42 protein-coding genes and 1 riboswitch are annotated in these 46746 nt (G+C 61.4%); of the genes, 23 read left to right on the top strand and 19 right to left on the bottom strand.

Going from position 1 to position 46746, the window contains the following annotated elements; translation table 11 throughout:
* Positions 1-76 precede the first annotated feature (76 nt).
* A complete protein-coding gene (aroQ, locus tag ACNPN0_RS02110; protein ID WP_105656979.1) occupies positions 77-529 on the top strand; it encodes a type II 3-dehydroquinate dehydratase in 453 nt (150 codons plus the stop codon).
* 9 nt (positions 530-538) lie between these two features.
* Here the strand turns inward: aroQ and ACNPN0_RS02105 are convergent, their stop codons facing one another.
* Positions 539-1729 carry a MarP family serine protease gene (locus ACNPN0_RS02105; protein ID WP_286134139.1) on the bottom strand — a complete coding sequence of 397 codons (1191 nt, stop codon included), beginning with the start codon at positions 1727-1729 and terminating at the stop codon, positions 539-541.
* A 204-nt stretch (positions 1730-1933) separates the two neighbouring features.
* Between ACNPN0_RS02105 and ACNPN0_RS02100 the strand changes: the two genes are divergently transcribed.
* Entirely contained in the window at positions 1934-2611 is a 678-nt protein-coding gene (locus tag ACNPN0_RS02100) for a Crp/Fnr family transcriptional regulator (protein ID WP_022874282.1), read from the top strand.
* Between the two features lie 68 nt (positions 2612-2679).
* On the opposite strand, the gene ACNPN0_RS02095 is transcribed toward ACNPN0_RS02100, so the two are convergent.
* Together ACNPN0_RS02095 and ACNPN0_RS02090 are read right to left on the bottom strand one after the other, a co-directional pair.
* Positions 2680-3594 (bottom strand): NUDIX hydrolase, encoded by a 915-nt coding sequence (locus tag ACNPN0_RS02095; protein ID WP_105656981.1) that lies wholly within the window; start codon positions 3592-3594, stop codon positions 2680-2682.
* Between the two features lie 61 nt (positions 3595-3655).
* Positions 3656-4132: a RidA family protein gene (locus tag ACNPN0_RS02090; RefSeq protein ID WP_105656982.1), complete on the bottom strand. Its 477-nt coding sequence runs from the start codon at positions 4130-4132 to the stop codon at positions 3656-3658.
* A 225-nt stretch (positions 4133-4357) separates the two neighbouring features.
* Here ACNPN0_RS02090 and ACNPN0_RS02085 point away from each other — a divergent pair, with 225 nt between their 5' ends.
* From ACNPN0_RS02085 to ACNPN0_RS02070, 4 genes are all read left to right on the top strand, one after another.
* On the top strand, positions 4358-6658 hold the full coding sequence (locus tag ACNPN0_RS02085; protein ID WP_448937614.1) for a transglycosylase domain-containing protein: 2301 nt from the start codon (positions 4358-4360) through the stop codon (positions 6656-6658).
* Positions 6659-6777: 119 nt separating this feature from the next.
* Positions 6778-7731 (top strand): metallophosphoesterase, encoded by a 954-nt coding sequence (locus tag ACNPN0_RS02080; RefSeq protein WP_448937613.1) that lies wholly within the window; start codon positions 6778-6780, stop codon positions 7729-7731.
* A gap of 174 nt (positions 7732-7905) precedes the next feature.
* Positions 7906-9729 carry an ABC transporter ATP-binding protein gene (locus ACNPN0_RS02075; protein WP_448938839.1) on the top strand — a complete coding sequence of 608 codons (1824 nt, stop codon included), beginning with the start codon at positions 7906-7908 and terminating at the stop codon, positions 9727-9729.
* A complete protein-coding gene (locus ACNPN0_RS02070) occupies positions 9726-11534 on the top strand; it encodes an ABC transporter ATP-binding protein (RefSeq protein WP_400341982.1) in 1809 nt (602 codons plus the stop codon). The genes ACNPN0_RS02075 and ACNPN0_RS02070 overlap by 4 nt, the downstream gene beginning before the upstream one ends.
* 85 nt (positions 11535-11619) lie before the next feature.
* On the opposite strand, the gene ACNPN0_RS02065 is transcribed toward ACNPN0_RS02070, so the two are convergent.
* A complete protein-coding gene (locus ACNPN0_RS02065) occupies positions 11620-12525 on the bottom strand; it encodes a phosphoribosylaminoimidazolesuccinocarboxamide synthase (RefSeq protein ID WP_332498200.1) in 906 nt (301 codons plus the stop codon).
* 15 nt (positions 12526-12540) lie between these two features.
* Positions 12541-13827, bottom strand: a complete 1287-nt coding sequence (purD, locus tag ACNPN0_RS02060; RefSeq protein WP_448937611.1) for a phosphoribosylamine--glycine ligase — start codon at positions 13825-13827, stop codon at positions 12541-12543.
* A 300-nt stretch (positions 13828-14127) separates the two neighbouring features.
* Between purD and ACNPN0_RS02055 the strand changes: the two genes are divergently transcribed.
* The 4 genes from ACNPN0_RS02055 (at position 14128) to purM (ending at position 17690) form a co-directional block, all read left to right on the top strand.
* Entirely contained in the window at positions 14128-14508 is a 381-nt protein-coding gene (locus ACNPN0_RS02055; RefSeq protein WP_105656988.1) for a sterol carrier family protein, read from the top strand.
* A 52-nt stretch (positions 14509-14560) separates the two neighbouring features.
* A complete protein-coding gene (locus ACNPN0_RS02050) occupies positions 14561-14839 on the top strand; it encodes a hypothetical protein (protein ID WP_181148810.1) in 279 nt (92 codons plus the stop codon).
* 105 nt (positions 14840-14944) lie between these two features.
* Positions 14945-16468 carry an amidophosphoribosyltransferase gene (purF, locus tag ACNPN0_RS02045; RefSeq protein ID WP_105656990.1) on the top strand — a complete coding sequence of 508 codons (1524 nt, stop codon included), beginning with the start codon at positions 14945-14947 and terminating at the stop codon, positions 16466-16468.
* Positions 16469-16547: 79 nt separating this feature from the next.
* Positions 16548-17690 carry a phosphoribosylformylglycinamidine cyclo-ligase gene (gene purM, locus ACNPN0_RS02040; RefSeq protein ID WP_332485915.1) on the top strand — a complete coding sequence of 381 codons (1143 nt, stop codon included), beginning with the start codon at positions 16548-16550 and terminating at the stop codon, positions 17688-17690.
* A gap of 245 nt (positions 17691-17935) precedes the next feature.
* Here purM and ACNPN0_RS02035 read toward each other — a convergent pair whose 3' ends face one another.
* Together ACNPN0_RS02035 and ACNPN0_RS02030 are read right to left on the bottom strand one after the other, a co-directional pair.
* Positions 17936-18826: a Sir2 family NAD-dependent protein deacetylase gene (locus ACNPN0_RS02035; RefSeq protein WP_133833708.1), complete on the bottom strand. Its 891-nt coding sequence runs from the start codon at positions 18824-18826 to the stop codon at positions 17936-17938.
* Between the two features lie 191 nt (positions 18827-19017).
* On the bottom strand, positions 19018-19236 hold the full coding sequence (locus tag ACNPN0_RS02030) for a DUF3073 domain-containing protein (RefSeq protein ID WP_105657086.1): 219 nt from the start codon (positions 19234-19236) through the stop codon (positions 19018-19020).
* Positions 19237-19458: 222 nt separating this feature from the next.
* On the opposite strand from ACNPN0_RS02030, the gene ACNPN0_RS02025 reads away from it, so the two are divergent.
* Positions 19459-20100 (top strand): septum formation family protein, encoded by a 642-nt coding sequence (locus tag ACNPN0_RS02025; protein ID WP_133833565.1) that lies wholly within the window; start codon positions 19459-19461, stop codon positions 20098-20100.
* A 73-nt stretch (positions 20101-20173) separates the two neighbouring features.
* On the opposite strand, the gene clpB is transcribed toward ACNPN0_RS02025, so the two are convergent.
* A complete protein-coding gene (clpB, locus tag ACNPN0_RS02020) occupies positions 20174-22762 on the bottom strand; it encodes an ATP-dependent chaperone ClpB (protein WP_105657087.1) in 2589 nt (862 codons plus the stop codon).
* Between the two features lie 170 nt (positions 22763-22932).
* Between clpB and ACNPN0_RS02015 the strand changes: the two genes are divergently transcribed.
* The 3 genes from ACNPN0_RS02015 to ACNPN0_RS02005 all read left to right on the top strand — a co-directional run bounded on the left by ACNPN0_RS02015 (position 22933) and on the right by ACNPN0_RS02005 (position 25418).
* Complete coding sequence (locus ACNPN0_RS02015) at positions 22933-23427, top strand: DinB family protein (protein WP_133833563.1); 495 nt, start codon at positions 22933-22935, stop codon at positions 23425-23427.
* 30 nt (positions 23428-23457) lie between these two features.
* Positions 23458-23925 (top strand): GNAT family N-acetyltransferase, encoded by a 468-nt coding sequence (locus tag ACNPN0_RS02010; RefSeq protein WP_448937610.1) that lies wholly within the window; start codon positions 23458-23460, stop codon positions 23923-23925.
* A 308-nt stretch (positions 23926-24233) separates the two neighbouring features.
* A complete protein-coding gene (locus ACNPN0_RS02005; RefSeq protein ID WP_105656995.1) occupies positions 24234-25418 on the top strand; it encodes a TerC family protein in 1185 nt (394 codons plus the stop codon).
* A gap of 73 nt (positions 25419-25491) precedes the next feature.
* Here ACNPN0_RS02005 and ACNPN0_RS02000 read toward each other — a convergent pair whose 3' ends face one another.
* The gene (locus tag ACNPN0_RS02000; RefSeq protein ID WP_448937609.1) at positions 25492-25902 is read right to left on the bottom strand and encodes a YccF domain-containing protein; all 411 of its coding nucleotides are present in this window, start codon (positions 25900-25902) and stop codon (positions 25492-25494) included.
* A gap of 126 nt (positions 25903-26028) precedes the next feature.
* On the opposite strand from ACNPN0_RS02000, the gene trmB reads away from it, so the two are divergent.
* Both trmB and ACNPN0_RS01990 read left to right on the top strand, forming a co-directional pair.
* Entirely contained in the window at positions 26029-26886 is an 858-nt protein-coding gene (gene trmB, locus ACNPN0_RS01995; RefSeq protein WP_133833561.1) for a tRNA (guanosine(46)-N7)-methyltransferase TrmB, read from the top strand.
* 50 nt (positions 26887-26936) lie between these two features.
* Positions 26937-27563, top strand: a complete 627-nt coding sequence (locus ACNPN0_RS01990) for a GNAT family N-acetyltransferase (RefSeq protein ID WP_400341976.1) — start codon at positions 26937-26939, stop codon at positions 27561-27563.
* Here the strand turns inward: ACNPN0_RS01990 and ACNPN0_RS01985 are convergent.
* The 4 genes from ACNPN0_RS01985 to dnaK form a co-directional block, all read right to left on the bottom strand.
* Positions 27560-27988 (bottom strand): heat shock protein transcriptional repressor HspR, encoded by a 429-nt coding sequence (locus ACNPN0_RS01985; RefSeq protein ID WP_105656998.1) that lies wholly within the window; start codon positions 27986-27988, stop codon positions 27560-27562. The two genes, ACNPN0_RS01990 and ACNPN0_RS01985, sit on opposite strands and share 4 nt — an antisense overlap.
* A 113-nt stretch (positions 27989-28101) precedes the next feature.
* Positions 28102-29076: a DnaJ C-terminal domain-containing protein gene (locus ACNPN0_RS01980; RefSeq protein WP_105656999.1), complete on the bottom strand. Its 975-nt coding sequence runs from the start codon at positions 29074-29076 to the stop codon at positions 28102-28104.
* Positions 29077-29161: 85 nt separating this feature from the next.
* The gene (locus tag ACNPN0_RS01975) at positions 29162-29743 is read right to left on the bottom strand and encodes a nucleotide exchange factor GrpE (RefSeq protein WP_105657000.1); all 582 of its coding nucleotides are present in this window, start codon (positions 29741-29743) and stop codon (positions 29162-29164) included.
* Between the two features lie 13 nt (positions 29744-29756).
* Positions 29757-31610 (bottom strand): molecular chaperone DnaK, encoded by a 1854-nt coding sequence (gene dnaK / locus ACNPN0_RS01970; protein WP_105657001.1) that lies wholly within the window; start codon positions 31608-31610, stop codon positions 29757-29759.
* Between the two features lie 249 nt (positions 31611-31859).
* Between dnaK and ACNPN0_RS01965 the strand changes: the two genes are divergently transcribed.
* The gene (locus ACNPN0_RS01965; RefSeq protein ID WP_105657002.1) at positions 31860-32078 is read left to right on the top strand and encodes a PLD nuclease N-terminal domain-containing protein; all 219 of its coding nucleotides are present in this window, start codon (positions 31860-31862) and stop codon (positions 32076-32078) included.
* A gap of 82 nt (positions 32079-32160) precedes the next feature.
* Here the strand turns inward: ACNPN0_RS01965 and ACNPN0_RS01960 are convergent, their stop codons facing one another.
* The 3 genes from ACNPN0_RS01960 to ACNPN0_RS01950 all read right to left on the bottom strand — a co-directional run bounded on the left by ACNPN0_RS01960 (position 32161) and on the right by ACNPN0_RS01950 (position 36871).
* Positions 32161-32634 (bottom strand): small multi-drug export protein, encoded by a 474-nt coding sequence (locus tag ACNPN0_RS01960; protein WP_105657003.1) that lies wholly within the window; start codon positions 32632-32634, stop codon positions 32161-32163.
* Positions 32635-32825: 191 nt separating this feature from the next.
* On the bottom strand, positions 32826-34367 hold the full coding sequence (locus tag ACNPN0_RS01955) for a DEAD/DEAH box helicase (protein WP_133833560.1): 1542 nt from the start codon (positions 34365-34367) through the stop codon (positions 32826-32828).
* A 305-nt stretch (positions 34368-34672) separates the two neighbouring features.
* Entirely contained in the window at positions 34673-36871 is a 2199-nt protein-coding gene (locus tag ACNPN0_RS01950) for an MMPL family transporter (protein ID WP_448938838.1), read from the bottom strand.
* 72 nt (positions 36872-36943) lie between these two features.
* Here ACNPN0_RS01950 and ACNPN0_RS01945 point away from each other — a divergent pair, with 72 nt between their 5' ends.
* The 4 genes from ACNPN0_RS01945 to ACNPN0_RS01930 all read left to right on the top strand — a co-directional run bounded on the left by ACNPN0_RS01945 (position 36944) and on the right by ACNPN0_RS01930 (position 40721).
* On the top strand, positions 36944-37456 hold the full coding sequence (locus ACNPN0_RS01945) for a MarR family winged helix-turn-helix transcriptional regulator (protein ID WP_105657005.1): 513 nt from the start codon (positions 36944-36946) through the stop codon (positions 37454-37456).
* Positions 37453-38076, top strand: coding sequence for a LysE family transporter (locus ACNPN0_RS01940; protein ID WP_105657006.1), 624 nt, complete (start codon positions 37453-37455; stop codon positions 38074-38076). Before ACNPN0_RS01945 ends, ACNPN0_RS01940 begins: the two co-directional genes overlap by 4 nt.
* Before the next feature lie 139 nt (positions 38077-38215).
* Positions 38216-38725, top strand: coding sequence for a low molecular weight protein-tyrosine-phosphatase (locus tag ACNPN0_RS01935; protein WP_105657007.1), 510 nt, complete (start codon positions 38216-38218; stop codon positions 38723-38725).
* Complete coding sequence (locus tag ACNPN0_RS01930) at positions 38712-40721, top strand: chorismate-binding protein (protein WP_448937607.1); 2010 nt, start codon at positions 38712-38714, stop codon at positions 40719-40721. Before ACNPN0_RS01935 ends, ACNPN0_RS01930 begins: the two co-directional genes overlap by 14 nt.
* Positions 40722-40731: 10 nt before the next feature.
* On the opposite strand, the gene cls is transcribed toward ACNPN0_RS01930, so the two are convergent.
* Positions 40732-42228: a cardiolipin synthase gene (cls, locus tag ACNPN0_RS01925; protein WP_286134130.1), complete on the bottom strand. Its 1497-nt coding sequence runs from the start codon at positions 42226-42228 to the stop codon at positions 40732-40734.
* A gap of 166 nt (positions 42229-42394) precedes the next feature.
* Between cls and ACNPN0_RS01920 the strand changes: the two genes are divergently transcribed.
* A complete protein-coding gene (locus ACNPN0_RS01920) occupies positions 42395-43270 on the top strand; it encodes an aminodeoxychorismate lyase (RefSeq protein ID WP_105657010.1) in 876 nt (291 codons plus the stop codon).
* On the opposite strand, the gene ACNPN0_RS01915 is transcribed toward ACNPN0_RS01920, so the two are convergent.
* Together ACNPN0_RS01915 and ACNPN0_RS01910 are read right to left on the bottom strand one after the other, a co-directional pair.
* The gene (locus ACNPN0_RS01915) at positions 43267-45594 is read right to left on the bottom strand and encodes an ATP-binding cassette domain-containing protein (protein WP_448937606.1); all 2328 of its coding nucleotides are present in this window, start codon (positions 45592-45594) and stop codon (positions 43267-43269) included. The two genes, ACNPN0_RS01920 and ACNPN0_RS01915, sit on opposite strands and share 4 nt — an antisense overlap.
* Positions 45591-46199: an ECF transporter S component gene (locus tag ACNPN0_RS01910; protein WP_105657012.1), complete on the bottom strand. Its 609-nt coding sequence runs from the start codon at positions 46197-46199 to the stop codon at positions 45591-45593. The genes ACNPN0_RS01915 and ACNPN0_RS01910 overlap by 4 nt, the downstream gene beginning before the upstream one ends.
* Before the next feature lie 65 nt (positions 46200-46264).
* Positions 46265-46385: riboswitch (TPP riboswitch) on the bottom strand.
* 84 nt (positions 46386-46469) lie between these two features.
* Here ACNPN0_RS01910 and ACNPN0_RS01905 point away from each other — a divergent pair.
* A complete protein-coding gene (locus tag ACNPN0_RS01905; protein ID WP_105657090.1) occupies positions 46470-46712 on the top strand; it encodes a DUF4235 domain-containing protein in 243 nt (80 codons plus the stop codon).
* Positions 46713-46746 lie beyond the last annotated feature (34 nt).

The raw sequence follows: 46746 nt of genomic DNA, 5'->3' as shown, positions 1-46746 counted from the left end.
CCCACGGCGGCTTCTTGTATTACGGGGCCAAAGAATTCGGGCGGGAATTTCCCGGTTGTGTAATAGATTTGAGTTCATGACTGAGAACGCATCGAACACCATCTTGCTGCTCAACGGCCCCAACCTGAATCTGCTGGGCACCCGGGAGCCGGAAATCTATGGCCACGACACCCTGGCCGATGTTGAGCAGCTGGCCCGGGAAACCGCTGCGGCCCTCGGCTTCGAATTGCGCGCCTTGCAGTCCAACCATGAGGGTGTGCTCATCGACGCGATTCACGAGGCCCGCACTACCGCAGCCGGCATCATCATGAACCCCGGCGCATTCACCCATACATCTGTGGCTATTGCCGATGCCATCAGCGGCGTGCAGTTGCCAGCCATCGAGGTGCACATCTCGAACGTGCACAAGCGTGAAGCGTTCCGCCACCATTCCTTCATCTCGCCGGTAGCCAGCTCGATCATCATCGGTGCGGGCGTGCACGGCTACAAGCTGGCGGTTCAGCAGCTCGCGCATTTGCTGGGCAAATAGCCGCAAGCCCTAGCCGGTGACGCAGTCGCCTGTTTTGATGCTGGTGCGCCGATCGCCGCCCAGCTCCATGGCGTTCTCGATCTCTTCGAGGCTCAGGGCGAAGCCGACCTCGTCATCGCTGCGCGACTTGGCGAAGATCAAGCCCACCGCGTCGCCGGATTCATCCAGCAGCGGTCCGCCGGAATTGCCCTGGGCTACTTCCGCGGTGAGCTGGTAGACAGAGATTCGAGATGGGTCCGCGCCATAGATATTGGCAATGGAGACGAAGGCACGGGAAGCGATCAAGGCTCCGCGGATCTGCTGCGGGCCGCCCGCTGGGTGCCCGACAAAGGTTGCCGAGTCGCCGCGCATCAGGTCATCAGCGGCGAGGTCGATAGGCTCTGCCTCCAGCCCTTCGACGTAAAGCAGCGCGATGTCGGCCTTGGGATCGAAATAAACAACCTTTCCGCGGTGAACTTCGTCACCGCCGACCTCCACGGTTGCCGCGCTCAATCCGGCGACCACGTGCGCGTTGGTCATGACCAGCTCGTGGTCGACAACGAAGCCTGAGCCGGTCAGGTTCACACCGCATTGCACCGCGGTACCGGAGATCTTGGCGGCCGATTGGGCAGCGGCCAGCTGCAGGTCGTTAGCTGCCCATTCGGTGTTGGCCGGCGCCTGGACCGGGGGCGCGAAAGGCTCCAGGAATGCGGGGAGGGTTTCGGCGATCACCTTGGAGCGTGCGGTGGAAATCGCGGCATCGACAAACTCGGGTGTCAGGCCACGAATCGAGTCGATCATCTTGGACTTGCTGATCTCCAGCGAAAGCCTTGGAATACCCATGCTTGAAGTGGAAAAGGCCAAGCCACCGATGATTGTGGCGGTAATGAACACCGACAGCACGCCACCGGCAATGCGGTCCGCGGCACGCAGGAAATCGACATTCATCCAGTGGCGGATGCGGGTTGCAATCACCCGTCCCAGAGCTTGCCCGAGAATGATCAGCACGGCTGCGGTAGCTATCATCAGGCCGACCCGCCACCAGGGGTTCGTGGCGAAGGTGGAAACCAGCGGGATGGCGAAGAATGCGGCGACGCCGCCGACAATCAGGCCGAGCATGTCGCCAATGGTCAGCAGAAAACCTCGACGAACTCCAACAACGAAAAACGTCAGCAAAACAGCGCAGATGACTACGTCGAGCCAGCTGAAAATTCCGAGCACCAAGACCCCAGTTCATTCATAAAGTTCGTATAGACCCAAGGTACCCTTAGAAGCTGATGGATTTCTGCGAGCAGATTCGCGAGTTTTAGTCGAATGTGCGTGATTTTCAACATTTTCTTGGTTAAACCACGTGTGGAAACTGTCACATTGTTACCGAATACGGCACAATGAAGTAAGCGCCTACTACTGTTGACAGGAGATTTAATGGATATCGAGGTACTGCGTCGCGCGCCACTGTTTGCGTCGCTTGGTGATGAAGTATTCGCCGCGCTAACCGAAGAATTGACCGAGGTTGATCTCTCCCGCGGCGCATCGGTGTTCCGTGAAGGCGATCAGGGTGACCGTCTGTACTTCATCGTTTCGGGCAAGATCAAGCTGGGTCGCACCTCTTCGGATGGTCGCGAGAACCTGATTGCTGTTCTTGGCCCAGGCGAACTGTTTGGCGAGATGGCATTGTTCGATCCACACCCACGCAACGCAACTGCAACCGCCGTGTCCGAGACCCGCTTGGCGGGCCTGAGCCACGAGAACATGCGCAAGGCTATCTTGAACTCCCCTGAGGTCTCGATCCAGCTGCTGCAGGCTCTGGCTGCACGTCTGCGTCGTACCAATGAGTCCCTGGCCGATCTGGTCTTCTCTGACGTTCCTGGCCGTGTTGCCAAGGCTCTGTTGGATCTGGCTGACCGCTTCGGTCGCCCAGCTACCGACGGCATCCTGGTTGCCCACGAACTGACTCAGGAAGAGCTGGCTCAGCTCGTTGGTGCTTCCCGCGAAACCGTGAACAAGGCTCTGGCCGAGTTCGTGCAGCGCGGCTGGCTGCGCCTGGAAGCACGCGCCGTCGTGATCCTGGATATCCAGCGTCTGCGCCAGCGCTCGCGCTAAACCGCAGTGATGCAAACAGGCCGGGAATCCTTCAAGGATTCCCGGCCTGCTTTGTTTAAGTTCTGCTCTCAGTGCCCGGCAGTAGTCTGCCATGGGCGGGAGGATTCAGCGCTCATGGAGCCAAGGACTTCCAGATAGTAAATGCCATCGCGCACCAGCAGGTCCGGATGCTTGAGATTCAACGAACGGGCCCGCGAAAGGTAGGCGACCACTCCATTGGCCTCCGCCATGGCTTCCAGGATCATTTCCACCGCCGGGTAGCTAATCTCCGAGAGCGCGAGGTTCACTGTGTTGGGTTGGCCAACGCTGTCCCCCAGCTCGCTGGTGCTGCGTTTGGCCAATATTTCCCCGGCGGCACACCAGCGCCCCCATTTGCCTTTGCCGCGCAGCAAGGCAGCCTCCTGGCGGTTGGGCACGGTGGCAGTGAAGTACCAGGTGTCGAAGCGGCGCAGGGCAAAGTTCGGGTTGAGCCAGTGGGATACCGGACGCAAAAGGTCTGTGCGCAAGCCCAGTCCGCGGCGGCGCAGGAATTCGTCGAAGGCCAGGTCCTGTCCGGCGATTGCTTCGCGGGCGGTCATCCAGTCTTCTGCATCGGTCATTTCGACCACGGATTGCTCATCGGTGCCGGCCAGCAGGATTCCGGTCTCTTCGAAAAGCTCGCGAATGGCGCAAACGATGTATGCCTGCGCCAACTGCTGGTCCAGCATGTCCATGCGCTTGGACCATTGGGACAGGCTTGGACCGAACCATTGGTAGGTGGCACGGTCGCTCGCCTCGTGGCTGCCGCCGGGAAAGGCCACGTTGCCCAGTGGGGAGCCCCCGGGGCGATAAGTCAGATAGGTCTCCACGCCGTGGGAAGAATCCCTCACAAGGCAGATGGAGGACGCGCGCCGCGGGGTGCGCGGCGTGCGCGAACCGAAAGAGAACCAGTTTTCGGCGGTGGCAATTTGATGCGGTGGCAAATCAAAGAGCCGGCGCACCATACCGCTGCGCGGCCCCGCCGGGAATGCCCGTCGGGACCGCGCAGCAGGAATCTGGCTTGAATTACTCAAATTCGGCGATGACCTCGACCTCGACAGGTGCATCCAGCGGCAGAACGGCAACGCCGACGGCCGAGCGTGCGTGCAAGCCTGCATCGCCGAGTACCTCGCCGAAGAACTCCGATGCCCCGTTGATGACGCCTGGCTGTCCGGTGAAGTCCGGTGCCGACGACACGAAACCGACAACCTTCACGATGCGCTTAATGCGATCTAGATCACCAATTTCGGCCTTGATGGCGGCTAGCGCGTTAAGCGCAGCGGTCTGCGCCTGGGCCTTCGCCTCCTCGGCCGAAACCTCGGCACCAACCTTTCCAACGGCTGTGAGTTCACCCTTAATCAGCGGAAGCTGGCCAGAGGTGTAGACATAGTTGCCGGTGGTAACGGCTGGCAGGTAGGCGGCTACCGGCTTTGCCACAGCTGGCAAGGCATGACCGAGCTCGGCCAGACGAGCCTCGACACGCGAGGAAGTAGCTTCTTGCATGGGATTTCTCCTTCAGTAAATGTTGTTGCTAGTTACGCTTTCGGACGCTTCATGTAGGCCACTGGAGATGAGCCGTTGGGGCCTGGAACCACGGTTACCAGCTCCCAGCCATCGTCACCCCACTGGTCCAAAATCTGCTTCGTAGCGTGAATCAAAAGCGGCAAAGTGGCGTATTCCCATTTAGTCATACTCGATACGTTAGCGCGTCCTTGTAAACTAGTGGGTATGGCAGCCAAGAAGTCCCCTTTTTTTGATACCGCTACCACCCTGGGAAAAGTCGTTGCATTCTTCGGAATCAGCGCCCTGTGTGGTGTGCTCGCAGCAGGCATGCTCGTGCCCATTGCAGCTATCGCAAAAACCGGTTTGACCACCGGTAACAACATCGTCAGCGCGCTCCCGAGCTCGTTTGAAGAGCTCCCCATCCCGGAGCCTTCCACGATCCTTGACGCTGATGGCAAGGCCATTGCGAACTTCTACCAGCAAAATCGCCAGCCTGTGAAGCTAGATGACATCTCGCCAAACATGCGCAAGGCGATCATCTCGGTGGAAGATGAGCGTTTCTACGAGCACAAGGGCATCGACCCCAAGGGCATCGCCCGTGCAGTAGTTGGCAACCTCACCTCTTCGAGCCGCTCTGGTGCTTCCACCCTGACCCAGCAGTACGTGAACAACCTGCTAGTGAATAACCAGGTGCTCACCGGTTCGGACGAATCCACTGTTTCCGGCCAGAAGGGCTACTCGGATAAGATCCGCGAGCTGAAGTACGCGGTGGCCATCGAGAAGGAAATGTCCAAGGACCAGATCCTGGAGGGCTACCTGAACCTGGTGCTCTTCTCGGGTCGCGAGTACGGCGTGCAGGCTGCCGCTCAGCACTTCTACTCAACCGATGCCAAGGACTTGAACGTGCAGCAGTCGGCCATGCTTGCCGGCATGGTCCAGCTGCCAAACGTCTACAACCCGATCAACAACCCTGAGCGATCCATCGACCGCCGCAACAAGGTGCTGGGCAACATGTACCGCACCGGCGCAATCACCAAGAAGGAATACGACAAGGCGGTGAAGTCGGACCTGGAACTGGATCCGCGCACGTCCCCTTCCGGTTGCACCGCGGCCAAGGAAAATGCCTACTTCTGCGACTACGTCACCAATCTGATCCTTTCCGATGACACCTATGGCAAGACCAAGGAAGATCGCGAAGGCCTGCTGTACCGTGGCGGCTTGACCGTCAAGACCACCCTGAACAGCAAGCTGAACAAGAAGGCCGCCAAGGACGCAGCGAAGGCTATCGATCCAAAGGCCAAGTCCAACACCGACATTTACTCCTCGATCGTTTCGGTCGAGCCGGGCACCGGCAAGATCCTGACCATGGCGCAGAACACCACCTACGGTCCGGAAGTCAAGAACTCGGGCGAGAACACCTATTACAACTTCGCTGTCGAGCGTTCCCTGGGTGGCGCTGGCGGGTTCCAGGGTGGTTCTACCATGAAGCCGTACACCACCTTGGGCTGGCTGTCCGAAGGCAACCGCATGTACGACAAGATCAATGCCAAGAAGCAGGTTTTCGTACCCGGCTCCAAGTGGCGGGCATCTTGCCTTCCCGGAGGAACGACAACTGTTGGTTCTAATTGGGAACCGAAGAATGCATCGCCTGGCTTCTACCGCTCGATGACCGTGGATACCGGCCTGTACTGGTCGATCAATACCGCGACCGTGCAGGAGGCCTACAAGACCGACCTGTGCACCATCGCCGATTACACCAAGAAGCTTGGCGTACTGGATCAGGGCGCCAAGGGCGGCCCTGCCCCGATCTCGCCTTCGAACCCTTCGTTCATCATCGGCTCGGCAGAAATCACCCCGCTGTCCCAGGCCGCCGCATTCGCTGCATTCGCCAACAAGGGCGAGTACTGCGAACCACGCGCCATCAACAGCGTGACCGACAAGGACGGCAACGAGTACAAGGTCAAGAAGGAATCCTGCTCCCAGGAAATCGACCCGACCTACGTTGCCGATCTGAACGGCACCCTGAAGAAGATCGCCACCAACCGCGTCTCCAAGGGCCGCGTCGACGGCCCAATCGCTGGCAAGACCGGTACCAACAACTACGCGTCCTCGACCTGGTTCGTCGGCTACACCACCGGAATTTCCACCGCCACCTGGGTCGGCCGACTCAAGGGCAAGGCCGGCGAAGAGAAGAACCAGATGCACGGCGCGATGGTCAACGACAAGAAGGCCCCTTGGATGGTCGATTCCTCGACCTTCGCCGCCCCGCTGTGGGTGGACTTCATGGAGGAGGCCGTGCACGAATACGAGCGGAACAACTTCGGTTCGGCCCGTCGCCAGCCGCCTCCGCCAAAGCCGAAGGAAGAAGACGATTCCAAGTCCGACTCGGATGAGAAGGACAATGACAAGGAAGAGTCGAAGGAAGATTCCAAGCCTAAGGAAGAATCCTCGCCGAAGCCCGACTCCGATAACAAGGGCAACGGAAACGGCAATGGAAACGGCAACGGCAAGAAGTCCGATGACTAGCTGAATATTCGAAAGGCCGCGTTCAACTTTGGTTGGACGCGGCCTTTCGGTTTAGATTGGCATAGGAGAACTCCACCAGAAGTTGCCTCCGGGCTTGAAAGGACGATGGCACAGAAGTCATGGTTGAACAGAATAATTTCGCTTCGGCATTACGTCATGCCAGCGGTACTGCGGCCCTTGCCGCCACCGGCGCTCTGGCCATCGGCGGAGCTCTGGTGGGCTATGGCATGCTGGAGGCCCAAAAGTTCGGGCTGCGCCACGAATCGATTAAGGTCCTGCCCCGCGGATACGGCGACATCAAGGTCCTGCACCTTTCGGACATCCACATGGTTCCAGGGCAGGAAGCCAAAACCCAGTGGCTGCGCGGTCTGGCTGATCTGAAGCCCGACTTTGTCATCAACACCGGGGATAACCTCAGCCACCGCAAGGCCGTGCCGGCTTTGATCAAGGCGCTGGAACCGCTGATGGCTTTCCCTGGCGCCTTCGTTCCCGGGTCCAATTGCTACTACGCTCCGAAGCTGAAGAACCCGTTCAGGTATTTGGCTCCTTCCACCGGAACTCCCAACCCTGCCCCGCGGGACCAGTTGCCGTTCGAAGAAATGCACCGGGCCTTCGGCGGAGCCGGCTGGATCAACATGTCCAACCGTGCGCATTCCACGGTGCTCAATGGCCTGCGCCTGGATCTTACCGGCGTGGATGATCCGCACATCGACCGGGACCTCTTCGCTGGCTGGCCGCGTGGTTCCTCCTCAAGCAGCCAGGCGCCCCACGTGCGCATTGCGCTCACCCACGCGCCCTACCAGCGGGTTCTTGACCAATTCACCGAGGCGAAGGCTGATGTCATTTTCGCTGGCCACACCCACGGCGGCCAGGTGTGCATCCCGGGCTATGGCGCATTGGTCTCCAACTGCGATCTGCCTACGTGGCGCGCCCGCGGCCTGAGCGATTGGGAATACAACGGCAACACCGTTCCGTTGAATGTTTCCGCTGGCGTGGGCACCTCGCGCTTCGCTCCGATTCGCTTCGCCTGCCCGCCGGAAGCCATCATGGTTACCCTGGCTGCCCGCGACTAAGCCACGAAATTTCTTCGGGTAATCCCCGGTCAAGCACCTTCTTGGTGCTCGACCGGGGATTATTTGCCTCCAATGTGAAGCACTTCTTTCCAATAGTTGCCTATTGATTGAATTATCCCAACTACTGCCGGTAGTCTGTAACTCTGTCAAACTTCTGGACGAATGCGGGGTACCGTGGCTCAAGCTCAACAGGCCGGTTCGAAAGATCCGGTCCCGCTCTCCGCAACACTGAAACGGCTTGCTCCATTCGTCAAGCCGATCTTCCCCCGGCTCTTTTGCGGTTTCCTCTGCGCGCTCGGCGCCGGAATTGTCGCGCTGGCCATCCCCCAGGTGCTCGCCTGGCTGGTCAATGTCGTCCTGCATCGTGATGGGGCAGCCTCGGAGGTGTGGCTCTCTGTTGGCATCGTTGCCGCATTGGGCCTTGTCGAAGCCCTGCTGATCTTCCTGCGCCGCCAATTCGTGCTGAATCCCGCAGCAGGCCTTGAAGCGCAGATGCGCATCCGCTTCTACAAGCACCTGCAGCGCCTGCCCGTGGCGTTCCACGAACGCTGGGGCTCGGGGCAGCTTCTCTCCCGCTCCATGTCGGATCTCTCCTTGTTGCGCCGCTGGCTCGCGTTCGGCGCGATGATGCTGGTTGTTGAAACCGTCACCGTCATCACCGGGCTGGTGCTGATGTTCACCCATTCATGGATCCTGGGACTGCTCTACCTGCTGGGATCTATCCCGATTGCCATCAAGGCCTACCGTTTCCGCAACGACTACCGGGCCGCCAGCCGCCGCAGCCAGGACCAGGCTGGGGACCTGGCCACCGCGGTGGAAGAATCAGTGCACGGCATCCGCGTCATCAAGGCCTTCGGCCGCGGGCCGCATGTCTACGCGGGCTTCAGCGCCCAGGCAAAGTCCCTGCAGGAAACCGAAATAACCAAGGCCAAGACGCTGGCCAGCTTCCTGCTCACCGTCGTTGCGGTGCCTGAAACCATTCTGGGCATCGGCCTGCTGATCGGCATTGCCCAGGTCGCCAACGGCACGCTGAGCGTCGGCTCGCTGGTGGCCTACTTCGCCATCGCCGCGGTCATCGCCGGCCCCGTCGAGGGCATGGGAATGCTGCTGGGCATGACACTGAGCACCAAAACTGCGCTGGACCGCCACTTCGAGGTCATGGATTCAATCAATGACATCGATTCCCCCGCGCAGCCCCGGGTCCCTGCAGAACGCGATGGCAGCGTGAAGCTGGAGCATGTGCGCTTCGCCTACCCGGATACCGCCGGTACCCACCGGCCGATCCTGGCCGACATCAATCTGGAGATCCGTCCCGGGGAAACCATGGCCCTTGTCGGCATCACCGGTTCGGGCAAGTCCACCTTGCTGAACCTGGTTCCGCGCCTGCATGAAGCGACCTCCGGCGAGGTGCTCATCCACGGACAGGACGTCAAGGACTGGGACCTCCAGGAACTGCGAACCGAGATCGCCGTGGCTTTCGAGGACACCACCTTATTCTCCACCTCCATCCGCGGCAACGTGCTGCTCGGCGCCCCGGAAAGCCTGGATGAGCAGCAGCGCGAAGCCCTGCTCGCCGAAGCCCTGGACGTCGCCCAGGCGCAGTTTGCCTACGCGTTGCCCGAAGGGGTAGACACCTTGATCGGCGAGGAAGGCCTGTCGCTATCGGGCGGGCAGCGCCAGCGCATCGCCTTGGCCCGCGCCATCGCAGCGCGCCCGAGCGTGCTGGTCCTCGACGATCCGCTGTCCGCCCTGGATGTGCGCACCGAGGAACTGGTCACCGAGAGGCTGCGCGAAGTCCTGGCCGGAACCACCACGCTGATCGTGGCCCACCGGCCCTCGCCCGTGATGCTCGCCGACCGCGTGGCGCTGCTGCGCGATGGCCGCATCGACGCGGTGGGAAGCCACGCCCACCTGTTGAGCACCAATGAGCATTACCGATTCGTCATCGCCAGCCTGGATGACGAAGACCAGCCAGCCACCGTGGAGGTCTCCCGATGAGCAAGCCACTGGGCGTCGCCAATGAAGACGCCATCAAGCTCTCTGCCGCCGAACGCAAGGTCGTGCGGCAACGTTCCTTCCGGCTGCTGGCCTCGCTGGCCGTGCCGCAGAAGAAGCTTTTCGTCCTCACCGTGGTGCTGGTGCTGTTCTCCAACGCGGCACGCGTGCTGCTTCCGGTGCTGATCGCCTTCTCGATCGACTGGACCCTGCCGCAGGTGCGCGAAGGCAACTGGGGTGCCCTGGGGATGACCGGGGCCGGATACATCGTGTGCGCCGTGCTCAGCGGTGTGCTGCTCTCCTGGTACATCACCAGCGCGGCGAAGATCTCCCAGGCGATGCTCCTGGATCTGCGCCAGCAGGTCTTCCGCCATACCCAGCGGCTGAGCCTCGAATTCCACGAGAACTACACCTCCGGGCGGATCATTTCCCGGCAGACCTCCGATCTGGAAACGCTGCGCGAGCTGCTCGATCAAGGCGTCTCGGAACTGGCCTCCTCCTGCGTGTTCGTGGTCTTCACCCTGGTCTCGATTTTCTTCCTCGACTGGCGCAGCGGCCTGGTGGTCTGCGTGGCCGTCCTTCCGGTAGCGATCCTCTTCTTCTGGTACCAGCGCCGCTCCGAGCTGCTCTACCGCGAATCCCGCGTGGTCTCGGCCAAGGTCATCTCCACCTTCGTGGAAACCATGACCGGCATCCGCGCGGTCAAGGCCTTCCGCCGCGAGGAAGCCAACGACGCGAACTACTCGGATCTCGCGGAGCAGTACCGGGTGAACTCGGTGCGTTCCTTCAACCTCTTCGGCGTCCTGCAGCCGGGACTGGTCCTGATCGGCAACCTGACGGTGGCGGCATTGCTCGCCTACGGCGGATTCCGCATCATCGACGGCACCATGCAGGTCGGTGCGATGGTGGCCATCCTGCTGGCCTCCAAGCGCCTGTTCCAGCCAGTCGAGCAGATCGCCATGTTCTATTCCTCGCTGCAGTCGGCCACCGCCGCCCTGGAGAAGGTTTCGGGGCTGCTGGAGGAAGAACCGACGGTGCGCGAGCCTGCGGCCCCTCGCACCATCCGCAAGGTGGCCGGCGAGCTGGTCTTCAAGGATGCGGTCTTCGGCTACGGCGAGGGCCCGGTGATCATGGAGGAATTCGACCTGCGGATCCCGGCGGGCCAAACGGTGGCCGTGGTAGGCCAGACCGGTGCCGGCAAGTCCACGCTGGCCAAGCTCATTGCCCGCTTCTACGACCTGCGTTCGGGCACCTTGGAACTGGATTCGGTGCCGATCAACGAGCTGTCGAACAAGGAACTGCGCCAGCACGTGGTGATGGTCACCCAGGAGGCGTTCCTCTTCTCCGGATCGGTGGCCGAGAACATCGCGCTGGGCCGGCCGGGCGCCTCGCCGGAGGATATCGAGTACGCCGCCCGTGCGGTCGGCGCCCACGAGTTCATCTTGGATCTGCCTGAGGGCTACGGCACCGACGTGAACAAGCGAGGCGGACGGGTCTCGGCCGGCCAGCGCCAGCTGATTTCCTTTGCCCGCGCCTTCCTTGCCGATCCTGCGGTGCTGATCCTTGATGAGGCCACCAGCTCCCTGGATATCCCTTCGGAACGGGCAGTGCAGCGCGGACTGCAAACCCTGCTGGGCAACCGCACCGCGCTGATCATCGCGCACCGCCTGTCCACCGTGCAGATCGCGGACCGCGTGCTGGTGGTCCACGATGGCAAGATCACCGAGGACGGCACCCCAGCGCAGCTGATTGCCGATGAGGGGCGCTTCGCGGCCCTGCACAAGGCGTGGAAGGACTCGCTGGTCTGATCCCGTCCAGGACAGCGCAAAGCCCTCCGCAGATCACTTCGATCAGCGGAGGGCTTTGCCGTGCGTGGTTGTTCTTCGCCTGCGCCTAGGCGCTGAAGACCTGGCCGGTGAGCCGTTCGTAGGCCTCGATGTAGCGGGCACGGGTCTTCTCGATGATTCCGGCTGGCAGCTGAGGCGGTTCTTCGCCCGAGTTCTTGTCCCAACCCGATTCGGCGGAGGTCAGCCAGTCGCGGACGAACTGCTTGTCGAAGCTGGCCTGCGCCTGGCCCGGCTTGTAGGATTCGGCATCCCAGAAACGCGAGGAATCCGGGGTCAGCACCTCATCGCCCAGGGTGATCTCGCCGGTGGCCGGATCAGCTCCGAACTCCACCTTGGTATCGGCCAGGATGATGCCGCGCGCGCGGGCGATCTGCTCGGCCTGCTCGTACAGGGCCACGGTCTTCTCCCGCAGCGCCTCGGAAACTTCGGCGCCAACGCGTTCCACGGTCTGCTCGAAGGAGATGTTCTCGTCGTGCTCCCCCACCTCGGCCTTGGCCGATGGGGTGAACAGCGCCGGTTCCAGGCGCGAGCCATCCACCAGTCCTGCCGGCAGTGGCAGCTCGCACACGGTCTGCGAGGCCTTGTACTCGGCCAGGCCCGATCCGGTCAGGTATCCGCGGGCGATGCACTCGATCGGGTACATCTCCAGCTTCTTGCACACCATCGCGCGTCCGGCCACCTCGGCTGGAACATCGGTGGAGATGACATGGTTGGCGAAGTCGCCCAGCTGCTCGAACCACCAGAGGCTGAGCTGGGTCAGCACCTTGCCCTTGTCCGGGATTTCGCTGGCCAGCACGAAGTCGTAGGCGCTGATGCGGTCGGAGGCCACCACGAGGACACGGTCGGTGCCTTCGAAGCTGGCGCCCGCAGGCACGTACAGGTCGCGTACCTTGCCCGAGTAGTAATGGTCCCAACCTTCTAGGTCGAGCACTTCAGTCTGGAATCCTGCCATGAGTTCTGTAGTCCTCTACTTGCTTTCGTTGGCGATGGCGATTTCGCCGCGTTCGGCCTTCAACGCAATGTCGGTGCGCGACTGGGCACCGTCCCAGCTGATCTCGGCAACCCCGGCGTACGCTGCGGCGCGGGCCGCGGCGAGGCCATCGCCCAGGCCCACCACGGCCAGTACGCGGCCACCGGAAACAATGATGTTCCCTTCAGCATCCGCGGAAGTTCCGGCATGCATCACGTGCACGCCGTCAATTCCGTTGGCTGCCTCCAGCCCGGAGATCACCGCTCCCTTGACCGGGGTGTCCGGGTAGTTCTCGGCGGCGATGACCACATCAACTGCGGTCTGCGCGGACCAGGTCAGCTGCTCGGCATCATCGAGCCGGCCCTTGGCGGCAGCCAGCAGCACACCGCCCAGCGGAGTCTTCAGCCGGGCAAGGACAGCCTGGGTTTCCGGGTCGCCGAAGCGGGCATTGAACTCGATGACGCGGATGCCGCGCTTGGTGATCGCCAAGCCGCAGTACAGCACGCCGGTGAATGGGGTGCCGCGCTTTTCCATTTCGCGCAGGGTCGGGTAGGCGACGCGGTCCATGACCTCGTCGACGAAGCTCTCCGGCAGCCATTCCAGCGGCGAGTAGGCACCCATGCCACCGGTGTTCGGGCCTTCGTCGTTTTCGAAGATGCGCTTGAAGTCCTGTGCCGGGGCCAGCGGAACAGCATGCTTGCCATCGCAGATGACAAACAGGGAAACTTCTGGGCCATCGAGGAATTCTTCGATCACTACGGTTCCGCCGGCGGCAAAACAGGCTTCTGCGTGCTCCAGCGCTTCGTCGCGATCGCCGGTGACCACGACGCCCTTGCCGGCGGCCAGGCCATCGTCCTTGACCACGTACGGCGCACCGAAGTCATCCAGCGCGCTGGCGGCTTCCTCGCGGTTGGTGGCCACATGGGCCATGGCGGTGGGAACCTCAGCGGCAGCCATGACTTTCTTGGCAAAAGCCTTGGACGCTTCGAGCTGCGCGGCAGCCTGGGTCGGGCCGAAGACCGGGATCTGCGCTGCGATCAGCGCATCGGAAACACCGGAAGCCAGCGGCGCTTCGGGGCCGACGACCACCAGATCGCTGCCCAGTTCCCGGGCGAGCGCGACGACTGCGGCAGGATCCTGCGCATCGATCGCGTGGGTAGTGACGTCCTGTGCGATACCGGCGTTGCCGGGGGCGCAATGAACTTCGTTGACGTAGGGGTCTGCACTCAGTGCACGGACAATTGCATGCTCACGGCCGCCTGGGCCAATAACCAGTACCTTCACCCGGTCGAGTTTACCGGAGATCCAGCGGGTCAACCGCGTCTATGACGCGCAGGCATTAGCCGCAGGCCCCGTCCATCTGGCCGCCCGCCTGGCACCGGGCCGAGGGGCGAATTCGGCGCCAGCAAGCCCAAAGCCCCCTGGAAGTCTTCGGCACAGCATCATGCCGGCATCCAACCGGCGCTGCGTTGGCTGAACTAGAGTTGGCATGGCTGGATTTCTCGGTTTTCCAGATCCACAGTAGATGCCCAGCGCACGCAAATATGACGTTTCTCCGTCATTGAGAGAAAGTGGAATCGACCCATGGCAATCAAACGGCGCGTTGATGAAACCGCTGGCCGAGCGGCCCTGCGCGAATGGTCCGGAACCACGCAGGGACAAGGAAAAATAGCCCGCCCGGTGCTCGCCACCGCGGTGCGCTTTTCGCTGGAGGAGCTGGCCTCCCGCGCCGAGGGCAACTCGGTCGAGGTACGCGTTCCGCCCTTCGGTGTGACTCAGTGCATAGCGGGTCCCCGGCACACCCGCGGAACACCTCCGAATGTAGTCGAAATGCCTGCTGAGCTCTGGCTTTCCCTTGCTACTGGGCGTATCGGCTGGGCCGAGGCCTTGCAGACTGGGCAATTGCATGCTTCGGGACTTAGGGCAGACTTGTCAGCGCACCTACCACTTATTGAGTACCCTTAAGGGTATGGAGCAACACCCCGCTACCCCGTCTTCTGCCGATCAGAGTGTTGAAGTGCATATTCACTCGTCGCCCAAGTTCTGGCCGTTCATTTTGACTTTCGCGGTCCTTGGCGCGCTAGCCGGTCTCATCATTGGCCTGCTTGGCGAACCATCGCAGGATTACACCCGCACCTCGGCGTCCGGATTCTTCGCCATATTCGGTGCAGGCCTGGGCGTAGGCATCGGCGCATTGGCGTATGTGATTGTTGATCGCGTGACCTCACGCAAAACCACCAAGCATCTGGCAGTTCCTCTGGCCGAGGACACTGACTCCAGCGGACTACAAGGCTAGGCAGCTTTTCTCCTGAATTAGAAGAGCAGGCGGCCGCGCACCTGGCCGCCACCCACCACATTTTTGGTCGGTGTCGACCAACTGGAACATGAGAGAATAACCAACATGGCGCGTGGCGATGGATTCTTAAATCACGACCTGCTTCCAAACGAAAAGGGGCCGCAGGATGAATGCGGCGTTTTTGGCGTTTGGGCTCCTGGCGAAGAGGTCGCAAAACTCACCTATTACGGCCTGTATGCCCTGCAGCACCGCGGACAGGAATCCGCTGGTATTGCCACGAGCGACGGTGCGCGTATCAACGTCTACAAGGACATGGGCCTGGTCTCCCAGGTGTTCGACGAGAATACGCTGAACTCCATGGCCGGCCAGCTGGCTATCGGCCACTGCCGCTACTCGACCACCGGTGCCAGCCACTGGGCCAATGCGCAGCCGACTTTGGGCCCGACCCAGGCCGGTACCGTCGCCCTGGCCCACAACGGCAATCTGACCAACTCCGCTGATCTGGCCGATATGGTCTCCGCCAAGCAGCAGGCCGAAGGCGGCAAGGTCCGCGGCGAACTCGCCCAGGGCAACACCACCGACACCGCCTTGGTCACCGCCTTGCTGGCCGGTTCCGAAGGCCAGTCGCTGGAAGAAACCGCGCTGGAGCTGCTGCCGAAGATCGAAGGCGCCTTCTGCTTCGTCTTCATGAACGAGGACACCCTCTACGCAGCCCGCGACCCGCATGGTGTTCGCCCCCTGGTCCTGGGCCGGCTGGACCGAGGCTGGGTTGTTGCTTCGGAGCAGCCTGCACTGGCTACCGTTGGCGCCTCGTTCATCCGCGAAATCGAACCCGGCGAAATGATCGCCATCGACGAGAACGGCGTGCGTTCCACCCGCTTCGCCGAAGCCACCCCCAAGGGCTGCGTCTTCGAGTACGTCTACCTGGCTCGTCCCGATGCTGCCATTGCCGGCCGCTCGGTCTACGAATCCCGCGTGGAAATGGGCCGCCAGCTGGCCCGCGAGAACAGCGCGGACGCGGACATCGTGATCCCGGTTCCGGAGTCCGGCACCCCGGCCGCCATCGGCTACGCCGAGGAATCGGGCATTCCATTCACCCACGGCTTCGTGAAGAACGCCTACGTGGGCCGTACCTTCATCCAGCCATCGCAGACCCTGCGCCAGCTGGGCATCAAGCTCAAGCTCAATGCGCTGGAAACCGTGCTGCGCGGCAAGCGCGTCGTGGTGGTGGATGATTCGATCGTCCGCGGCAACACCCAGCGCGCGGTGGTGCGCATGCTGCGCGAGGCCGGTGCCGCCGAGGTGCATGTGAAGATCTCCTCGCCTCCGGTCAAGTGGCCTTGCTTCTACGGCATCGACTTCGCCTCGCGTGCCGAGCTGATCGCCAACGGCGCTGCCGTGGCTGAGATCGCGACCTCCATCGGCGCGGACTCCTTGGCCTACATTTCCGAAGACGGCATGATCGAAGCGACCCGCCAGCCGCGCGAGCGCCTGTGCACCGCGTGCTTCACCGGCGAGTACCCGATCGCCTTGCCGAACGAGGAGCGCCGCGGCAAGAACCTGCTGGAGCGCAGCAACCAGGGCGGCTGCGAGCCAGGTCCTGATGCCGAGTTCGAAACCAACAGCTAATCCCCTCCACGATCCCAACCATCTCGTTGCAAAGGGCGCCGGAAATGCGGCGCCCAGAACAGAAAAGGAACCGACTGCCATGAGCGGCAATGATCAGCAGCCAACTTCCATCACCTATGCCGGTGCCGGCGTTGACGTTGAGGCCGGTGACCGTGCCGTTGAGTTGATGAAGGGCGCGATCAAGGCAACCCACACCGCGGGCGTTGTCGGAGGGGTCGGCGGCTTCGCCGGGCTCTTCGATGTATCGTTCCTGACCGGTTACAAGAAGCCGTACTTGGCTACCTCCACCGACGGGGTAGGCACCAAGGTTGCCATCGCCCAGAAGCTGGACATCCACGACACCATCGGCCAGGACCTGGTCGGCATGGTGGTCGACGATATTGTCGTGGTGGGCGCCAAGCCTCTGTTCATGACCGACTACATCGCCACCGGCAAGGTCGTCCCGGAGCGCATCGCGGATATCGTGCGCGGCATCGCGGAAGGCTGCAAGCTGGCCGGCACCGCGCTGGTTGGCGGCGAAACCGCGGAGCACCCGGGCCTGCTAGCCGAGGACGAATACGATGTTGCCGGTGCTGCTACCGGTGTCATCGAAGCTGACCAGCTGCTGGGCCCGGAGCGCGTGCGGGCCGGCGACGTCGTCATCGGCATGGCGTCCTCGGGCATCCACTCCAACGGCTACTCGCTGGTGCGCCGCGTCATCGCCCACGCCAAGTGGGAGCTGGAACGCGAAGTTGCAGAGTTCGGCAAGACCTTGGGCGAGGAACTGCTGGTTCCGACCCGCATCTACACCACCGCTTGCCTGGATCTGGTGGGCGAGCTGAACGACGGCGAGAACTTCGGCGTGCACGGCTTCAGCCACGTCACCGGTGGGGGCCTGGCTGCCAACCTGGCTCGCGTGCTGCCCCAGGGCCTGATGGCCCGTGTGGACCGCTCGACCTGGTCCCTGCCAGCAGTCTTCTCCACCATCGCCCAGCTGGGCAACGTGCCACAGCCTGACCTTGAGCGCACCCTGAACCTGGGTGTGGGCATGGTTGCTGTTGTTGATCCAGCTGTAGCTGATCGTGCCGTAGAGCTGCTGAACAAGGCTGGCATGGGAGCTTGGGTCATGGGCGGCGTCGAGAATATCGATCCAGCGGCAGCCGATGCCGGACTGGACTACGTCCAGGGAGCCAAGGGCGTTGACGGCGGCGCAGTGCTGCTGACCGGCAACTACGCCAAGTAGTACTCGCAGGATCCGCTTCCTTGCCGATGCGCCGCACTGATCCCAGTGCGGCGCATCGGTTCTTTAACGCCATCGCCATGCGAATGGGGATGCAGGGTTGACCGGAGCCCTCTTGCCCGGCTTCCAGGCGCCAGGCAATGCTGCCGGTGGTGCTGCACCAGTGCGAGCTTCCTGCCGGGCTGAGTGCCCAGAGCAGCATTTGGCACGCTTCATTGGTGTCCCTTGCGGGACGAAATACCGGCCTGCTAGTCCAGTTGCTTCAGGGCGTGCTCCAAAGGCACACGCCAGCGCCAGGTTGCTTTTTGTTCACCGCGGACGTGGCCGTTGGTAATCAGCGCCACCGGCAAATCCCGCTTGACGAAGTTCAACAGGATCTTGTACCCGCTCATCACTGCAAGGGAGGAGCCCAGCACCAAGAGCGATGTGGATTCCGCTTCCAGTGCCGCAATGCGTTCCTTGCGTTCAACCGGAACGTTCTCGCCGAAATACACCACATCAGGCTTCAGGGCCAGCGAGCCGCAGCTCAAGCAGGCCACCATGTTGAACCGGTCAACCAGATACTGGGGCAGCTCCACATCCCCATCGGGGTTCACCGCGCTGGGGTCGATTTCCACGGCTTCCAAATAGCCTTCGTTGGCCGCCTGCAGGCGCAGATCAAAGTCATTGCGGTTCTCGCTGTACCCGCAGTCCAGGCAGCGGACGATCGACAAGTCGCCATGGACCGGAATGACCCGTTTGGATCCGGCCTGCTGGTGCAGCCCGTCAACGTTCTGCGTAATGATTCCACTGAGTTTCCCGTGCTCTTCCCACTGCACCAAGCGCTGGTGAATGTGGTTAGGCTCGGCTTTGTCCATATGGCGCCAGCCGACGTAGCCACGGGCCCAATAGCGCTGCCGGGCTTCAGGACGGAATCGGAATTCTTGATAGGTCATCGGCCGGTGGCGCTGCAATGAACCGTTGGGTCCCCGGTAGTCGGGGATTCCGGAATCGGTAGAAACACCGGCTCCGGTGACCACCAGGACCCCGCCAGCGGAAAGCATTTGGCGCACCCCGGCACGCGCTTCAGCTTCCGGGGATTCAGGTGCCTGCTGCTCGACAATGCGCTGCATCGACCGGATGGCCGAATGATGCGCCATCTGGATGGATAGCTCTTCTGGAGTGCTCACGTTCCACCTAACAATTACTGGGCACGACAAAGGCCGCAACGACTAAAAGCTAATTTAGCTTAGTCGCTGCGGCTTGTCGCAAAATGTACTGAAGAGCTGTACCACTCAATGCTTAAGGTGTGGCACTCTGAGCCAAGGACTCCCGGCGTCAGAAGACGAGGCTACTCGTCTTCGTCATCTCCCGAGTACTTCTTAGTCAGCTCGTCGTATTCCGAATATTCTTCGTCATACGATGAATCATTACGCTCAGTGTTCTGAGCATGATGATCGGACTGAACGCCCAACTCGCGTTCAAGTGCCGAAAGGTCAGTGGACGGCGAGTAGTACTTGATATCTCGCGCCTGACGCTGTGCTTTAGCCTTTTGACGGCCGCGCCCCATGGCGTGACCCCCTCTTTTCAGTAGAGTCGGGAGGTGGTCCACCTTGAAAAGATGAAGGCCCCCGAATATGTGATCAGTTCTTTCGTAATTAAAGGTTAACACGATTCACCGGCGAGCGCTGAATGCAACACCCTCCGAAACCGCTAGACTGTCGATTAGTCCAACGACTATGTATTGAGCCGGCGAGCGATCGCCCGACCCAACCACGAAGGAGCTCAACAGGTGGTGGAAAACAATCTGCCCGAGCCGCAGGCGGCTTTGCCGCCATTGCAGCCAGAACCGGAGAAGCCCAAGCGTCAAAGTGCCCAATGGGCCTTGATGATTGTCGCCGTTCTCGCACTGGCCGCGGCAGTGGTTTTCGTGGTGTTGAGACTAGTGGATCCCCCTGCTTCGCCAACTGCGAACAACGTGGAGCGCAACGAGAATCCAGGCCTCGACGGCATTGTTGCCACCGAGATGCCTCCAACCCAGTTGGAGCAAGGCGACTGCCTGCGCGGATTCAATTCACCACTGGATCCGCAGACGGTCGTAACCTGTGATTCCTCCCACAATGCCCAACTGATCGGCATCTTCCAGGTCACTGGCGAGGAGTACCCGGGAGCCAACGTGCTGCTCACCCAATCCGAAGACCTGTGCAAATCGGTGTCACTGGATCCTCGTGCAGGGCTGGACTCCACCTGGACCTATCACTTCTCGCGTCCCTCGGAGAGCACCTGGGGCCAGGGCGACCGCACCGTTTCGTGCTTCCTGAGCCTGTCCGAGGGCGACGTCCGCAACTCATTGCTGCCAGAGGGCTCTACGGATGGAGAATCGGAGAACTCCGAAGAGGAGCCGTCCAAGGCACAGGAGACCACCGACAGCTAAGTCTGCGTTCAGGAAAAATGGCGAGGGCATGAACGGGATTCCATCCGTTCACGCCCTCGCCATTGCCAGGCTCCTAGGCCTTCTTGGCAACTTTGAGCTTGTCGCCAACTTCGTCCAGGGTGACCCCTACAGTATCCCCGTCCTGCACCGTTCCAGCCAGGATCTCCTTGGCCAGCCGGTCTCCGATCTCGCGCTGCACCAGGCGGCGCAGCGGACGAGCGCCGTAGGCAGGATCGTAACCGGTCAGGGCCAGCCAATCGCTGGCGGCCTGATCCACCTCCAGGTTCAAGCGGCGGTCGGCCAAGCGCTGTGCGAGCAGGTCGATCTGCAGCTTGACGATGCTGCCCAGCTCTTCGATGCTCAATGGGTCGAAGAGGATGACCTCATCGAGACGGTTCAAGAACTCCGGCTTGAACGATGCATTGACCACGCTCATCACCGCTGACTTCTTGGCCTCGTCTTCCATGCTCTGGTCCACCAGGAACTGGGAACCCAGATTCGAGGTGAGGATCAGAATGGTATTCCTGAAGTCCACGGTGCGGCCTTGGCCATCGGTCAGCCGCCCGTCATCGAGCACCTGCAGCAGGATATCGAATACTTCCGGATGCGCCTTTTCCACCTCGTCCAGCAGAATCACCGAGTACGGGCGGCGGCGCACAGCTTCGGTCAGCTGCCCGCCCTCTTCATACCCTACGTAGCCCGGAGGGGCACCGACCAGGCGCGAAACCGCATGCTTCTCCGAGTATTCGGACATGTCGATCCGCACCATCGCCCGTGGATCATCGAAGAGGAAGTCAGCCAGGGACTTGGCCAACTCGGTCTTGCCGACACCGGTAGGACCCAGGAACAGGAAGGATCCGGTAGGCCGGTTCGGGTCGGCAATGCCGGCGCGGGTACGGCGAACGGCGTCAGAGACAGCGGCAATAGCCTGCTTCTGCCCCATCAGGCGCTGCCCGATGATTTCTTCCATATCCAGCAACTTCTGGCTTTCGCCCTGCAGCATGCGCCCGGCCGGAATACCGGTCCACGCCGAGATGACTTCTGCAATGTCATCCGCGGTGACTTCCTCGGCAACCATGGTGTGCGTATCGGCCTTATCGGCTTCGGCAGCTGCCGCCGCATCCAGTTCCTGCTGCAGCGTTGGGATCTCCCCGTAGAGCAGGCGAGAGGCCTGCTCCAGGTCGCCCTCGCGCTGGGCCTTGTCGGCCTGGCTGCGTAATTCGTCGAGCCTGACCTTCAGGTCGCCGACGCGGTTCAAGCCAGCCTTCTCGGCTTCCCACTGGGAGTTCAGCGCGTCCAGCTGTTCCTTCTTGTCGGCCATGTCCTTGCGCAGCGCATCCAGGCGTTCCACCGAAGCTGGATCCGTTTCATCGGACAGCGCCAGCTCCTCCATGGTCAGCCGGTCCACCTCGCGGCGCAGCTCATCGATTTCCTCCGGAGCCGAGTCGATCTCCATGCGCAGGCGGCTAGCGGCCTCATCGACCAGGTCGATGGCCTTGTCTGGCAGCTGGCGGCCGGAGATGTACCTGTTGGACAGCGTGGATGCTGCCACCAAGGCGGAGTCCGCAATGGAAACCTTGTGGTGCGCCTCGTAGCGCTCCTTCAACCCACGCAGGATGGCAATGGTGTCATCCACGCTGGGCTCACCGACATACACCTGTGCGAAGCGGCGTTCCAGGGCGGGATCCTTCTCGATGTTCTCGCGGTACTCGTCCAAGGTAGTAGCACCAATCAAGCGCAACTCGCCGCGGGCGAGCATTGGCTTGAGCATGTTCCCCGCGTCCATGGCGCCTTCGGAGGCTCCGGCGCCGACCACGGTGTGGATCTCGTCAATGAAGGTGACAATCTGGCCGTCCGAAGCCTTGATCTCTTCCAATACCGACTTCAGCCGCTCTTCGAATTCGCCACGGTACTTGGCGCCGGCGACCATGGCGCCCAGATCCAGCGAGATCAGGGTCTTGCCACGCAGGGATTCCGGCACGTCGCCCGCGATCATGCGCTGGGCAAGCCCCTCAACTACAGCGGTTTTGCCAACGCCTGGCTCGCCGATCAGCACGGGGTTGTTCTTGGTTCGGCGGGAGAGCACCTGGACCACGCGGCGGATCTCGCGGTCGCGGCCGATGACTGGATCCAGCTTGCCCGAGCGCGCCAGGGCGGTCATGTCGGTGCCGAACTTCTCCAGGGACTGGAAGGTGGCCTCCGGATCCGGATTATCGACCTTGCGGTCGCCGCGGATGGTGGGCAAGGTGCCCACCAGCAGTTCGCGGGTGGCCCCGAATTCGCGCAACGCGTCGCCGGCCTTGGTCTGGTCTGATGCCAAGGCGATAAGCAGGTGCTCGGTGGAGACATAGGTGTCCCCCATTTCTGCGGCAGCCGCTTGGGCGTTGCTCACAACCTGCAGCAGCTGTCGGGAGTACTGGGCTTGGGCCACTGAACTGCCGGAGCTGGAAGGCAATGCGTTGATGACAGCGCTTGCCTTGATCGAAAGCGCGTCGACATCCAATCCGGCGGTCTTCAGGAGGGCGACTGCGACGGAGTCGCGCTGGTCCAGCAAGGCCTTCAGCAGGTGCGCAGGTTCAATCTGCGGATTGCCTGCGGTTGAAGCGTTCATCCCGGAAGCCGAGAGGGCTTCTTGGCTCTTAGTGGTGAGTTTGGTGTCCACGCGCATCCTTTCTCTAATTGGGTGAACCCATAAACTTGAGTGTACTTAACTCAACTCTACTCGCACTCTTCGTATTCCAGCTAGAGCAAGATTTTCGAAAGATTTTCCATTTCACTTGCCCCAGAGGCAAAATACCTTGTCACTGACGATTTGCCGACTTAAGATAAGGCATGGCCAACCCGGATTCCAAAGACATTTTTTCACTGACCCACGATGATATGGTCCAAGTTTTCATCGATCAGCACCGGCAGATGCTGCTTTCCTGCACCGGCGGACTGAGTGAAGCCGAAGCCAGATTGAAGTTGGTTGAATCCAAGACCACGCTGCTCGGGCTGGTGAAACATGCGATCTTCGTGGAACGGGTCTGGTTCGGTGAAGCAGCCACCGGCCGGAGCCGTGCAGAGCTGGGCATTGCCTCTTCGCCCAGCAAATCATTCGACTTGGAGGCTTCCGACACCATCGATTCGATTCGGCACGAATATGCCCAAGCCATCGAACTGTCGCATCAAGCAGTCGAAGGCAAAACAGGAGATGACGTCTTCTCAGGCAACCGGCGTGGACCGCTGCCGCTGCGCTGGATCCAGCTGCATATGCTGCGTGAACTGGCACAGCATTGCGGACACGCAGATATCCTGCGTGAACAAATCCTGGCCGCGCGGAAATAGCGTGCCGCCCTCAACCGGTAGACTCCGGGCATGCCATTAGAACTCCACCCGCTTCCCGCTGAAGAATTCCATTCGTGGATGGCACGAAGTACCGCCGAGTACGTATCGGACCTTGTTGCCGCTGGCAGTTCCCAGCACAAGGCGCAGGAAGATGCAGACCGGGCCATGACCCGGGCCTTTCCCACCGGATTGCCAAGTTGCACCAATGCGGTATTCACCCTGGAGCATGGCATTTTCGGCGATGTGGGCTATGTCTGGATCGGCCACGACACCTCAGACGATCCGGCTTCATGGTGGGTTTGGGACATAGTTGTCGACCCCGGGCACCGCGGCAAGGGGTTCGGACGCCAGGCCATGAATTTGGCCGAAGAATACGCCCGTGCCCACGGCGCACGTACCCTGGGGCTGAATGTGTTCGGATTCAACCAGAGCGCTCGCGGCCTCTATGAATCGCTTGGATATGAAACCACCAGCATCAAGATGCACAAGTCGCTCTAGCAGCGCCTAGTTCCTGCCCCTAGCCCACGTTGCTCCAAGCAAAGTGCATTCTTCGAATTGCTATTGACGCCTACCCAACTGCACAAAGACAAAGTACATTACAGATCATCATGACATCCACGGACCAAGATTTTTCCAGAAGCATCGCATCAGGATAAGCTGGTAGAACGTAAGGGAGTATTCATAATCGTTGAATCCGTCAATACGCAGGACTTCATGGTCCTGCCGGGTTTTGCGGCCAGCCCCGGGGTCGGTGAAGAGACTTACTCAGATGCGTTCGCGCGCTACTTACGAAAGCAGGAATCCCTATGGGAGTTTCCCCTATGATTTGGGGCATCACGATTGTCGTGATTCTCGCCCTTCTGGCCTTCGACTATTTCTTCCACATCCGCAAGGCCCACGTTCCATCGCTGCGTGAAGCAGCGATCTGGTCCAGCATCTATGTTGGCTTGGCCCTCGTTTTCGGTGTGCTGGTGCTGGTCTTCGGCGGAATCGACATGGGTGCCGAGTACTTTGCCGGCTACATTACCGAGAAGGCCCTGTCGGTCGACAACCTGTTCGTCTTCCTGATTATCATCGCCAGCTTCCGCGTACCCCGCGAAGACCAGCAGAAAGTCCTGCTCTTCGGCATCGTCTTCTCGCTGATCGCACGTACCGCCTTCATCTTTGTCGGCGCGGCGCTGATCAACCAGTTCGCTTGGGTCTTTTACCTGTTCGGCCTGATCCTGCTGTTGACCGCAGGCAACCTGCTGAAGAAGGATGACGAATCCGATGAGGCCAACAACTTCATCATCCGGATCGCCAAGAAGCTATTCCACACTACCGACAACTATGACGGCGACAAGCTGTTCACCAAGATCGATGGCAAGAAGGTCCTGACTCCGATGCTCCTGGTCATGGTGGCCATCGGCGGTACCGATATTCTCTTCGCTCTGGATTCCATCCCTGCGATCTTCGGACTCACCCAGAACGTCTACATCGTGTTCACGGCTACCGCCTTCTCGCTCATGGGACTGCGCCAGCTCTACTTCCTGCTCGACGGATTGCTGGACCGCTTGATCTACCTGTCCTACGGGTTGGCAGCAATCCTGGCATTCATCGGCGTGAAGCTGATCCTGCATGCACTACACGAGAACAACTTGCCATTCATCAATGATGGTGAGCACGTGATGGTCATTGAAATCAGCACCGGCCTGTCGCTGAGCGTCATTATCGGCGTCCTGGTGCTGACAATTCTCGCTTCGCTGTTCAGCAAGGCAGGCAAGGCCCAGACTGCCATCGGCAACCTGCGCCGCCATGCCAACAGCTACAACGACCTGAGCTACACCTCGGACGCGGTCGAACGCGAACGCATCTACCGCGCCTTGGTGGAGGAAGAAGCGTATGTGAAAACCATGGAAAAGAAGTACCGCGACAAGGCCAAGGACGTGGACAAGATCCGTGTCGAGGTCGCCGAAGCGCACCGCCAGCACGATGAGTACCTCAAGAGCTGATCAGGTTCGTACATAAAGCGAATGGCTGCCAACCCCATCAAGGGTTGGCAGCCATTCGCTGTCTTGGCGCAGCCTAGCAGCGAACACCGCCGATGAAATAGTCCGAAGGCACAATGACCTTGCCCAGAGGCATCAGGGAAACCGGGATCATCTTCAAGTTTGCGATCCCCAGCGGGATGCCGATAATCGAAATGAACATCGGGATCGCGGTTACCACGTGCCCAACGGCAATCCAGATACCAGCAAAAATGATCCAGATGATGTTGCCCAGGGTGGAGAACGCGCCTACCGGGCCGTTGTCGACCACGGTGCGGCCAAACGGCCACAGCGCATAGCCGGCAATGCGGAACGAGGCGATGCCGAATGGAATGGTCACGATCAGCACGCAGCAGATGATGCCTGCCAACACGTAGCCCAAGGCCAGCCACAGGCCGCCGAAAAGCAGCCAAATAATGTTGAGAATACCGCGCACTAAATCAGTCATGGTTATATTCTCTGTCTTTTGCCTGTTTTACTCCATCGGGGATCCCCCCGATTTTCTTCTAGGGGTGTCCAATCCCCTACCGTTCGGCAAGCATCGAAGCAGCTTGCTCGGATAGGATTAATCATCATGAGCGAATCGAGCGAGCAGCAGCGCCCAGCCCACGGCACTGCCCCTAGGAACCCAGACCTTTTCCGTGCCGAGCCGGTATCCTTCGTGCGCCGCGGCAACCGCCTGCAGGGCCGCCGTGCCAGCGCCTGGGAGCGCAATGCCGATCAGTACGTCATTGAGCCGCCCCGCAAGATCGCCGACACTTCGGTTGCCGATGACTTCCAGCTCGATCCTGCCGAGGCTTTCGGACGCACCGCACCGCTGATCGTGGAGATCGGCACCGGCCTGGGCGAATGCATCGCCAACGCCGCCAAGGATGATCCCGAGCGCAACTACCTCGCCGTTGAGGTCTACCGTCCGGGCCTGGCCCAGCTGATGCTGAAGGTCGAGTCTTTCGGCATCACCAACGTCCGCGCAGTGCAGGCCAATGCCCCAGAGGTTCTGGATGTCATGCTGGACGAGAACAGCGCCGATGAGATCTGGATCTTCTTCTCAGATCCATGGCACAAGCCGCGCCACCATAAGCGTCGCCTGATCAAGGCCTCGTTCCTGGACAAGGTCTCCCGCGTGCTCAAGCCGGGAGGCACCCTGCGCTTGGCCACCGACTGGTCCAACTACGCCGAGCAAATGCGCGAAGTCCTCGAAGCCCATCCGGACTTCGAGAACCAGCATCATGGCAATCTGTCCGGCACTGAGAGCAACCTGACCAAGGTGCGCCGCGAGGGCATGGAAGGCTTCGACCCCGAGCCAGAATTCACAGATGCCCAGGGTGGCTGGGCCCCGCGTTTCGAGCGCCGGATCCTGACCAGCTTCGAAGGCAAGGCGCTCAAGGCTGGTCGTCTGGTCTTCGATCTGGCGTACACCCGCATCGGCTAGTCGCCGAAATAAAGCATTGAAGAGGCCATGGAATCCCTAGGATGGATTCCATGGCCTCTTCTTCTGCGCAAAGTCTGCACTACGCCCAAGCTCCGAGAATGGACTATGCCGGGGTGCGGCTAGAACAATTGTCAATGGACCACGCCCCGGATCTGATCCAGCTCGCAGCCAACGGCCAGTTGGATGAAGCGTGGTTTGCTACCACTCCATCGGCCGAATCCATGCGCTTGGATATCCAGCGCCGCTTGGCATTGCAGGAAACTGGCGAGATGGCTCCCTTTGCGATCATCGACCTGTCCACCGGCAAAGCGGTGGGGGCCACGACTTACTTGAATATCGACGCGGCAAATCACCGCGTGGAAATCGGCTCAACGTTCCTGGCCATGCCAGCCCAAGGCACCGGGATCAATCCAGCTGCCAAGTTCATGCTGCTGCGCCGGGCTTTCGAGGAACTGGATTGCTATTCAGTGGCTTTCTGCACGCACTGGCACAATGCCGCTTCACGCGCCGCGATTGCACGGCTCGGCGCCAAGCAGGATGGCGTGCTGCGCAATCACAAATATGATCCAAAGAGCGGCACCCTGCGCGATACGGTGGTGTTCTCAATACTCCCGCACGAATGGCCTGCCGCGCGCACCCAATTGGAAGCGCGCTTGGCCCGGCACGGACGGATCTAGCGTCCGATAGCGCGGCGCGCGGTAAACAGCGTCACGGTCGGTTCACGGCGTTCAGGGCGCATGCCCCTAGCCAACGAAACGATGTCGCCTCCAGCGGTGCCCGCAGCGAAGATGCGAGATTGGCCCTGGCGTACGGCGGAAAGTTCTTGGCGAAGCCCATTGACTTCGGTTTGCAGATAGGCGACTTGATCTTGCAGGTCCAGGATGCGCTTGATGCCCTCGAGCGAGACGCCTTCCTTGCTCAGGGCCTGCACCTGGCGCAACAGTGATACGTCGCGCTGCGAGTAGCGGCGTTGCTTTCCGCTCTGGCGGCTGGGCGAAACCAAACCAATGCGGTCATACTGGCGCAGCGTCTGCGGATGCATGTCTGCAAGTTGCGCGGCGACGGAAATGACGAAGACAGGTCGCAGGTACTCCCCGTTCACGTTGCTTCTACCACCTTTCTGCAAGGACCTTGGATTCGGTCCCTATTGCCTTCGAGTCTATCTTCCCTGCCCAGCCAATTCGATGACGGGGCAGGGAAGACAGCCTATTGGGTTCAGAGCTTGGCTTTGGCAGCCAAATCCACTCGTGGATCCTCGCCCTCGGTGGCTGATGCGAAGTCCTCCACGGCCTTCTTTGCAGCATCCGAGAGGTTCTGCGGAATCGCGACATCCAGGACGATCAGCAGATCGCCGGTGGCCTTGGAGGTCTTCACGCCGCGGCCCTTCAGACGCAAGGTGCGCCCGGAGTTGGATCCAGCGGGAACCTTCACCGCAACGGAATCCCCGTCCAGGGTCGGTACGTGGATCTTTGCTCCAAGCACCGCTTCAGCGAAGGTCACCGGCACGTGGATGCGGATGTTGTTCTCTTCGCGCTTGAAGAACGGGTGCTCGCTGACCTTGACCTTGACCAGCAGGTCGCCGTTGCCGGCAGCACCAGGCTGGCCCTTGCCGCGCACGCGCACCGACTGGCCATCCTTGATGCCCGCCGGTATGCGCACGTCAATGACCTCGCCATTCTGCTCGCGCAGGCCAATGGTGGTGCCCTTAATTGATCCGGAGAAGGAAATCGTGGTGCTCGCCGTGCGGTCAGCACCCTTGCGCGGTGGTGCGCTCTGGCCGAAGCCGCCGCCACCGAAACCGCCGCCACCACCGAAGAGGTCGGAGAAGTCCGGCTGCCCGCCGCGGCCACGTGGGCCCGCTCCGCCGCCTCCGAAGAGGTTGGAGAAGATGTCCTCGAAGCCGGCTTGCCCGCCGGGGCCGCCCGGTCCGCCACCAGCAGAGAATCGCGCTCCGCCGCCCATGGCGCGGATCGCGTCGTACTGCTCGCGCTCTTCCTTGTCCGAAAGCACCGAGTTGGCTTCGGAGATGTCCTTGAATTTCTTTTCAGCGGCCGCATCACCCTGGTTGGTATCCGGGTGGTACTTGCGCGCAAGCTTGCGGTACGCCTTCTTGATGTCCGCCTCGCTGGCGTCCTTGGAGACGCCCAGAATGGCGTAAAAGTCTTTTTCGATCCAGTCCTGACTTGCCATCAGGGCCCCATCCTTTCAGTGCCAATTCGACACTGCCCACTGTCGAAGACTCGGCAGTGGGCAGTATCGATTGTGCTATTCGTGGCTATTCGCCGGTTGCTACCAGCACCTGAGCTGCACGCAGGATGATGGTTCCCTTGCGGTAACCGGTGCGCAGCACCTGTCCCACGTGGTCGGCTGGAATCTCGTCAACAGCCTGGCGAAGCAGGGCTTCGTGGATGTTCGGGTCGAATTCCACGCCGGCCTCGTTGATGCGCTCCAGGCCATGCTGAGCCAGAATTCCATCCAGCTTGTTGGCGATCGATGCGAACGGGCCGTCGGCGAGGTCGCCGTGGGCTCGCGCCGCATCGATGTCGTCAAGCACCGGAAGCAGGGTGTTGAGCACGGACTGCACGGCGTTTTCACGCGCTACGGCCCGGTCGCGTTCCACGCGCTTGCGGTAGTTGACGTATTCGGCCTGCAGGCGCAGCAGGTCGTTGCGCAGTTCGGTTTCCACCGCACCGGCCTCTTCCGGCTGCGCCGAATCGGCTTCAGCGCCAGCAGCAGCTTCGTTCAGGATCGCCTCGGCCTGACCCAGGGCGTCAGCGGTTGGCTGCTCGTTGGCGGCCTCTGGCTGGTTCTCCGGCTCCTGGCCGGAGTTCTCGTTCTGGTCCTTTGCCTCGGACATATTCCTAAACTCCTTACTTCTTGTCGGCTTCGTCTTCGTCGATGACCTCGGCGTCGACGATGTCTTCATCAGCGTTCGGTGCCTGCTCGCCCTCAGGAGCCTGGGCGCCCTCGGCCTGCGCGTTGGCGTAGATTGCCTCGCCCAGCTTGGTCTGCGATGCCTGCAGCTTCTCGAACGCGGCCTTGACCTCGTCGTCGTTGTCCTGCTTCTCCAGGGCAGCCTTCAGGGCGTCGACGTCAGCCTGGACCTCGGTCTTGACCTCTTCAGGCAGCTTGTCTTCGTTGTCCTTGATCAGCTTGTCTACGGAGTAGGCAGCCTGCTCAGCGGCGTTACGGGTCTCAGCGGCCTCGCGGCGTGCCTTGTCTTCTTCGGCGTGTGCTTCAGCTTCCTGGACCATGCGCTCGATGTCTTCCTTGGACAGCGAGGAACCACCGGTGATGGTCATCGACTGCTCGGTGCCGGTGCCCTTGTCCTTGGCGGATACGTGCACGATGCCGTTGGCGTCGATGTCGAAGGTGACCTCAACCTGCGGGATGCCGCGAGGAGCCGGTGCGATACCGGTCAGCTCGAAGGTGCCCAGCGCCTTGTTGTCGCGGGTGAACTCGCGCTCGCCCTGGAAGACCTGGATGGATACCGAAGGCTGGTTGTCCTCGGCGGTGGTGAAGGTCTCCGAACGCTTGGTCGGGATCGCGGTGTTGCGCTCGATCAGCTTGGTCATCACGCCGCCCTTGGTCTCGATACCCAAGGACAGTGGGGTGACGTCGATGAGCAGAACGTCCTTGCGCTCGCCCTTCAGCACGCCTGCCTGCAGCGCTGCGCCCACGGCGACAACCTCATCTGGGTTCACGCCCTTGTTCGCTTCCTTGCCGGCCAGGTCCTTGACCAGTTCGGCAACGGCTGGCATGCGGGTGGAACCGCCAACCAGGATCACGTGGGCGATGTCCGAAACCTTGACGCCTGCCTCGGCGATGACGTCGTTGAATGGCTTGCGGGTGCGCTCCAGCAGGTCCTTGGTCAGGTCCTGGAACTTGGCACGCGAGAGGTGCTCGTCCAGGTGCACTGGGCCTTCCGGGGTCACCGAGAGGTACTGCAGCGAGATGTTGGTGCTGGTAGCCGAGGACAGTTCCTTCTTGGCCTGCTCAGCAGATTCCTTCAGGCGCTGCAGCGCGATCTTGTCCTTGGACAGGTCCGCGCCCTTGGCCTTGGCCTGGGCCAGCAGCCAATCCACGATGCGCTGATCCCAGTCGTCGCCGCCCAGGCGGTTATCGCCTGCGGTAGAGCGGACCTGGATGGTCGAGAAGCCGTCGTCGTCCTTGCCGACTTCCAGCAGGGAAACGTCGAAAGTGCCGCCACCGAGGTCGAAGACCAGGATGAGCTCGTCTTCCTGGCCCTTTTCCAGGCCGTAAGCCAGCGCAGCTGCGGTTGGCTCGTTGACGATGCGCAGGACGTTCAGGCCGGCGATCTCGCCAGCTTCCTTGGTGGCCTGGCGCTCTGCGTCGTTGAAGTATGCAGGAACGGTGATCACCGCGTCGGTGACCTTCTCGCCCAGGTACGACTCAGCGTCGTTCTTCAGCTTCATCAGGGTACGAGCCGAGATTTCCTGAGCGGTGTACTTCTTCTCGTCAACGTCAATGGTCCAGTCGGTACCCATGTGACGCTTGACCGATGCGATGGTGCGGTCGATGTTGTTGACGGCCTGGCGCTTGGCGATATCGCCAACCAGGACTTCGCCGCTCTTCGAGAAAGCAACGATCGACGGGGTAGTGCGGTTGCCTTCCGCGTTTGCGATAACGGTTGGCTCACCACCTTCGAGCACGGAAACGACGGAGTTGGTGGTTCCTAGGTCGATACCTACGGCACGCGACATAATGGCTCTCCTTTGCCTTGGTTGAAAGTACTAACGCTGAGGACATTTATCCTCATTGAGCGTTCTGCACTCAAGTTTACTCAGCCACTTTCGGCTGTCAAATCAACTTGAGCGAAGGTGACTCAACTTTGCGTTCTGCTCATTTCAACTGCGGTGGTGAGAGAATAATTCCCGTCCTGAAAAAATTTTTCGTTCATCCGCTTTCAACGCTTCCAGCGGGCGGGAAAAGCGGCAGCTAGGAGCCACCTCATGGAAACGAAGCGCAAGTTCCAGGATCTGCCACCGGGCGGAAAGATCGCGGTCGCCTCTGCGGCAATTGCCGAGCTGACCTTGATGGTTGCGGCACTGCGGGATTTGTACAAGCGCCCTGCCGAACAAGTCAAGGGTCCAAAGCCGGCATGGGCAGCGGCCAGCATGATCAATTTCCTTGGCCCCATCGCCTATTTTGCTTTTGGACGCCGCAAGTAATCCCTTGGCATTCCATAGCCACTGGAAAGCAAGCCGTCCTCGTTGGTTCGAGGACGGCTTGTTCGCTTTCAGCGAGTTCCGGTTAGCCCATCAGGCTAATTCCCCGGGCAGCCAGAACGCCAAACGCGGTGCCCCACAAGATAATCGAGATGATCTGCCAGATGATCACCTTCTGCTTATTGGCGCCGAAGGAGACCAAGGCAGCCGAGGTCACCTGCGAAGGCAGGATGGTCTGCCCCAGAAGGCTCACCCCGGCAATGCCGTATTTATCGAAAGCTCGGCGCAGCTTCTCGAACTTGCGTTCCTTCTTCTCCGAGTCCTTGCCCTTGCGAACCTTGTTGCGCACGGCGTGGGCGCTGTTGACGAACAACAGCATGGAAATCACGTTGCCGATCACGGCGGTGGCGATGGCAGCAACCACCGGAACACCGATGACCACGCCAATGGCCGAACCAAAGTAGGACTCGATCAGCGGAATGGCAGCTAGCAAAGCAACAGCCAAGAATTGCAGTGGCTCTGGGAAGGACGCGGCGAAGTTCTGCAGGGATTCAATCATGGCTGGTGCTCCTGAAGCGGTGAAGGTTAATCGGCGACTCGTTGCTTCAATCCTATGTATCGCCTAGTCGAGGAGGGATCAATCAGCGGAGCTAAACTTTTGACGCGCAATTTCCCGGGTATAACGCAAAACTCCCCCGCATCCATTGGGATGGATGCGAGGGAGTACTCCGCAAGGATTAGTGCCAGCGCCTAGTTGCCACGACCAGCTGGGCTCGATGCGCGACGCGGGCCACGCGAACGGCCACCGGTTGCACCGCCAGCGGCATTGCGGCCGCCGGTTCGCGGTGAGCGCGAAGGGCTCGACGGGCGTTCAGCGTTGGCACCTCGTGCGCCGCGGGCTGGACGGTCGGAGTTCGCACCGCGGGCGCTGCGCGCTGGACGCTCGCCCTGGCTAGCGCCGTCACGTTCCGTACGGCGGCGTTCGCCGCCACGGCCCTGGGCTTCGGCAGCTGGCTTGGCGCCACGCGCCGGGCGCTGGCCGCGGCCACCGCGGCCGGCACCTTCACCGGCAGGCTTGCTCTTGGCAGGATTGCGCTTCTGCTGAACCGGAGCAACGTAGGCAACCGGCTCGGCAACTTCGCCGACGACCTTGGCCACAACCGGAGAATTCAGGTTGACCTTTTCGAAAGGCACCTTCAGTCCGGCCTGCTTCAGCAAAGTCGAAACGTCGCCCTGCTGATCAGGGGTGCAGATGGTCACTACAGTTCCATCCGAACCCGCACGTGCGGTACGGCCGGAGCGGTGGGTGTAGGCCTTGTGCTCTGCTGGTGGATCAACGTGGACAACCAGCTCCACACCATCAACGTGCACGCCACGAGCGGCTACGTCGGTGGCGACAAGAACCTTCGCCTCGCCTGAAGCAAAAGCAGCAAGGTTGCGGTCACGGGCATTCTGCGAGAGGTTACCGTGCAGGTCTACCGCCGGAACGCCAGCCTTGGACAGGGTAAGCGCCATCTTCTTGGCGTGGTGCTTGGTGCGCATGAACATGATGCGACGGGCAGTGCCCTGGGCCAGAACGCGGATCAGGTCCTTCTTATCATCGTTGCCGATGACGAAGACGTGGTGCTCCATGGTGTTCACAGCGGCCTTGGGTGCATCCACCGAGTGAATGGTCGGGTTGCTCAGGTAGCGCTTGACCACCTTGTCCACACCGTTGTCCAAGGTAGCGGAGAACAGCATGTGCTGGATGCCGGTTGGCATGCGGTCCATGATGCGGCGAACTACAGGCAGGAAGCCCATATCGGCCATGTGGTCGGCTTCATCCAGCACGGAGATTTCCAGCTGGGACAGGTCCACGACCTTCTGCTTGATCAGGTCATCCAGGCGGCCCGGGCAGGCGATGACAATGTCCACGCCCTCGTTCATGGCCTTTTCCTGGCGGCTCTGGGCCACACCACCGTAGATCACGGTGGTACGCAGGCCTGCGGCCTTTGCCAGCGGGTCAACGGTCTTGGCAATCTGGGTCGCCAGTTCACGGGTTGGAGCCATGATCAGCGCGCGTGGGAAACGGGCCTTGCGGCGCTGTGGGCGATCTGCCAGCCGAGCTACCAGGGGCAGCGAGAAGGCCAAGGTCTTGCCGGAGCCGGTCTGGCCGCGGCCCAGGACGTCGCCGCCGGCCAAGGTCGACGGCAAGGTGGCTTCCTGGATCGGGAAAGCGGCTTCGATCCCGCTGGCAGCAAGGACCTTCGACAGGTATTCGGGCACGCCGAGGGCGCTAAAAGTTACGGACATATTCAAACTTTCTCTCTGATTCGCACGCCTGCTTCAGGCGTTGGGTTTCGCCGAGCCAGGAGGAAGTCCGCAACATGCAAGGCCAAGGAAGGCCTGCTGCCAAAAGTGGACCGGCGGAGGTTTTCCGGGCGATCCACAGGAGGGAAATCTAAACTGTCGACGCATGCGCCACAGAATTTTCCGGTGACGCACAAGTACCCATACTACAGTGCGAAAGCGGGGCCCGTCTGTGAGCGGCCCCGCTTTGCACTGCTGCCCCGGGAGACGTTCACCACTAGGGCTCCCGGGACAGGCCGCCGCGCTGCCTAATTCAGCTCGAATTCCTTCTTCGCCAATTTCGAGGGCCACCAGACCTTTGGTCCGATTTCTTCGACCAGCGCCGGCACCAGCAGGCTTCGCACGACGAAGGTATCCAAGAGCACCCCGAAGGCCACGATGAAGCCCAACTGGCCCAGGAACATGATTGGCACCACACCCAGTGCGGCGAAGGTAGCGGCAAGCACCACGCCGGCGGAGGTAATCACGCCGCCGGTGACCTTCAAGCCCACCCGCATGCCCTCACGGGTTCCGCGCTTCAAGGATTCCTCGCGCACACGGGTCATCAAGAAGATGTTGTAGTCAACGCCCAGCGCCACCAGGAAGACAAAGCCGAACAGCGGTACGGATGGATCGGCACCCACGTAGCCGAAGACATTGTTGAAGACCAGCGCACTGACACCCATCGCCGTGCCGTAGGACAGTACGGTGGTCAGGATCAGCAGCACCGGAGCCAGAATGGAACGCAGCAGCAGCATCAAGATCAGCAAGATGGCCAGGAGGGTAATCGGAATGATCTTGAACAGATCCGCGATGGCCGTCTCATTGGTATCGAGCTGGGTCGCAGTGGTGCCGCCGACCAGCGCGTCGGCGTCGACCGCATGCAGCTGCTCGCGCAGCTCGACCACGGTCTGCTTGGCGGCATCCGAGTCGGCCGCATCGGCCAGCGTCACCGACATCAGGTTGCGGCCTTCGACGCTCATTGGCTCGGCCCCGCGGGCGGCCATGGCCGGTCCGCCGTCTTCAGCCTGCAAGTAGGCCGAATCCACGCCGGAGACATCAAGGGCCTTTTCCAGGGCCGTCTGCGCTTCGGCTTCATCGACAATCACCGTGGCCGGGGATCCCGTGCCGCCAGGGAAGTGCTCGCCCAGGGCGATCTGCCCGTCACGCGACTCCGAACCGCCTACCACCAGCTCGCTCTGCGGCACGCCATGGGCCTTGAGCTGGGTCATGCCCAGCGCTCCCACGGCGAGAACCAGAGCGGTGATGATCCAGATCGGGCGCGGATGGCTGGCAACGAACCGCGCAATGCGGCCCCACAGGCCTTCCTTCTCCTGGCCTTGGGCGTCCACGGCCACCGGCTTGGGCGGGAAGGGCCAGTAAGCGGCCCGTCCCAGCAAGCCGAGCACCGCCGGCAGGAACGTCAACGCGGCAATGATCGAGAAGATGATGCCCGAGGCGCCAATGGGTCCCAGTGCCTTATTGGAGTTCAAATCGGAGAACAGCAGGCACAGCAGGCCCACCGTCACGGTGCCGCCCGAAGCGACAATCGGTTCCAGCGAGCCTTTCCATGCGGAAGCCACGGCCTGCCACTTGTCCTGGCCGGCCATGAGCGCTTCCTTGTGCCTGGCCACGAACAGCAGCGAGTAGTCGGTAGCCGCACCGATGACCAGGATGGACAAGATGCCCTGGGCCTGGCCGTCGAGCCGGATCCAGCCTTCGGATGCCATGAAGTACACCGCGACAATTGCCGCGCACAGCGCGACGACCGAGGTGAGCAGCACCGTGAAGGGAAGCAGGATCGAACGGTAGACCAGCAGCAGGATCACCAGCACAGCTACCAGGGCCACGCCCAGCAGCACGCCGTCGATGCCGCCGAAGGCCTCGACCAGGTCGGCGCTGAAGCCTGCCGGCCCAGTGACATAGGCGGTGGTACCTTCGGGCTTCTCGGCGGCCAGGAGCGAACGCAGCTCTTCGACTCCGGTATCGGCCTCCACCTCGCCGGAGACCGGAACGATGAATTCAGCGGCCTTGCCGTCTTCGGAGAGGAAGGGCCCGGTGATCTGCCCGTCCAGATGCGTGAAGTCCTTCAGCGCCTCGCCGCTCCCTCCAGCAGTTTCCTTGCTGACCTCGCCATCGCTGGTGAGCAGGACCACCGCTGGGATTGCTTCGGTGGAGCGGAATTTATTCTGCCATTCCAGGGCTTCGGTTGCTTCGGCGGTGGCCGGGAGGAAGGAGGTCTGGTCGTTGGTCTGGACCTCGGAAAGCTTGCCGAAGGTCGGGCCGCCGATTCCTGCTACACCCAGCCAGAGGATGATCAGCAGGGCGTAGATTCCTGCCCTGATGCCGATACCCTTCTTGTCCAATCGCTTCTTGCCCGATGGCTGGTCGGTTTTCGCTACATGCGCCACTGATCCGTCCTCACTCATGATTGCTGGCGGTGGATCAAAGGGCGATCCGAATGCCATACTACAAGACTTACTTCCATCGTAGAAATACTTCCCAGGCTATTAAATGCTTTTCCGACTAGGATTGCGCCTATGAGCGCAAGAGAACAGCACAATTTGGTCATGCTCCTGCAGGAATTCGGCCAAGCCTCGGACCGCTACGTTGAGTCCACCGGAGCACTTTACGCAACGCACCGTACGGATATGAATGCGCTGTCGATCATCATGAAATACGAGCAGCGCAGCCTTCTGCCTTCCCCGCGCGACCTGAGCCGCGACCTGCAACTGAGTTCCCCGGCTACCACCGCCATGCTCGACCGCCTGGAAAAACTGGGAATGATCGAGCGCCAGCGCTCGGACCGGGATCGCCGTGTCATCCGCATCGCCATGACACCCAAAGCCCGCGGCAAGGGCATGGAAATGTTCATGCCGCTAGGTGCCAAAATGCGGGAAGTGATCAGCCACTACGACGAGCAGCAGCTGCAGGTCATAGCCCGCTTCATGGCAGAAGCCGTCGCCGGCGTGGACAGCGCGCGCGAAGAAGTCGTAACACAGCGGGCAACGAAACCAGCCAAGAGCGCGACGGACACTAGCCTTAAGCAGTGACCCTTTCACTCTGGATATCCCTTCTCAGCGCCTGCATCGTCATCAGCTTCACCCCCGGCGCCGGAGCCATCAACACGATGAGCAATTCAATGCGCCAAGGCTGGCGTGCTTCCATTTGGGGCGTGCTCGGGCAGCAGATCGCCTTGCTGATCCACGTGGTGATCGTTGCCGCAGGAGTCGGTTTGCTCGTGGCCAGCTCGCCGTTGCTGTTCGCCATCATCCGCTACGCAGGCGCTGCCTATCTGGTGTATCTCGGTATCCGCATGCTGCTTTCCAAGCCGGAGGTCGCCTCCGATGGAACCAGCACCGGGCACCGTCTGACCCGCTGGTCCATGCTCAACCGGGGCATCCTGGTCAACCTGCTCAATCCGAAGGCCATCGTCTTCTTCTTGGCTTTCACCCCGCAGTTCATCCGCACCGATCAGCCGCTCCTGGCGCAATATGCCATCTTCATCGGCACGGTCATCGTGGTGGACATCGCGGTGATGTTCTTCTTCTTTGCCGGCACGGCCCGCACCTTCCAGCGCTTCACCGCGACCTACCGCGGCGCCAAGCTGCTGAACGTCCTCTTCGGCGTACTGTTCATCCTGGTCGCCGCGCTCCTGCTGCTCATGCACTAGCATTTTCGCCCCGCTCTTGCCGTAGAACTCCTAGCCGTGAACCGATTCCCGGGCCAATTTCCGAATCGTTGCCGATTTGTTGCCGGGAAACGGGCGCGTAGCTATCGATCGAATCGCCTTGTGCCCATAGACTGATGCCATGTTCCGGATAATGATCGTGTGCACGGGAAATATTTGCCGTTCGCCTATGGCCGAGTACATGCTCAAGAATGCGCTCAAGGATGCCGAGGTCTCGCAGGTCGAGGTCATATCGCGAGCCATCACCGACGGTGAAGTCGGCAAGCGCATCGATGAGCGTGCTGCCAGTACCCTGCGCAGCCATGGCCTTGATGCATCTGAGCACATTGCCGCCCAGATCGACTCGGACGAAATCGCCAAGATGGATCTCGTACTGGCGATGGACACCGACCACTTCGAGGAACTCGTTCCCGAATTGGCCGAAATCGATCCGAGCGAACGTCCGCAACTGCGGATGTTCCGTTCCTTTGATCCGGGAACCGCGAGCTCCCCGCACGACCAGCAGGGCATCTATGACCCCTGGTACGGTGATGCCGGAGACTTCCGCGAGACCTGGAAACTCATTTCTGCTTCCCTGCCTGCCCTTGTAGATTACGTGCGGAGTAACATCGCCTCTCGTGGAAACCGCTAGACCAACGCTGATTGCCATTGACGGGCGTTCCGGATCCGGCAAAAGCACCTTTGCAACAGACCTAGCGAAATACCTGGAAGCCACCGCCTCCGTAGCTATTTTGCGCCTTGAAGAGCTCTACCACGGTTGGGACGGGCTGCACCGGTCCTTCGATCTCTACCACCGGATCCTGCCTCAGCTCGCAGCAGGCAACACGATCACCTACCCCACCTGGGATTGGGCCGCGGGTGCCCTTGGCGCATCCAAGAGCTTCACTCCGGCCGAGGTAGTGATCATCGAAGGCGTAGGAGCGATCCATTCCGACGCCCGAGAATTCCTCGATATCGGGATCTGGCTGGAAGCACCCGAAAGCTTCCGCCGCGACCGGGCGCTGGCACGCGATGGACAGGCCTACCGTCCGTACTGGCAGATGTGGGCCGAACAAGAGGAACGGTACCTGCTGGCCCATCAGCCGCACGCCGCAGCAACCCTGATCATTGATGCCGCTGGCGACCACGACCCCATCGAGATCTGGGCGCGTTCCTGCCGCTACCTGCCGGCCATGATGCGCCAGCTTTGCCTCCCTTCCGACCAGTCCCCCACTGCCCCAACCTTCCGCCAGAGCTACGAGGCGCCAGCCGATACGGCGTCACTCTTCGAGGAACTGGCCCGGTCCCTTCCGCATGCCGCACTACTGGAATCAACAAGCCATAAGCTCAGCGACCCGTTGGGACGCAACCGCTACTCGGTGATCGCGCTTTCGGCGGCAGAACAGCCCCCGGTACTGAGCGCCACCAGCCACGGCACCACCGTCAGCTTGCCCGGAGCGCAAGTACGGCTGGGCGAGGATTTCTTCCGCGCGCTGACAGGCCTCTGGCCTGCCGGAACCACCGCTAAAGTCGGCTACCCGCTGCCGGCATGGGTGGGGTACCTCGGTTATGAGCTCAAGCGCGAGCTCGGCGCCGCGGATCTGCAGGCAGTGGTTGAACCCGGGCGGGTGCGCCCCGATGCCCAGTTCTTTGCGCCGGATACCGTGGTGGTCATTGACCATCAAGAAGGCCAGATGCATCTGCACAGCATTAGCGAACCGGCAGCAGCGCTGAGCATCCGGTTGGGCAATCCTCCAGAACTGCGCGCCCACCACCCGTTGCCTATCCCGCAGTTCAGCTGCGCGGATACCGAAGCCGGCTACAAGCAGAAGATACGCCAGGCCCAACGCGAGATCTATGAAGGCAACACCTACGAAGTTTGCCTGACTACCGAACTGACGGCCCATGCCGAACTGTTCGATCCGTTCGAGGCCTACTGCCGGATGCGCCGCTCCAGCCCTGCACCGTTTGCCCACTACCTGCGTTTCACTGATCTCCAAATCGCCAGCATTTCACCGGAACGGTTCCTCGCGCTGTCCAAGGACGGGCAGTTGCGGGCCGAGCCGATCAAGGGCACCCGGCCGCGTGGCGAAAATGAAGAATCAGATCTCGCGTTGAAGCATGATCTGGCCACCCATCCCAAGGACCGGGCCGAGAACATCATGATCGTTGACCTGTTGCGCAACGACCTGTCGCACCATGCGGTTCCCGGGTCGGTGAAGGTTGCCCGGCTGTGCGCGGTGGAAACCTACGCGACAGTGCACCAGATGGTCTCCACCATCGACGCCACGCTATCCGCCCCGCAGCTGGCCGCCGAAGCCCTGCGCGAAGCTTTCCCGCCGGGCTCCATGACCGGTGCACCGAAGCTGTCCACGATTAGCATCTTGGATGAGCTCGAAGAGCACCGTGCCCGCGGCCTGTACTCCGGGGCCGTGGGGTATCTGGGTGCTGATGGTGCCGCCGATTTCTCCGTGGTGATCCGAACCCTGGTGTGCGACCGGCTAGCTGACCAGTCATGGCGGTTGAGCCTGGGCCTTGGCGGGGCAATCACCGCTGATTCGGTGCCCGCTGAAGAGTGGGACGAGGTCATCACCAAATCCCGCGGCGTGCTTCAAGCACTGGGCGCCAGTTTCCCGCAAGACACTTAAGCCAACTGAATTATTGCAAGGTGGCCGTCAAGCGAGCCACATTGTCGATCCAGCGTTGCATGCGAGGACGGCGGCGCCACTGCGAGAGGGTGATTTCCGAGGAAATCCCGCGGTAGTGGTTCTGCACCTGGTTAACCGCATCGACCATTTCCTTGCCCAGCAGCATCACGGAAATTTCCATGTTCAGGCTGAATGAGCGCATGTCCATATTCGAGGATCCCACCACGGCCACGTCGTTATCCACGGTGAAGCACTTGGTATGCAGCACCATCGGTGCCGGGTAGCGGTGAATGCGCACGCCGGCTTCCAGCAGCTGCTGGTAGTAGGACTGCTGCGCGTGGTGCACCAGGAACTGGTCGCCCTCTTCGCAAACATACAATTCCACTTCTACTCCGCGCTGGGCGGCAGTGGTGATGGCATAGAGCAGCGAATCGTCTGGAACGAAGTAGGGGCTGGTGATTTCCAGGCGTTCGGAGGCAGAATAGATCAGCGTATTGAACAGCCTGAGGTTGTTCTCGGTACCGTATCCGGGGCCGCTGGGCAGCAGCTGCGCCAGGGTGGAACCGGGACGTTCCTCATAGGCCAGCGGGTGGCGGGCCTCGGCCATGTCCATCAGCACTTCCTGGTCGTCGTCCTCCTGCCACCAGTCGGTAGCGAAAGTGACGTCGAGGCTGCGCACCAGCGGACCTTCGACCCGGAGCATCATTTCAACCCATTCGCGGCCCACCTTATGCGAGGACTCGCGCTTGTAGCCGGGTTCAATCAGGTTCTGGCTTCCGGTGAAGGCCACCTCGCCATCAACAACGAGGATCTTGCGGTGGTTGCGCAGATCCGGGCGGCGCCAACGACGGCCGATCAGGTCGATGGGCAGCATCGGGCGCCAGTTGATACCGGATTTCTTCAGCCGCTTCTTGAAATCCTTGTAGCCCTTGACGCGCAAGGTTCCCAGGTGGTCGAAGAGCAACCGGACGTGCACGCCGCGCTCCGCGGCCGCTTCCAGCGCATCGAGTACCGGTCCAACATAATCCGGGTCATCGCCCATGATGTAGAACTGGATGTGCACATAGCGGGTGGCGTTATCGATTTCCTTGCGCATGGCATCGAGCGAAGCCCGGTAATCGGAAATGACCTCTACCTGGTTGCCGCCTTCCAGCGGCATGGCACCAAGATTGCGGTTGAGCATGACTGCCGATTCGACCCATTCCTCCTGGGAATGGAATTCTTCGGGCAGCTGCATGTGGCTCGTGGCCTTCATGATTTCATCGTGCGCACGCCGCTGCTTTTCCAAGCGGCGGCGCGACAGGTGCGGATTGGCGAAAAGCCAGTATGCGACAAGTCCCACAACGGGCAGGAAGAAGATAGCCAATAGCCATGCCATGGCGGTGGTGGGGCGCCGGTTGCCCGGAACGATGCCGATCATGAAGTAGCGAACCGCTAGCTCTATTGCGACCAGCACGCTCCAGAGAACGCCGCCAATCTGCAAGAAGACTTCATTACTTGGCCACACTCGGGCACCCCCTTGGCTACACCCCGCGAATTCGGCATTATCGGCCTCTGATCTGCGATGTACAGGCCAAAATCCTTCGCTTAGCTTATCGAACATTGCCGGACTTGTCTGAATCTCCGCCTGCAGAAATCGCGCAGAAGACGCTGGGGTTCGATAATCTGTCTTTATGAGCTCACTTGTATTCTTGGATCCGGCCTATCCGGCTGGTCGTCTTGCAGACATCACTGCACCGCAACTTCTGGTCACAGCACAGGGAGTGACGCGAGGTGATGGCATCTTTGAATCGATGCTCTACACCAACCAGGCCGTACGCAAATTCGAAGCGCACCTGGCACGCTTGGCGACCTCGGCTGAAGTTGCCGACTTGGCCATTCCCGATGCGCGCAGCTGGTTTGCCGCGGTAGATACCGCTGTGGCCGATTTCGATGCCACCGGCGGCGCTGAAGAAGCGGTGGTCAAGCTGGTCGCCGCGCGCGGCGAGCACGACAATGATCCTGCCATTTGCTGGGTCACCGTGACCCCTGCCCCGGCTTTGGGCAGGGAACAGCGTGAAACCGGTGTGGATGTCCTGATGCTGGATCGCGGCTACGACTCGAAGCTGGCCGAACGTGCGCCATGGCTCATGATGGGCGCCAAGACCCTTTCCTATTCGATCAACATGGCCGCCCTGCGCTACGCGCACAAGCACGGCGCCCATGATGTCATTTTCACCTCCGCCGACGGGATCATCCTGGAAGCTCCGACCTCGACCGTGCTGGTAGCCCAGCGCGATGGCGAGACCAAGCGGCTGCTGACCCCGATGCTTGAAACCGGCATCCTGCCAGGCACCACGCAAAGCGCCATTTTCGACGCCGCGGCCCAGGATGGCTGGGAGCTGGGCTACGGCCCGTTGCGCCCGGAAGACCTGTACCAGGCCGATGGCGTGTGGCTGGTTTCCTCCATCCGCCTGCTGACCCCGGTGCGCACCATCGATGCCAAGCCGTTGCGCCTGGACGCTGAGCTCCATGAAGAGCTCAGCGCCCTGAGCGAAGCAATCCGCTAGGACCACACCAAGTTGTAGGTCCCTGCCAGCACGGCCGCAGCCATTGCGGCCGTGCCAAACAGGATCCCCGTGGCCAGCACCATGCCATCACGCCAGGTGAAGGTGGCCGTGCGAATCCATGTGCGCTTGGCCGTGCCAAACCCCTTGGCCTCCATCGTGGTGGCCAACCGTCCGGCGCGGCGAATCGCTTGCACCAGCAAGGCCAGCACCTGGCCGAGGGTTGCCTTGATGCGTTGGCCCACGGTGCCGAAGTTCCCGACACCGCGAGCGCGCCGGGCCAGCGTGAGCGTGGTGAATTCTTCCACCATCAACCCGAGTAGGCGCATGCCGGCCAAGGCCCCGAGCACAAACCGGTGGGGTACCTTCAGCTGCTGAGACAGCGCCCCGCCCAAATCGCTTGGATTCGTGGTGGCCAGCAGCAAGATGCACGGGATGGCCAGCGCGAAAGCGCGCAGTCCGGTGGCAATGCCCCCGGCCACCGATCCCTCGGTGATGCTGAAGGCGCCGAATTGGGCGTAGACCATGCCGCTATCCTGGCCCACCAAGGCGATGCCCCACGCCGCAAGGATTCCGGCAATCAGCAGTGGCCACGCGCGCTTGAGGAATTTCAGCGGGCTCAGCCCTGCCAGGGGGAAGAACACCACGGTCGCCACGATCACCACCAGCGCCGAAACCCAATCCAAGGTGGTGATCAACGGCAGTGTTGCCGCAGCCACCGCACCGAGCTTGGCCAGCGGATTGATCTTCGCCAACCAGCTATGCCCTACCGGCGCATCAAGCACCGGCCCCTGTCGCGGGGTACCAGCTTCCGGGGTGCCGGCAGTGAGCACCAGGTCCCTTGCTTTGAGCACCGAGGCAAAGTGATCGTCGTGGGTCACAGCAATGATCGCGGTGCCCTGCTGCAATTCCTCAACCAGCAGCCCGGCCAGTTCCCTCCACGTATTCGCATCCTGCCCGAAGGTCGGTTCGTCGAGGATCAGCACCTGGGGGGATGCGGCCAGAACAGTGGCCACGGACAAGCGCCGCTTCTCGCCCCCGGAGAGAGTGAACGGGTTCGCGTCTGCCAAATGCGCCAGGCCCAAGCGTTCCAGCAACGCGTCCACGCGCGCTTGGACCTGGGCCGGCTCGTATTTCGGCGCATCGGCGCTGCTGGCCTGCGCGCGGCTGGGAGCGAAAGCCAGCTCTTCCCGAACGCTCTGGGTCACGAATTGGTGTTCGGGTTCCTGGAACACCGAACCGATCCGCCCAATCAATGCACCGGCCTTCCAGGCAAACGGGGAGTTGCCCAGACCGTCGGCCAGTTGCGCGGTGGCCGCCAACCCGCCGTCGGCCGGGACGAGCAATCCGCCCAAGGTCAAGGCCAGCGTCGACTTTCCAGCGCCATTCTCGCCGCGAATCACCGTCGCGGTGCCCGCTTGCACATTCACGTCCACCGCTTGGGTGCGCGGTGCCGTGGCGGTGCGGGCGGATACCAGCTGCTGCGCTTCCAGCAGCGTGGCACCGGCACCGTTCGTTGCCCGAGCCACCTGCGGGAAGTAGCCTGGAATCCACAGCCCGGCAGCAGCCAGCTCCTCGCGCACCGTTTCATCGGTGTACAGCTGCTGCGGGTCCAGATCGTGCGCGACTCCCCCACCGGGCTGCAGCACGATAACCCGGTCCACATGCTGCGCCCAGGCTTCAATCCGGTGTTCCACGACGACCAGCGTGGCACCGGAAAGCCGGGCGGCGTTCAGCACCGCATCGCGCAATAGCTCAATGCTCTGCGGGTCCACATTGGCAGTCGGTTCATCGAGCAGCATGACGCTGGGTTCCATGGCCAGAATGCCGGCCAAGGCCAACCGCTGTTTCTGCCCGCCGGAAAGTTGCTGGGTGCGGTGCTCGAAGGACAGCGCACCCAGACCCGCAGCGTCCAGCACTTCGGGGATCCGCTGGCGGATCAGTTCGGGATCCATTCCGAGGTTCTCGGCGCCAAAGGCCACGTCATCGGCGACCCTGCTTTGCACTACCTGGGTTTCCGGGTCTTGCTGCATCAAGCCCACCGGGTGGCTCCGGATGAAGGCATCGCTGCCATCTATGAGCAGCCGGCCAGCGACCTGATCGTCCTCATCCGCTTCCAGCAACCCGGCCATCGCGTGCAGCAAGGTTGACTTGCCGGCGCCCGATGGACCGACCAGCAGCACCTTCTCACCGGCGTGGATCACAAGGTCCAGTCCCGAGATGGCAGGATTCTGCCTCTCGGAGTGCTGCCAGCCGAACCCCGTTGCGGTGATGGCGGCACCGCGCTGGGTCAGCGAGGCTGCGCCGGAATTGGCAAAGGAACTCATTTTGCGCTTTCCAGGTGCGCACGCCGGCTCGGCAGGGCGCTCAGAGCGCCGGTCTTCGCCAGTCCGCGCGTGGCCAACCAGGACAGAAGCCCTGCGACGACTACGCCGGAAATGCCGGTGGCGATCACGTGGAAGATCTTCATTCCGGCGGTGTACTCAACATAGTAGGCCAGGATGTAGGCCTCGGAAATGCCGGCGAACAAGCCGGCGAACAAGCCTGCCAGCAGCGCCACGCCCAGGTTCCACTTGCGGTAGCGGAATGCTGCGAAGACCAGCTCTGCACCCAGGCCCTGGACCAGGCCGGAGATCAGTACGGTCAAGCCGTAGTGCGAGCCGAGCAGCGCTTCAACTACAGCGGCCAGCAGCTCGCAGTAGATTGCGGCGCCTGGCTTGCGGATGATCAGTGCGCCGAGCACCGCCGGGAAGAGCCACATGCCGGTGAGCAACGCGGTGGCTGGCGGGAAAGCTGCAAAGGCGAGCGAGAACAGGCCATAGCCGGCACTCCACGCCCAGAAAATGACCCCTGAAGCGACGGCGATCACCGAGGCGACGACGATATCAACTACACGCCAGCCGGTCCGCTGCTTCGAAACTGTTTCGTTCATTGCTGGTCCTCCTGTGGAAAGGAGGGGAGATGGACGGAATGAGGGCATACTGCCGCGCCTATCCGCATCCGAGATGCTCGACTTCCTTCGCCGGTACTAGCCGGGGCAGGTTCGAGGGTCTGCGATCTATCGCACTCTCAGCGTCTTGCGACTTTTTAAAAGTCTGACGCTCCCCTGTCGGAATAATTACTGCTCCCCCACCATACCGCAGGTATGCTGGGCAGAGGAACGATATGTCAAGAGCTTGATCGCGAGGAAAAAATGGATAAAGTGCAGAAACTTGCCACTACCGGTATCACCGTTGGCGCTGGCATGCTCGGCGGCAAGCTGGTTGATTTCCTTTGGTTGAAGGCAACCGGCAGCAAAGCACCACGCAAGGGCACTGAGGAAGCAGCGGAAGCTTCTTTCCGCCGTGCCTTAGGCTTCGCAGTCGTTTCGGCCCTGGTCGCAGCAATCCTGCAGACGGTGGCTGACCGCAGCGCCAACAAGGTTGTTGCCAAGTTCACCAAGTAAGCTTCGGCGTTGAGCCAAAAGCGGGGGCCCCCCC

The sequence above is a fragment of the Glutamicibacter sp. AGC84 genome (assembly GCF_053543575.1).
Note: the sequence above shows the minus strand (reverse complement) of the source record. Positions and strands in the feature narration are given on the sequence as shown.

Excerpts from the sequence above, each read along its gene's own strand:
- aroQ (WP_105656979.1), top strand. The coding sequence starts at position 77 with ATGACTGAGAACGCATCGAACACCATCTTGCTGCTCAACGGCCCCAAC.
- ACNPN0_RS02100 (WP_022874282.1), top strand. The coding sequence starts at position 1,934 with ATGGATATCGAGGTACTGCGTCGCGCGCCACTGTTTGCGTCGCTTGGT.
- ACNPN0_RS02095 (WP_105656981.1), bottom strand. The coding sequence starts at position 3,594 with ATGGTGCGCCGGCTCTTTGATTTGCCACCGCATCAAATTGCCACCGCC.
- ACNPN0_RS02090 (WP_105656982.1), bottom strand. The coding sequence starts at position 4,132 with ATGCAAGAAGCTACTTCCTCGCGTGTCGAGGCTCGTCTGGCCGAGCTC.
- ACNPN0_RS02085 (WP_448937614.1), top strand. The coding sequence starts at position 4,358 with ATGGCAGCCAAGAAGTCCCCTTTTTTTGATACCGCTACCACCCTGGGA.
- ACNPN0_RS02080 (WP_448937613.1), top strand. The coding sequence starts at position 6,778 with ATGGTTGAACAGAATAATTTCGCTTCGGCATTACGTCATGCCAGCGGT.
- ACNPN0_RS02070 (WP_400341982.1), top strand. The coding sequence starts at position 9,726 with ATGAGCAAGCCACTGGGCGTCGCCAATGAAGACGCCATCAAGCTCTCT.
- ACNPN0_RS02065 (WP_332498200.1), bottom strand. The coding sequence starts at position 12,525 with ATGGCAGGATTCCAGACTGAAGTGCTCGACCTAGAAGGTTGGGACCAT.
- ACNPN0_RS02055 (WP_105656988.1), top strand. The coding sequence starts at position 14,128 with ATGGCAATCAAACGGCGCGTTGATGAAACCGCTGGCCGAGCGGCCCTG.
- purF (WP_105656990.1), top strand. The coding sequence starts at position 14,945 with ATGGCGCGTGGCGATGGATTCTTAAATCACGACCTGCTTCCAAACGAA.
- purM (WP_332485915.1), top strand. The coding sequence starts at position 16,548 with ATGAGCGGCAATGATCAGCAGCCAACTTCCATCACCTATGCCGGTGCC.
- ACNPN0_RS02035 (WP_133833708.1), bottom strand. The coding sequence starts at position 18,826 with ATGGCGCATCATTCGGCCATCCGGTCGATGCAGCGCATTGTCGAGCAG.
- ACNPN0_RS02030 (WP_105657086.1), bottom strand. The coding sequence starts at position 19,236 with ATGGGGCGCGGCCGTCAAAAGGCTAAAGCACAGCGTCAGGCGCGAGAT.
- ACNPN0_RS02015 (WP_133833563.1), top strand. The coding sequence starts at position 22,933 with ATGGCCAACCCGGATTCCAAAGACATTTTTTCACTGACCCACGATGAT.
- ACNPN0_RS02010 (WP_448937610.1), top strand. The coding sequence starts at position 23,458 with ATGCCATTAGAACTCCACCCGCTTCCCGCTGAAGAATTCCATTCGTGG.
- ACNPN0_RS02005 (WP_105656995.1), top strand. The coding sequence starts at position 24,234 with ATGGGAGTTTCCCCTATGATTTGGGGCATCACGATTGTCGTGATTCTC.
- ACNPN0_RS02000 (WP_448937609.1), bottom strand. The coding sequence starts at position 25,902 with ATGACTGATTTAGTGCGCGGTATTCTCAACATTATTTGGCTGCTTTTC.
- trmB (WP_133833561.1), top strand. The coding sequence starts at position 26,029 with ATGAGCGAATCGAGCGAGCAGCAGCGCCCAGCCCACGGCACTGCCCCT.
- ACNPN0_RS01990 (WP_400341976.1), top strand. The coding sequence starts at position 26,937 with ATGGCCTCTTCTTCTGCGCAAAGTCTGCACTACGCCCAAGCTCCGAGA.
- ACNPN0_RS01980 (WP_105656999.1), bottom strand. The coding sequence starts at position 29,076 with ATGGCAAGTCAGGACTGGATCGAAAAAGACTTTTACGCCATTCTGGGC.
- ACNPN0_RS01975 (WP_105657000.1), bottom strand. The coding sequence starts at position 29,743 with ATGTCCGAGGCAAAGGACCAGAACGAGAACTCCGGCCAGGAGCCGGAG.
- dnaK (WP_105657001.1), bottom strand. The coding sequence starts at position 31,610 with ATGTCGCGTGCCGTAGGTATCGACCTAGGAACCACCAACTCCGTCGTT.
- ACNPN0_RS01965 (WP_105657002.1), top strand. The coding sequence starts at position 31,860 with ATGGAAACGAAGCGCAAGTTCCAGGATCTGCCACCGGGCGGAAAGATC.
- ACNPN0_RS01960 (WP_105657003.1), bottom strand. The coding sequence starts at position 32,634 with ATGATTGAATCCCTGCAGAACTTCGCCGCGTCCTTCCCAGAGCCACTG.
- ACNPN0_RS01955 (WP_133833560.1), bottom strand. The coding sequence starts at position 34,367 with ATGTCCGTAACTTTTAGCGCCCTCGGCGTGCCCGAATACCTGTCGAAG.
- ACNPN0_RS01950 (WP_448938838.1), bottom strand. The coding sequence starts at position 36,871 with ATGGCATTCGGATCGCCCTTTGATCCACCGCCAGCAATCATGAGTGAG.
- ACNPN0_RS01945 (WP_105657005.1), top strand. The coding sequence starts at position 36,944 with ATGAGCGCAAGAGAACAGCACAATTTGGTCATGCTCCTGCAGGAATTC.
- ACNPN0_RS01935 (WP_105657007.1), top strand. The coding sequence starts at position 38,216 with ATGTTCCGGATAATGATCGTGTGCACGGGAAATATTTGCCGTTCGCCT.
- ACNPN0_RS01920 (WP_105657010.1), top strand. The coding sequence starts at position 42,395 with ATGAGCTCACTTGTATTCTTGGATCCGGCCTATCCGGCTGGTCGTCTT.
- ACNPN0_RS01915 (WP_448937606.1), bottom strand. The coding sequence starts at position 45,594 with ATGAGTTCCTTTGCCAATTCCGGCGCAGCCTCGCTGACCCAGCGCGGT.
- ACNPN0_RS01910 (WP_105657012.1), bottom strand. The coding sequence starts at position 46,199 with ATGAACGAAACAGTTTCGAAGCAGCGGACCGGCTGGCGTGTAGTTGAT.